The sequence below is a fragment of the Hyunsoonleella flava genome, from assembly GCF_004310325.1.
GTDB classification, from domain to species: domain Bacteria; phylum Bacteroidota; class Bacteroidia; order Flavobacteriales; family Flavobacteriaceae; genus Jejuia; species Jejuia flava.
On sequence record NZ_SIRT01000002.1, the window covers coordinates 115343 to 173013 of the forward strand.

Sequence of the window (57671 nt, forward strand, 5' to 3'; positions counted from 1 at the left end):
CCACGCCCTCTATTTCAAAAAACATTCAGGATTCAGAATTGTTTATTGATGATGACGGTAAGACGTATTTGTATTGGGGGTCATCAAATCTACATCCAATTCGAGTAAAAATGTTAAATAAAGACGATCGTTTTTTGGAGACAGGAGTTAAAAAAGAATTGATAAATCTTGTTGAAGCAGAACATGGGTGGGAACGTTTTGGCGAAAATAATTTTCATCCTAGGTTAAAAGAAGGCTACATGGAAGGCGCTTCTATGACAAAGCACAACGGAAAATACTATCTACAATACGCTGCTCCCGGAACTCAGTTTAACGTATATGCCGATGGTGCGTATATTGGTGATACACCATTGGGCCCATTTAAGTACATGAAAAATAATCCTATGAGTTTTAAACCAGGCGGATTTACCAATGGCGCAGGACATGGTATTACTGTGAAGCAAACCAACGGACAATATTGGCATTTTGCAACTATGGCATTGGCTTCTAACGCACAATGGGAACGCCGCTTGTGCATGTTTCCTACTTATTTTGATGATGAAGGGCTAATGTATTCCACCACAGATTATGGAGATTATCCACGCTATGTACCCAATCATCCCACAAAAGCTGGACAGCATAATGGATGGATGTTATTGTCTTATAACGGGAATGTAACCGTATCAACTTCATTAAAACAAGTCATGAAATTTACGTCTAATAATGACGAAGTTGAAGTTGATGAATTGCCAATGGAAAAAAATAGCAACGGTGATATTACAGCGAAAGTATTGACGGATGAAAATCCAAAAACGTTTTGGGTAGCGGAAGCTAACGATAACAAACAATGGATAAGAATTGAAATGAAACATCCTGAAAAAATTCATGCCCTTCAACTTAATTTTCATGACCACAAGACTGGTATTTATACTCGAGTAGAAGGCTTAAAACATCGCTTTAGTATTGATGTGTCAGAAGATGGCGAAAACTGGGAAACCATAGTCGACAGAAGTAAAAGTAATATTGATGCACCCAATGCCTACATTGAGTTAGATGCACCAGTTAGGGCTAAATACGTGCGCTATAATAATGTAGAAGTTCCTGGAGCTAACTTTGCGATGTCAGAGTTTAGAGTATTTGGTTTAGGCTTTGGTAAAGCCCCAGATGGAGTAACAGGATTTAATATAGCGCGTGAAACTGATAGAAGAGATGCTACGTTTTCTTGGAATGCGGTACAAGGAGCTCAGGGCTATAATATTCGCTGGGGAATTGCTCCAGACAAACTCTATCAATCGTGGCTAGTTTATGATAAAACTGAACATTTTATGCGATGTTTAGACCGTGATACTCCTTATTACTTTACAATTGAAGCGTTTAATGAAAATGGGATATCTGAAAGGAGTGAAATCTTGTTTATAGAATAATGGAATTATGAAAAAATTAGTTGGTTTTATGATAGTGTGTTTTTGTGTAGGTGCTATTTGTGCTCAGGAAACCACTAAAATAATGACCTACAACATAAAACTAGACTACCCAAAAGAAGGAAAGAACAGTTGGGAAAACAGGAAGGATTGGATTACAGGGCAAATTAATTTTTACGAACCACGCATATTTGGTGTTCAGGAAGCTTTACCAAATCAAATGCAATATTTGGATAGTACGCTTGTAGATTTTGATTACGTAGGTGTAGGGCGAGATGACGGTAAAAGCTCTGGCGAATACTCGGCTATTTTTTATAACAAAATACACTTTAAACCTATCAAAAGTGGAACGTTTTGGTTATCAGAAACACCAGAAAAAGTCTCTATGGGTTGGGATGCTGTTTGTAATAGGGTTTGTACTTATGCCCTATTTAAGAATAAAAGTACTAATCAAAAATTTTTGGTGTTTAATACACATTTTGACCATGTGGGGAAAACAGCTCGCATAGAAAGCCCAAAACTTATTATTAGAAAGATAAAAGAACTCAATATTAAAAACTTACCAGTAGTTTTAATGGGCGATTTTAACTTGGAGCCAGAAACCGAAAATATTCAATACATCAAAAAGCATCTGTATGATTCTAAGGAGATTTCAGAATCAGTTCCATTTGGGCCAGAAGGTACATTTAACGGATTTCATTTTGATAAACCTGTTACTCGAAGAATCGATTATATTTTTACTAGTAAAAAAACTATCAAAGTAAAAAAATATGCGGTCCTTAGCGATTCTAAGGATTGCAAATATCCGTCGGATCATTTGCCTGTACTCATTGAAATGAGTTTGCTATTTGATTGATTAAATCTTTCTGTCTACAGATACCGTTTCGGCTATTTTATTTTTTTCAGAAATACGAAAAATTAACATAAATTCCTGTAACATTTTTGGTGTTAGTAAGTCTTCTTTAAAACGACTAACGCAATAATTCGTAAATTTGTTACTCACGGAATCACATAGGATTATGGATATTAACGATAGTATCGAATCGCCAATGATGCTAAAAGTAGGCTTTAACAAGATACTTGAGCATTATGAAAAGCTAGCTGAAAGCGAAGATGAGTTTCTTTCGGCAAAGGCAAAGCGTGTGTTAAAAACAGCAAAACCCTACCCTGAACTTAGAGATGGATTTAGCGATACTAAAATCCTAAAGGATAGAGAGAAAGAGATAAGTATTATCCTCCAAGATTCTTTTGCTCCAGTTTTAACGAGAAATGAAATTAAAACTGCTTCAGTACCTTTTCATGATTTAATTTTTAATTCGTCTGAACGCTTTAAAAACATAATAAAAACTGCCGGTGATGATTTTGAGTTGAATATCAAAAACATGCCAGATGACCATCGCTACATTATTGCCTGTACGGTGATTTTAAATTTTTGTTATGGATACAACTTGAATTTTAAGCGTCCCTTTTACTATGAAATTCCCGATGTAAACGGTGTAAACCGATTTTACAAAATAACATACAATGCCGATTTTTGTGAAATATTACCAACGGAAAAAGCAAAAAAAATCACAGAGGAAGACTACAAGTTACTTCTAGATAATTTTGAGAATTTAGATATATGGAAAGAAAAATTTCCTCCAAACAGTTATATTTTCAAAGGCTTTGTAATTTCAAATATATTTGATGTTACCGAAGACCAATCCATTTCCAATATCAAATCTAATTTGATAGGAGAAGATAAAAGAAAGGACGAAAATTTCATGCACGAGTTTCATGACGTTTTCAGGTCTTTATTAGGAATTAATGATTTACAAGTTGGTTTTTCTATTTACAATGAAGAAGAAAATGTTTTTGAACGTGTTTACGGCGTAGGTATTAATAGTTATTTACTCGGGGATGCTGAGCGTTTAGAATGTAATAGTTCTTTATGTAAATGGTCTTATAATCGTTTGATTAAAGAGAACAAATATTTCTCAATATCGGATGTAGATGGGGTTTATGAAAAAGCAAAAGGAGGTTTTGCCCCTCAGGTTGAAGTGCTTCACAAACAAGGGTTTAAAAGTGCCATATTTGCACCGATAGCCAATGATGACGGCCTCATGGGAGTGATGGAAATTGTCTCAAACACACCTCGTGTACTAAATAGCATAAATGCCAACAAGCTTATTGATATTATGCCGTTTATAGTTTCGGCTGTCGAACGTTCAAAAAAGGATGAGGAAAATCTAATTGAAGCTATTATTCAAAAAGAATGCACCTCCATACATTCAAGTGTGCATTGGCGTTTTGCGAAGGAGGCTAAGAATTACATTCGGGATGAGATGGAAGGCAAAGATGCGTCTTTTAAAAAGATAGCATTTGATAATGTATATCCGCTTTATGGGCAAATAGATATAAAAGGCTCTTCTGAGGCTAGGAATAGTGCTACGAGAGAGGATTTAGGCTTACAGTTGAAGGCAGCAAAACGTATTTTGAGAAGCGCACTCGATATTGAAGCTATTCCAATTTACGAACAGTTTATTTATCAGATTGATGAGTTTCAAAAAGGGTTGAACGAGAATTTTCAAGTAGATAGCGAACAACAAATTTCGTCTTTTTTTAAAGAAGATATCGAACCTTTATTGCAGCACTTAAATTCAATTCCAGAGCTAAAATTAGATATTGAAAATTATTATACGAGTATTGATGATAAGGTAAATGTACTTTATAAGCATCGAAAGGATTATGATGAAACGATAGCTAAGATAAATGTGGAAATGGCTGCATTGCTTGATAAAAAGCAAGAAGAAGCGCAACAAATGTATCCACATTATTTTGAGAGATTTAAAACTGATGGTGTGGAGCATAATATGTACATCGGCGAATCTATCACCAAAGAGGAGAGTTTCAATAAGATTTATCTCTATAATCTTAGATTATGGCAATTGCAAGTAATGTGCGAAATGGAAAATGCCTATTATCAAATGCAATCAGATTTTCCAGTAGCTTTAGATGTAGCCTCCATGGTCTTGGTGTTTAATCAACCTCTATCTATCAGTTTTAGAATGGATGAAAAACAGTTTGATGTTGATGGTACCTACAATGCACGTTACGAAATAGTTAAAAAGCGAGTAGATAAGGCCTACATAAAGGGCACAACTGAACGTGTTACGCAAAAGGGAAAAATAAGCATTGTGTACTCGCAAAAGCAAGATGAGATAGAATATTTAAGTTACATTAAATTCTTGCAGTCCAAGAACTATTTAGATGATGATATTGAAATAGTTGAATTACAAGATTTACAAGCAGTAACTGGGCTGAAAGCCATTAGGGTAAGCGTATTGTATCATAAGCATGAAGATGATAAAGCGTTTTATACTTACGACGATTTAATGAAAGAGATTAAAGCTTAGAGTTTTAGGCTGCACCGCTAGTTGCGAAGGCAACTCCAAAAGCAATTACGCTTACTACAATGCCAACCATAAATACGGTATAAGTGGTTCTCAAAAGGTTGTATTTTCTATTTAAAACAAGTCCTAAAAAGTATAAATCTTTAGTAAGCGAACCGTATAAATAATCTTTATCCTGCATCATTTCTCCCATAGCCCATTCAAAATCCTTAAGACTCATTTGGTGGAAATTACCAAAGAATAGTAGATTCACTTTTTTATCAGCAACGTCTTCTTTTGTAAACTGTCCTTTAGTTACATTTGGTCGTGTGGCTAAAACTGATAACACTATTGAAGCTACAGTAAATCCTAGGAAAATAAGTGTAGGATAAATTAAATAAGTATTTGATGGGTTATCAAGTTTAGGCAGTAAATTAGAAAGTGCTACCGAAATTATAATAGCATTTACAGAAAGTAAAATGTTGGCTTTTGTGTCTGCAATATCGCTTAATGTGATATGGTTTCTCAAGGCGACCCTAAACATGGTTTCTATTCCTCTATCAGGTAAATCTAGTTTTTCTTTTTTAAACTTAAGCTCCGCTTTTTTCTGTTTGAGTTTTTCAGTACTTGCCTTAATTTTATTTTGATTCTGAATAAGGTTAGCTAAGTTTTTACCTTTTCGTTTTTCCCATTTGCTAGCTGCTAGTGGTGAATAAAACGTATGGTTGGTTAAAAAATTAATATTCTCCTCAAGCCACTCCGTTTTCGAGATTTTTTTATTAAGTGTAAGTTCCCATTCTTTTCTTAATAGGGCTGTGTAATCTTCGTATTTTTTACTTGATACATGCGCACAATCAGCATCTCTTATTAGCTCCTCTAAAAGATTTTTAGGCTCATATCCCATTTCGGTTGCTAAAATAATTTTCGAAATCATTTCAATATCTGCTTTCGAAACGTTTTCAGATTTTAAAAAGCCTTCAGCAATTTTTACACTTTCTTTTTCATGGTTCTCGATGGTTTTGGTGAAGCCTGTATCATGGAACCATGCCGCAACAATAAGAAGTTCTTTTTCGTTGTCACTTATAACAATCGATTCATCTTCAATAAGTTCATAAACTTTGCCAACAACCCGCTGTGTGTGTGCAATATTGTGGTAAACAAATGAAGAATCAAGATTGTCATTTAAATATTTAGTTACAAAATTTTCAGTTTTATCAATAAGAGTATTCATTCTGAAGTACGATTTTGAGTAAAAATACTAAACTTTGATTACATTAAAATTAAGTGTGTAAAACACCGTTATTTGTCGTAAATTTCAATAATGCTTTCAGAATTGATTTCACATATTGAAAATGTAAGTTTTTGGCAATAAGTACGACCAAATTTCAACTTTGAAAGCATATATTTAATTTAACAAAGAAAGGACAAAAAATATGCTAACTTGGAAAGAAGTCATTAGTTTTTCTGTAAATGGAAATCCTATTCCAGACAGAAGAGTTGAGAAAACCGAAAAAGAGTGGAGGGCCCAATTAACTCCAGAGCAATTTAGAATTACAAGGTTAAAAGGTACTGAACGCCCACACAGTGGAGCGTTGTGCAGTATTCACGAAGCTGGAAAATACAATTGCGTGTGTTGCAATACACCATTGTTTGATTCTACTATTAAGTTTGAATCTGGCACAGGATGGCCCAGTTTTACACAACCTATTACCGAAAATGCTATTAAATATGAGAAGGATACAGCCTTTGGAATGGTGCGTGTTGAGGTAATGTGTAATACTTGCGATGCCCATTTGGGGCATGTGTTTCCTGATGGCCCAGAACCTAGCGGATTGCGATACTGCATTAATTCTGAATCTATGCAATTAGAGACGGAGGTTTCAAATGAGCAATAAAATTTTGCAAACCGCCACGGTTGGTGGCGGTTGCTTTTGGTGTACAGAAGCGATATTTCAAGAACTAAAGGGTGTTGAAAATGTAGTGTCAGGCTATTCTGGAGGAACAGTTCCTGGGCATCCCACATACAGAGAAGTATGTTCTGGCTTAACAGGACATGCCGAAGTGGTACAAATCACTTTTAATGCCGCAATCATTTCTTATGAAGAGATTTTGGTGATGTTTATGACTACACATAATCCCACTACATTGAATAAACAAGGTGCAGATAGAGGAACCCAATATCGTTCTGTGATTTACTATCGCAATGCGCAGCAGAAAGAGATTGCCGAAATTGTGGTAAAAGAAATTGCGCCCTATTATGAAAACCCAATAGTTACTGAAATAGCACCTTTAAAAATATTTTATAAGGCAGAAGCACATCATCAGGAGTATTACAAAAACAATAAAGAACAAGGCTATTGCAGTATTGTAATTGCTCCTAAATTAAAAAAACTGAGAGAGCTTTATAAGGATAAATTGAGATAGGCTATGACACCAGAAATAAAACTTTATGGCGCCAAAAGATGCCATAAAAGTCGATACTATAAAAAATTTTTAGAAGCCTTAAATTTGAAGTATGAATTTTTAGATGTCAAACAGAGCGAAGAAGCTGCGGAAGCGTTGCGAGACTTGTATGAAAACCGAAGACTCAATTTTCCAACAATTACTATTGGAGAAAAAAAACTACGAAACCCTTCGGATAGAGATTTAAATAAATGGCTTGAAAAATTGTTATGAAACTGAATATAAAAGATAAATTTAATAAAGAACTACCAGCAGATCCTATTCTAGAAAATTCTAGAAGACAGGTTTCTGAGGCTTGTTTTTCGTACGTAACACCTAAACAGACTAAAAAACCTGAGTTGTTGCATGTATCACCAGAGATGCTTGATTCTTTAGGATTGTCAAAAGAGGATACCAAAAGTGATGATTTTCTAAAAGTATTCACAGGAAATAAAGTTTTAGAAGAAACAAAGCCTTATGCGATGTGTTATGGCGGACATCAATTTGGGAATTGGGCTGGACAATTGGGCGATGGTCGTGCCATTAATTTATGCGAAGTAGAAAATAAAGGTAAAAACTGGCAATTACAGCTGAAAGGTGCTGGTGAAACACCATATTCCAGAAATGCGGATGGTTTAGCGGTATTACGCTCTTCCATTCGGGAATATTTATGTAGCGAAGCCATGTTTCATTTAGGCGTGCCAACCACAAGAGCTTTGTCTTTAGCCTTATCGGGAGATCAGGTATTACGTGATGTTATGTACGATGGGAATCCTGCTTATGAAAAAGGAGCTATTGTTTGCAGAACAGCCGAATCGTTTTTACGCTTCGGAAACTATCAAATTTTTGCTGCCAGACAAGATGATAAAAACTTAAAAGTCTTGGTGGATTACACCATTAAGTATCATTTTTCAAATTTAGGAGAGCCCTCAAAAGACACCTATATCGCATTTTTTAAAGAAGTTGCTCATCGTACATTAAACATGATAATACAATGGCAGCGTGTAGGTTTTGTGCATGGTGTGATGAATACCGATAACATGTCAATTTTAGGTTTAACTATAGATTACGGGCCTTATGGCTGGTTAGAAGGATACGATTATGGTTGGACACCTAATACTACTGACAGGCAGCATAAGCGCTACCGCTATGGCAACCAACCTAATATTGGACTTTGGAATTTATTGCAATTAGCCAATGCATTGTATCCACTCATTGAAGAAGCATCACCTTTAGAAGAGATATTGAATCAATATAAAACCGATTTTGAAAATGAATCATTGAAAATGATGTGCTCTAAATTAGGGCTAGCTATTGAAGATGAAAATGATCAAAAACTAATACAAGAGCTTGAAGATGTTTTACATCTTACAGAAACAGATATGACGATTTTCTTTAGAAGCTTATCCAATATAAAGAGGGAAAATTCAAAAGAAGTTGCAGCGATTAAAAGTGCATTTTATAAACCTGATGAAGTTGTTGGTAATATTAAAAAACGTTGGAATGATTGGTTTATGATGTATACTGAAAGATTACAAATGGAAACCTTATCTGATAAAGAACGTCAGTTAAAAATGAACGCAGTAAACCCAAAATATGTGTTGAGAAATTACATGGCTCAATTAGCTATTGACGCTGCGGATAAAGGTGACTATCAGTTAATAGATGAATTGTTTCAAATGCTTAAAAACCCCTATGAAGAACAACCAAAATATGAAAAATGGTTTGCAAAACGACCAGATTGGGCGCGCCATAAAGTAGGCTGTTCTATGCTCTCTTGTAGTTCGTAATGGAGTTGTTAAGTTTCATAGAACATATTCCAGAAGGTTATTCCGAAGGTGTTTATAGAGATGCGAAATATGGCATTACTAAATCAGTATTTAATAATGGAAAATCGTTTAAAATATATGCCAAAGAGCTAAAAGGAACTAATTTTATTAGTTTAAATTATTACATAACAACTAGTAAAGCATTATTAAAACCATGCGAAATGCCAGAGCAAAAAGTAATTGATTTTTTAACACATATAAAACTCAAATAGATTAAGACAGAATTTAAAAAATAAAACCATGAGCAATTATAAAAAAGCATACATAGCAGGAGGCTGTTTTTGGGGAATGGAAGATTTATTTAGAACACGCCCGGGAGTTGTTGATACAGAAGTAGGTTACCAAGGTGGAGATAATGATAACCCCACTTACAAAAACCATCCAGGACATGCCGAAGGTATCGAAATCACATATAATCCTGACGAAACTTCTTTTAAGGAATTACTAGATTATTTCTTTAGAATGCATAATCCCACAACAGTGGATAGGCAAGGTAACGATAGGGGTTCAAGTTACCGTTCAGCAATTTTTTATCAAAATGAAGAAGAAAAACAAATTGCTGAAGAAATGATTAACATCGTAAATGCTTCTGGTAAATGGGATAATAAGGTAGTTACTACTTTAGAGCCGTGGTCTACCTTTTGGAAAGCAGAAGATTATCATCAAGATTATTTAGTAAAAAACCCAAATGGCTATACCTGCCATTTTTTAAGATTTGAAGAACCTTTTATTTAAAGTTTAAAAAAAAGTATTGCATACAGAAACAAAAATAGCATTTGGTGGCGGTTGTCATTGGTGTACAGAAGCTGTATTTCAATCGTTGCTTGGTGTTATAAAAGTAGAGCAAGGTTTTGTAGCTTCCATTGATGAAAATAGTGAGTTTTCAGAAGCAGTAATCATTCATTTTGATGCTGCAAAAATTTCATTAGGCGTGCTTATTGAAATTCATTTGCATACACATAAAAGTACATCAAACCATTCCATGCGCAACAAGTATCGTTCTGCGATATATACGTTTTCAGAAGCACAAAAACATGAGGCTACAGGACAATTAGAGCTATTACAATTTCAGTTTCAAAATGAATTAATAACGCAAGTATTACCGTTTGATAAGTTTAGAGCTTCAAGAGCGCAAATTCAAAATTACTATTACAAAAACCCTAAAAAACCTTTTTGTGAAAGTTTTATCAATCCTAAGCTACTAACACTACTTAAAAGATTTTCAAAATATACAAATCAAAACAAACTAAAGCACTTAAAAGATGAATCGCGAGAGATTAAGCATACAAAACACCAAGGGTCATAAATTACAAGCCTATTTAGAATTACCAGCAGACCAAAAACCACATTACTTTGCCATTTTTGCGCATTGTTTTACCTGTAATAGTAATTTAACGGCAGTAAAAAATATTAGTAGAGCTTTAACAGCTCACGGTTTTGGCGTGGTGCGGTTTGATTTTACGGGGCTAGGACGAAGTGAAGGTGAGTTTGCAGACAGCTATTTCTCGGCCAATGTAGACGATTTAATTGCTGTAAATGATTACGTTACACAACATTATAAAGCGCCGGGGTTATTGGTAGGCCATTCGCTTGGTGGTGCTGCAGTAATAGTTGCAGCGTCAAAATTAGAGAATATAAAAGCGGTGGCTACGGTAGGAGCACCATCAACCGTTAGTCATGTAAAACACTTGTTTTCTCACGGTATTGAAGAAGTGAAACAAAAAGGCGAAGTTGAAATTAATATTGGAGGAAGACCATTTAAAATTAATAACGATTTTGTTGAAGATTTTGATAAAATTAATCTACTAGAAATTATGAAAAATCTAAGGAAACCATTGCTTATTATGCACGCACCTTTTGATGGTATTGTGGGTATAAATAATGCACACGAGCTATACCATAATGCGCATCACCCTAAAAGTTTTGTGAGTTTGGATGATGCCGATCATTTATTATCAAACTCAAAAGATAGTAAGTATGTTGGCAATGTTATTGGTACTTGGGCAGATCGTTATTTTGAGCCACAGGAGAATACCATCCTTGAGACAAAAGGTGAGCAACTGGTAGCACACCTTAATTTGGTTGAAGATAACTTTACAACGTCCATACAAACAAAAAACCATCATTTTACTGCTGATGAACCAGGAAGCATAGGAGGTGACGATTTTGGCCCATCACCTTACGATTTTTTAAGTGCAGGATTAGCAGCGTGTACCGTAATGACTTTAAAAATGTATGCGGAACGCAAAAAATGGGACCTACAAGAAGTGTATGCCTACATTACATATTCAAAAAAGCATAGTGATGATTTAATGCTGGATTTAGAGGAGCCAAAACGTATCGACCACTTACAAAAACGTCTAAAATTTGTCGGTAATTTGGATGAAGCTCAGAAAATAAAACTAAAAGAAATAGCATCTAAATGTCCTGTGCATCGTACATTGCTGTCAGAAACTATTATTGAAACAGAAGTCATCAATTAATGAGTAAAGTTACTACCAAAATTGGGTTAGGTTTAGCTGCTTTGGGCAGACCAGAATATATAAATATTAGAGATAATGCCGCCATTGATAAATCAGAATCTGCTTTTAAACAAAACACATTTTCTGTTTTAGATGAAGCTTATAAACTTGGTATGCGTTATTTTGATACAGCGCCGTCTTACGGAAAAGGAGAAAGGTTTTTACAGGAGTGGAATGATTCTAGAGCCTACAAAGATGCTATTCTAGGTACAAAATGGGGCTATACTTATGTAGCAAATTGGGAATTAGGTTACAATGGCAAGCACGAAATAAAAGAACACTCATTAAATAAGTTGCAAGAGCAATGGGAGGTTTCAAAACACTTACTACCCAATCTAAATTACTATCAAGTACATTCTGCAACCTTTGAAAGTGGCATTCTCGAGAATAAAGCGGTTTTAAATCAACTCTATCGCATTAAAAAAGCCACTGGTCTAAAAATAGGTATTACTACAAGTGGCGCAAATCAAAAAGAAGTTATAGCTTCAGCAGCAAACACTAAAATTGAAAATGAAGCTATATTCGATAGTTTTCAAGTGACATATAATGTTTTTGAACAAGGTGCTTTCAAAGTTTTAAAACAGACGTTATCAGAGGGTAAAACCATTATCATAAAGGAAGGGTTGGCTAATGGTCGCGTCTTTCCAAATAATAGGTTTAATAATTATTCAGAAGCATATCAAGTTTTAGAGAGTTTATCAAAAAAGTATCAAGTAGGCGTTGACGCCATCGCATTGCGATTTGTAATGGATAGCTTAGAACCAAACTATGTTTTAAGCGGTGCTTCTGATGTTCATCAACTTAAAGCCAACATTAAAGCACTTAGTTTTAAACTTTCAGAAGAAGAGCTTTCTACATTAAAAAGCTTAAAGATTGCCCCACAAGCCTATTGGGAAGAACGTAGTCAATTACATTGGAATTAAATCAAATTCTAATTATTATCTTTAGGAATTAATCCACTAATAAATGAAATTTCAAAAAGTATTTGTTTCGTTAATTCTCATTTGTGTTTTTCAGGCCTGTGCTACCTATAAACCACAATACAAGGATGAAGCTTCGCAACCTAGTTTTCCAAATAAAGATATAGCACATTCGTTTTACCTATTAGGTGACGCCGGCAATTACGAATTAGGAGAATCTACCAAAGTTTTAAATACGTTTAAAAAAGAATTAAGTGAAGCTACTAAAAATAGCACAGCCATATTTTTAGGTGATAATATTTATCCTATTGGTTTTCCAGATAAGGATAATAAACATAGAGCGTCTGCAGAAAGATATATAAGAGCGCAAACTGATGTAGCCAAAAATTTTAAAGGACGAACTGTTTTTATTCCAGGTAATCATGATTGGTATTCCGGTGTTAAGGGTTTAAAGCGACAAGAAAAATTTGTTGAAGATGCATTAGGTAAGAACACATTTTTACCTGAAAATGGTTGTCCTATTGAGAAAATTCATGTTACTGAAGATATTGAACTTATTTTAGTTGATAGCCAATGGTACATTACAAATTGGAATAACAAGCCAACTATAAATGACGAATGTGAAATAAAAACTAGAGATGCTTTTCTAGCAGAGTTTAGCAGTCTTATAAAAAAAGCAAGAAACAAAACGACTATTGTTGCTATCCATCACCCAATGTTTGTTAATGGGCCACATGGCGGTCAGTTTAGTTTTAAAAGTCATATGAAACCACTTCCTGTTATTGGAACATTAATTAATGTGTTTAGAAAAACTAATGGTTTGTCTAATGTAGACTTGCAAAATAAGCATTATAATGAGCTAAAGCAGCGTTTGGTTACGCTGGCACAAGAAAATGAAAAAGTGGTTTTTGTATCAGGGCACGAACATAGTTTACAGTATTTAGAAAAAGATAATTTAAAGCAAATAGTAAGTGGTTCTGGATCCAAGAAAACACCAACGCGAAATGTTGGAGCGGGTCTATTTTCATATGGAACACCAGGATATGCTAGACTTGATGTTTTTAAGGATGGTTCTTCTTATGTTCGGTTTTATTCTGTAACAGATGAAAAAATAGTTTTTGAAAGTGAAGTTTTTAGAAAAGATTTAAATCCAGTAATGGCGTATAAAACCGACTTTCCAGAAACAGTTTTGGCATCCATATATACACCTGAGGAGACCAATGCCTCAAAATCTCAAGAGTTTTTCTGGGGAGAGCGCTATCGCAAATATTTTAGTTCTAAAGTTAAAGCGCCAACCGTAAATTTAGATACGCTTTTCGGAGGTTTAAAGCCTGTACGTAAAGGAGGAGGAAACCAATCCAAATCCTTGCGCTTAGAGGATAAAAATGGAGCGCAATATGTAATGCGTGCTTTACGCAAACAGGCGCTACAGTATTTACAGGCTGTTGTATTTAAAGATCAATATATAGAAGGGCAATTTGAAGATACAGCAATTGAAAAGCTATTGCTTGATGTGTTTACCGGTTCTCATCCTTATGCACCTTTTGTGATTGGAGATTTATCTGATGCTGTGGGTGTTTATCACACAAATCCAGTTTTATATTATGTGCCAAAACAAAAGGCTCTAGGTGATTATAATGGGGACTTTGGTGACGAACTGTATATGATTGAAGAACATACTTCTGAAGGACATGGCGATTTAGCAAGTTTTGGTTTTCAAAATGAAATAGAAGGTACTGATGATATGATGAAACGCCTCCACAAAGATGAAGATATTATTATTGATGAAGCATCTTATATACGTGCACGTTTATTCGATATGCTTATTGGAGACTGGGATCGTCATCATGACCAATGGCGCTGGATAGAATTTAAAGAAAATGGCAAGAAAGTTTATAGACCGCTTCCAAGAGATAGGGATCAGGCATTTTCAATCATGGGAGATGGCGCATTATTAAAGTCGGCCATTGCATTAATACCAGCTGCACGTTTACTCAGGCCTTACAGTGAGGATCTTAAGGATGTAAAGAGTGTAAATGTAGAACCATACCCGCTAGATATGGAGCTTATACAACGTTCTGGCAAAGAGGTTTGGGATGCACAAGTAAAAATTATTCAAGAGGGCATAACGGATGAGGTTATTGAGAAATCTTTTTTAAATATGCCAGAAGAAGTAAGAGATGAAACTGTTGAAGAGATTAAGAGGAAATTAAAAGCTAGAAGAGGAAATCTACAAAAAATCTCAGATCGTTATTTTAAACTTATTAATAACTTGGCTGTGATAAAAGGAACCAACAAAGACGATTGGTTTGATATTGAGCGCTTACCAAATGGGCAAACAAAAGTTACAGGTTATCGTATTAAAGATGATAAAAAGGCAGATGTATTTATAGAGCGTACTTATAATGTATCAGAAACCAAAGAAATTTGGATTTATGCTTTGGATGATGATGATGTTTTTCATGTTTATGGTAAAAGTGATAAGTATATAAAAGTATTATTGTTGGGCGGACAAAACAATGATACCTATGATATTAAAAATGGTAATAAAATTAAGTACTACGATTATAAATCAAAACCAAATACCTTTAAAACCAATAAGGGTAGCCGTAGATTAACAGATAACTATTATACAAATGTTTACAACTACAAAAAGCTAAAAAACAGTACCACACAGATTTTACCTAGTTTAGGAGCAAACCCCGACGATGGATTTAAAATTGGTGCAGCCTTTACTAAAACCAATTATAATTTTGAGCGTAATCCATTTTCATCAAGGCATAGTTTAAAAGCAGAATACTTTTTTGCAACCAATGGGTTTAATTTTAATTATGGTGGAGAGTTTGCCAATGTTTTTTTTCAAAATGTAAATTTTGGAGTAGATATTCAATATAATAGTCCAAATTATGCTACAAACTTTTTTGGCTTCGGAAATGAAACCTTAAATCCAGAGGCAGAAGAAAATGATGGTTTAGATGTTGATTTAGATTATAATCGCGTTAAAATTAGAACATTTAGAGCTATGCCAGCCATGGTTTGGCGTGGTTATTCTGGTTCTGAAGTAAAATTAAGTTTATTATACGAATCTAATGAAGTAGCCCGAACTGAAAATAGGTTTATAGAGACATTACCTGAGGATAATCCTTTGTTTGATAAACAAGATTTTTGGGGTTTTGATGCCAAGTATAGTTACGAAAACAAGGATAGAGAGGCATTTCCAACTTTGGGCTTTCAATTGAGTTTTCAAGCAGGTTACAAAAACAATGTATCTACTGAAAAAGGGTTTTCTTATGTCATTCCAAAAATGGGTTTTGATTATAAGTTAATTCCAAGCGGTAATTTAGTATTAGCTACAAACTTTATTGGTCATATAAATTTTGGCAATGAGTTTGAGTTTTATCAAGGCGCTACATTAGGTGCTAATAATGGTTTAAGAGGTTATAGAAATCAACGATTTACAGGTAAACGAGCTTTTGCGCAAAGTACAGATTTACGACTAAATTTAACACAAGTTAAAACAGGTTGGTTTCCACTATATCTTGGTGTATACGGTGGTGTTGATTATGGTAGGGTTTGGCTAGAAGATGATAACTCAAAAAAATGGAATAATTCTTTTGGTGGCGGTATGTTCATCAACATGGCTAATATACTTACTGGAAATATTTCGGCTTTTAATAGTGATGATGGTTTACGTTTAGCCTTCAGATTAGGTTTCGGATTTTAATATATATAATTGCATGGTTTCAAAGTCAACTTTAATATGCATACCCGATATTAGTGGGTTTACTCGTTTTATGAGTGACACTGATATTGAACTAAGTGCAAGAGTTATTCCCTCGTTGTTAAATGAGATTATTTACGCTAACGAAATAAATTTAAAAGTATCTGAAATTGAAGGAGACGCTGTTTTGTTTTTTAGAAAAGGACAGCTCCCACCTTTTGTAGATTTAATTGATCAGTGCAAAACTTTTTTTTCACAATTCTATAATCAACTAGATGTTTTAACAAAAAAGTATAGTGAAGAAAAGGGTATTGATAATATTCCTAAATTAGGATTGAAAATCATATTGCATTATGGGGAAAATGTAGAATCTGTCCAAATAGGAAACCGCATAAAGCTTATGGGAGAGGATGTTATAATTGCACATCGATTATTGAAGAATGATATAAAAGAAGATGAATATTTGTTAATTTCAGAAGATTTATTAAATCAATATGAAGACTCAACTATTGAACGTAATTTTGATTGGGGAGAATTTCAAGATAATGAACAGGTGTACAAGCATATAGGTGAAATCAATTACAGCTACATAAAGATGTATAAGCTACTTGACTAGTTTAAATCAAATCCATGTAGATTTCCTTCATTGCCCTAAGTTCTTTCTTTAGTAATGAAAACTTTTGAGTGGTTTTTAAAATCATATACCTTTTTTTAGAGTTAGGATTAAATTTTTATTCTTCTATTTTTTCATCTAAGAAATTATTACCTTTAAATTACTAATCTTCCAAAAGTTTAGAATGAATTATACTACTATGGTTTATTGTCGGCGTATAAACTAGGGTTTGGATTTTAACAGAATGTGTTATCCTAATCTTATTTCAAGGTATCCACTATTGTAAATGTAATTTATTTGCGTGTTTTGCGTCTAAAAAACTATATAAAAGCATAAATAAATGAAAAGTAGTTTTAACGATATCATAAATTCAGAAAAAGTAGTGTTAGTAGATTTTTTTGCAACTTGGTGCGGACCATGTCAAGCATTGTTACCTATTCTTAAAGAGGTAAAAGATGAGGTGGAAGATGCTGTAAAAGTTGTGAAAATTGATATTGATAAAAACAATCCTTTAGCAATGAAATATCAAGTAAGAAGCGTGCCTACCATGATTCTTTTTGTAAATGGAGAACCTAAATGGAGGCAATCAGGTGTATTGCAAAAGAAAGATATTTTAAATGTGATTAAAACCCATTCGGGAATTACGGTTTAATTGAGTTTGAACTCATAAAGATTTCCGCCATCACCCTTATCTCTTTCGTCAGTGATGTAAACTGTTTTAGAATCTATAAAGCAAATACCTTCTTTTTGGGAGTTATGGTCAAATTTTAGTTCTTCAATTTTTCCATCGAAGAAGTTATCACCTTTAAAATTGCTAATTTTCCAAAGTTTATCATGGTTTAATAATACTATGGTCTTACCATCATCACTGATGTCGGCCGAAGTAATCCTATGGTTTTTACCATCTAGATTAAACTCTTTAACTAAAATAGCGGTGTGTAGCCCAACTTTATTAGGTACCTTAAATAGCATGCTGGATTTGTTTTCTTTACTAAATACATAGAAAAATCCATTCCAAATAAAAAACGCTTCAAAGTCTTTAGGCTTCACATCCTTAGGTAACATAAAGTTGATGCGTTGTGCGTTGGTTTTATCATCGCTCAAATCAGATATTTTGTAAATGGTGAAGTCGTCTCTATTTTTACTATTGTTTCCAAAATCACCAATGTACAGGTTGCCTTCTTTATCAGAAGTTAAATCTTCCCAATCAATATTACTGGAGTTTTTTATATCAATATCTTTTATGATGTCGCCATTCGTATTCAATCCATAGATATTGTTTTTGTTTCCAGAATCTTCAATGGTCCATAATAAATCAGAATTTACTACTGTCTCAATAGCTGAAGCTTCTTTTAAACTTTTTGGTAAATCTGCAATTACACTTAATTTGCCGGTTTGGCATGCATTAAACAAAATGAAAATTAAAAGTAATTTTTGTATTTGGTACATCTTTATTTTTTTATCTATCTCAAAATTACAACTTAGGGACCCAAATGAAAATTAAATATCATAAACTATTTATAAAATATGGGAAATGCCTTTTTTAATTGATAGTTTTATGCTGAAAAAGTGTGCCTATGACAACAGTAGATGATTTACTTAATCTTTTAGTTTTAGATAAAATAAGTGATGATGCTTTTAATGGTGTGAGTAAGACAGTGGGCAGTCCCATTGTTTTTGGCGGGCAGGTGCTGGCACAAGCCTTAAATGCAGCGAGTAGAACTATTACAAATCAAAGAATTTTACACTCGATGCATGCGTTTTTTTTGGAAGCTGGAGATTTGGAATGTCCTATTACCTACAACGTTAGTAAGGTAAGGGATGGTGGAAGTTTTTCTGTAAGACGCGTAACGGCGCATCAAAAAGAGACTACAATTTTTATCTTATCGGCTTCATTTCATAAAAAAGAGGAAGGTTATGAGCATCAAATTGAAATGCCGATAAATGTAAAACCTCCAGAGGATTTGTTAAGTTGGACTGATATGCGTAAAGAGTTTGGAGATGCACTTCCAAAGGGCTTAAAATCGTTTTTAGAAGTTAAGCGCCCAATAGAATTTAAACCAACGGCTTTTGCCAACCCTTTACAACCTAAAGATTTGCCTCCAAAACATCAGGTGTGGTTTAAACTGAAGGGTAATATTGAAAATTTAGATTTAGCCACAAAACAACAAATTTTAACCTACATTTCAGATTATAATATTTTAGTGTCTACTTTAAATCCTCATGCTAGTAAAGCTCATTGGGGCAATACACAGACCGCCAGTTTAGATCATTCTATGTGGTTTTTTAGGGATTTTGATTTTTCAGATTGGTTGCTTTACGATATGGAATCGCCCAGTGGAGCTATGGCGAGAGGGTTTGCAAGAGGACATATTTTTACTAGAGATGGAAAATTAATAGCTTCAGTAGCGCAGGAAGGATTGGTAAGACCCATAGCAAAATAATGGCTAAGAAAGACGTAATTATCATTGGGGGCGGTGCTGCAGGTTTTTTTGCAGCCATTAACGTTGCGGAGCAAAACCCCAAGTTAAAAGTTGCTATTTTAGAACGAGGAAAAGAAGGTTTAGGTAAAGTAAAAGTGTCTGGTGGCGGACGATGTAATGTAACACATGCTGAATTTATACCTTCTGAACTAGTTCATAATTATCCCCGTGGTGAAAAAGAGTTATTAGGGCCTTTTCACAAGTTTATGACGGGCGATACCATTGATTGGTTTGAAAAAAGGGGTGTGGCTCTAAAAATAGAAGATGATGGCAGAATGTTTCCAGTTACAAACTCGTCACAAACCATCATCGATTGTTTTTTAAATGAAGCTGAAAAGTTTGGTGTTGAGGTATTTTATAACCATTCTGTGAAATCAATTAATAAAGAAGAAAGCGATTTTAAAGTAGAAACAACGCAAGGTTTATTTTCAGCAGAAAAAGTTTTGATAGCAACGGGAAGTAATCCCAAAATTTGGAATTTACTGGAAGGTTTAGGACATACCATTTCACAGCCTGTACCGTCATTATTTACATTTAATATTGAAGATGAGCGCATTAAAGATATCCCTGGTGTTGTTGCAAAAGATGTTGCCATACAGGTTTTAGAAACCAATTTATGGAGCGAAGGCCCTTTATTGATTACGCACTGGGGCATGAGTGCACCATCTATTTTAAAGCTATCCGCTTTTGGTGCTTTAGAATTGGCTAAACTGGAGTATAAATTTCAGATTGAAGTTAATTTTATCAAACAGTCCTTTGAAGATTGTTTAGAAGTTTTAAAGGTCTTAAAACAGGATTTGGCTAAAAAAGCAGTGTATAAATCTACGCAATTTGATTTGCCAAAACGTTTGTGGCATAAATTGGTTTTAGCATCCCAAATACAGATTGAAACCCGATGGGCAGATATTAATAAATTACAATTCGAACAACTAGCAACCCAATTAACCAAAGCTGTTTTCAATGTTAAGGGCAAAAGCACATTTAAAGAAGAGTTTGTAACTGCTGGAGGCGTAAGTCTTAAGGAGGTAAACTTTAAAACATTTGAGAGTAAGAAAATTAAAAACCTTTATTTTGCAGGCGAGGTGTTAAATATTGATGCAGTTACAGGAGGATTCAACTTTCAAAATGCATGGACAGGTGGTTATATAGCAGCAATGGCTATTGTAAATTCATCATAAAATGAAGTATGTAGTTATAATTTTTTTGTTGTCAAATACAGTGTGGTCTCAAAACTTAGATGCTCATTTATGGGAGAATCGTGTCATTGTGATTTCAGCCGATAAAGCTAATATTCAAAAGGCGGAATCTCAGTTCAATTTACTTAATAAAGAAAAAGAAAAACTAATAGATAGAAGATTGGTCATCTACAAGTGCATTGAAAAAACTTGCGTATTTTATGATTTTAAACAAGTGGAAAAAATGTCCAAAACCAATAAAAATCCCGAAGGTTTTAGCATTACGTTGATAGGATTAGATGGAGGTAAAAAATACAAATCAAACCAAATAGAGCAAGCTAATGTTTTTTTTGACTTGATCGACAAGATGCCAATGCGACGTCAAGAGCTCAAAAACAAAAAAGGTAAGAATGACTAAATATATCGCATTACTTCGTGGTATAAACGTTAGTGGGCAAAAGAAAATTCCCATGGCAGAATTACGTGAATTACTTTCCAAATCTGAGTTAGAGCAAGTACAAACTTATATTCAAAGTGGGAATGTTATCTTTCAATCTTCAGAAAAAGATAAAGGAATATTAGAAATAAAGATTCATAATGCTATAAAAAAACATTTTGGGTTTGAAGTGTCAATTCTAGTGCTAATGCCGGAAGAATTACAACAAATTTTTGATAATTGCCCTTTTCCACAGGAAAAAAAGGAAAAGAGTTATTTTATGATGCTATTCTCCAAAGCAGAAAAAGCCAAAGTTGATGAGATTTCGAAATTGTCCTATCCAAACGAGGAATTTCAAATAACTGATTGTTGTGTATATTTTTATTGTTCTGTTGGTTATGGAAAAGCAAAATTCAGTAATAATTTTTTTGAAAGAAAATTAAAAATTATCGCCACCGCCAGAAATTATAACACAATGGTAAAGTTATTATCTTTGTCGGCAGAATAATTGCTATGATAGAAAAAGACTTTATACCAAAAGCATATAAGAGTTCAATTGACAAAGGAAGTGTTACTTGGTCATCTCCAAGTAATATAGCTTTAGTGAAATATTGGGGCAAAAAGCAAAATCAAATTCCAGAAAATCCTTCTATTAGTTTTACCTTAAACAATTGTAAAACAACAACTAATTTAAGCTACACTAAAAAGGGAGACAGTGATAACTTTTCATTTGAAGTGTTTTTGGATGGGAAAAAAGAAGACGGATTTAAACCAAAAATTGAAATGTTTTTTAAAAGGGTTGAGGTGTATTTGCCTTTTTTGAAAGACTATCATTTTAAAATAGAAACATCCAATACATTTCCTCACAGTTCGGGGATAGCATCTTCAGCTTCGGGAATGAGTGCTTTAGCCTTGTGTTTGATGAGCGTTGAACAAGAACTTTCAAAGGCTGATGTTATTCCGAGTGCAGTCAAGGAATCCAGCTTCATCAAAAAAGCGTCGTTTTTAGCACGCCTAGGTTCTGGGAGTGCATGTAGAAGTTTGGAAGGCGATTTAGTGGTTTGGGGAAAGCATGATGCTATTGAAGACAGTTCGGACTTATTTGGTGTAAAATATCCATACGCGGTTCATGACGTTTTTAAAAATTATCAAGACACCATTTTATTGGTTGATAAAGGCGAAAAGCAAGTAAGCAGTACCGTTGGACATAATTTAATGCATGGGCATCCCTTTGCTCAAGAGCGCTTTAAACAGGCCAATAAAAACCTTTCAGACATCATTTCTATATTAAAGGAAGGTGATTTAGATGGCTTTGTTGCTTTGGTTGAGAGCGAAGCACTTACGTTGCATGCAATGATGATGACAAGTATGCCTTATTTTATTTTGATGAAACCAAATACGTTGGAAATCATCAATAAAATCTGGGCTTACAGAAACCAAACAGGCTTTAAAGTTTGTTTTACTTTAGATGCAGGTGCAAACGTACATGTATTATATCCTGAGCGTGAAGCACCAAAGGTTTTAGAATTCATTCAGAATGAATTAGTTGCATATTGCCAAAATGGACAGTATATTTGCGACGTTATTGGTTTGGGGGCTAATAAATTATAAATGAATGATAATTTTGTTTAAAAATATACTATATTTGTTAAACAAGTTTTCCAAATCACGTTAGCTATTATGAAAGGACCCCTTTTTTATTCAAAAATTTTACTCTTCGGAGAGTATGGAATCATAAAGGATTCTAAAGGGCTCTCTATTCCTTACAGTTTCTACAATGGTGCTCTTAAGAAAGATGATAATTCTTCTGAGGAAGCATTAAAATCAAATGCTAGCTTAAAGCGTTTTGTTGCGCATTTAGAAAATATTGATGATAGTATTGTTCGTTTTGATGTTGAGCGATTAAAAGCTGATGTAAATTCTGGAATGTACTTTGATTCATCTATTCCTCAAGGTTACGGCGTTGGTAGTAGTGGTGCATTGGTTGCTGCTATTTATGATAAATATGCTTTTGATAAAATTACCGTTCTTGAAAATCTTACCAGAGAAAAGTTATTGAAACTTAAAGGTGTATTTTCAGCTATGGAATCGTTTTTCCATGGAAGTTCCTCAGGTTTAGACCCTTTAAACAGTTATTTGAGTATTCCTATACTTATCAATTCAAAAGATAACATTGAAGCCACAGGTATTCCTGCCCAACAAAGCGAAGGTAATGGTGCCGTATTTTTATTAGATAGTGGTATCATTGGTGAAACTGCTCCTATGGTACAGATTTTTATGGAAAATATGAAGAAGGAAGGCTTCCGTAGTATGTTGAAAAATCAATTTATTAAGCATACTGATGCCTGTGTAGATGATTTCTTAAAAGGCGATATTAAATCCTTATTTAGAAATACCAAGCAACTCTCTAAAATTGTGTTAAACCATTTTAAACCGATGATTCCGAAGCATTTTCACGAACTTTGGAAAAAAGGTATCGAAACCAATGAGTACTATCTAAAACTTTGTGGTTCTGGTGGTGGAGGTTATATTCTTGGTTTTACAGAGGATTTAGACAAAGCAAAACAAGCATTATCTGATCATAAATTAGAAGTCGTTTATAACTTCTAATATTCTTATCTTTATTGTTCATTCAAAAAATAATGCTACCCTGAGTTTATTTTAAGGGCATTAAACTGTGTATATGCTTTCCAGAAGACAGAAACATATTCTTCTTAAGTTTTTTAGTATGTTTTCTGTGGTCAGAGGTTACAATATTCTGGTCATCGTCATCGCCCAATACCTTACTGCTGTTTATATTTTGGCTTATGATAAACCCTTAAAAACAGTGGTTTTTGATTTGAATTTATTGATGCTCGTGCTAGCTACTGCTGCAACGATTGCTGCGGGCTATATCATCAATAATTTTTATGATTCTGAAAAGGATTTAATCAATCGTCCAATAAAGTCAAGATTAGATCGCTTGGTCAGTCAAAATACAAAACTATCCTTCTACTTTGTTTTAAATTTTATAGCGGTTATAATGGCAAGCTATGTGTCTTTTAACGCGGTAATATTCTTCTCTATTTACATCTTCGGTATCTGGTTTTATTCGCATAGACTGAAGAAACTGCCATTTGTTGGAAATTTAACATCAGCTATATTAACCATCACGCCGTTCTTTGCCATTTTCATGTATTACAAGAATTTTGAAACCGTAATTTTTGTGCATGCCATATTTTTATTTTTAATGATTTCAATGCGCGAATTGACCAAGGATCTCGAAAATATAAAAGGAGACATCGCGCAAAACTACATCACTATTCCAGTGGCCTATGGTGAACGGGCTTCAAAAGTTATGCTTACATTATTAGCAGTGGCCACGTTATTGCCAATGTATTTATTGTTATTTCATTATGAGGTAGGGTATATGTATCTCTTCTTCTATTTAAGTTTATTCCTCTTGGTAATTTTTATGATATTATTGTGGAAATCTACGACTAAGATTCAATATTTGATATTACACAATATTTTAAAATTTATAATCCTTGCAGGGGTATTTAGTATATTACTGATCGATGTGAGTGTTATTTTAAATCGAATTTAAATGCAGAATTTATTAAAAGTTGCTCTAGCTCAAATTTCCCCAGTTTGGTTGAACAAAGTTGAAACCTTAAAAAAAGTAGAACAGGCTATACGTGATGCTTCAAAAGAAAATTGTGAATTAATAGTATTTGGGGAAGGTTTAGTGCCTGGGTATCCATTTTGGCTGGCTTTAACAGGAGGAGCAGAATGGAATACCAAGGTAAATAAAGAGCTACATGCTCATTATGTAAAAAATTCAATTACTATTGAAGAAGAGGATTTAGAATCGATTTGTGAATTAGCTAAAAAACACAAAATTGCCATTTATTTAGGTATTATTGAGCGGCCATTGGATCGTGGTGGCCATAGTATTTATGCCTCTTTAGTTTATATAGATGCCAATGGAAAGATACAATCTGTACACAGAAAACTCCAACCCACCTACGATGAACGTTTAACTTGGGCACCAGGAGATGGTAACGGTTTACAAGTGCATAAACTCAAAGATTTTACGGTTGGAGGGTTAAATTGTTGGGAAAATTGGATGCCCCTTCCCAGAGCTGCGCTTTATGGTTTAGGTGAAAATTTACATATTGCCGTTTGGCCAGGGAGCGACCATAATACCAAAGATATTACACGGTTTATCGCTAGGGAATCTAGGAGTTTTGTGATTTCAGTGAGCAGTTTAATGACGAAAGACGATTTTCCAAAAGACACACCATATTTAGATAAAATTTTGGAGAAAGCACCTGATGTTTTAGCCAATGGTGGTAGTTGTATAGCTGGACCAGACGGCGAATGGATTGTTGCACCCGTTTTACACAAATCAGGTTTAATAATTGAAACAATTGACTTTAATCGCGTGTATGAGGAACGACAAAATTTTGATGCGGTAGGACATTATTCCAGACCGGACGTTACACAATTGCAGGTGAATACCGAGAGACAGTCTACCGTGAAGTTCAATAAATAGAGAAATCCTTAACCCAAAATCATCAATCATAAATTATTAGGTATATCTTTGCACAAAATTTACAGTGATGAACAGACAACAAGGCGGTAAAGGAAAAGGAAAACCATCAAAATTTGATGGTGGTAACAAGCCTTATAAAATCAATTCCAAAGATAAAACCCCTGTTAAGAAGACTAATTCGCAACATAAAAAATCTGGAAATTCAGATCAAATCCGTTTGAATAAATATGTAGCCAATGCAGGCGTGTGTTCACGACGTGAAGCTGATGTGCATATTGCAACAGGATTGGTTTCGGTTAATGGAAAAATCATCACTGAAATGGGCTTTAAGGTAAAACCAGGTGATGAGGTACGCTATGATGGTGCTAGAATTAGCCCAGAGAAAAAAGCCTATGTATTACTAAACAAGCCAAAAGGTTTTGCCACAACTACTAGTGAGGGAAAGGGCAGAACGGTAATGGATTTAGTCGCTAATGCTACCAACGCCAAGATAAAACCTATTGGTCGCTTAGGAAGAAACTCTAAAGGTTTATTATTGTTCACAAATGATGATTCGGTTCATAAGAAATTCACTCATTCTAAAAATGGGGTAGCGCGTTTATTTCATATTGAATTGGATAAAAACCTAAAGCTTGAAGATTTAAAGAAGATTCAAAATGGGTTTAAGGTTGAAGGGAAACTAATAGAAGTGGAAGAAATAAGTTTTATAGATGGAGCTAGTAAAAAGGAAGTCGGTTTAAAAATCAAGAATACTGGCAATACCATTATCCGAACTATTTTTGAGCATTTTAACTACGATATTTTAAGCTTGGATTGTGTGGCGATCGGGCATTTAACCAAAAAAGATATCCCTCGTGGGCATTGGAAGCATTTAACAGAACAGGAGTTAAATACCTTAAAGATGCTTTAAGGGTTTTTAAACTCACCAATAAGCCATAGCACCCCAGATGGGTCGTGTATAAAATATTCATTACCCCAATCATTATAATGAATTTTTGAAATTTTCACATCTTTATATTTGTTTTCTAAATGAAGTGCTTTGATATTTTTTAGATGTGTTTCTAAGTGCTCTACTTCCATGAAAATCATAGAATTATCTATCCAATCTTTAATATTATAGTCTTGCAGGTAAAAACCAAAGTCTCCTGATTTAAAGTAAGACATTTTATCTGAGAGTTTTAGTTCCTCAAATCCAAAATCATTGTAAAACTGTCTGGAAAGGCTGTAATCTTTGGCGCCTATAAAGGATCGGAGGGATTTTATATTATGAAACATCTTAGAAACGTTTACTTTATAAAAATAATGTTTCTAATCTAATTGGGTTCTTTAAAGTATTACGGATTACTTAAAATCAGAATTTCAGAATTATAATTATTTCGAAGACAGAGATAAGTAAAAACAAAAAAAGGTATTCAAATCAAAATTGAATACCCTTTTCTGGTGTTATATATTATTCTTCTTAATTATTTTTTCCACGCCTTATCAATTTCTTCAAGCTCTAGACCCTTAGTTTCGTATACGTATTTGTAAACAAAATATACAGAAAGTATAGCGCCTAAAGTATATAAACTATAAGCAAATGCTAGACCCATTGAGCCAAGTAACATAGGGAAAGTTAAAGTAACAGCAAAATTGGCGACCCATTGTGATAATCCTGCAACAGCTAAACCTAAACCTCTTATCTGATTTGGAAACATTTCCCCAAGCATCACCCACATTACTGGTCCCCATGAAAAGTTGAATAGCATAACATAAGCGTTAGCAGCAATTAATGCTAACATTCCCATGCTGTCACTTAAATCTAAAGTTTCTTGTCCTGTAGCCGCATTAAGTTCCATAGTTCCTGTTGAAAACGCATATACAACCAAAGCCAAGGTGATACTCATTCCAATTGAACCAATCATAAGTATTGGCTTTCTTCCTATTTTATCTACCAAGAAGAGTGATAATACCACACCTGCAATACTTAAGGCACCCGAAATCACATTGATTAATAATGAATCGCCTTCATCAAAACCAACCGCTTGCCATAATACAGCACCATAATAAAATACAACGTTAATACCAACAAATTGCTGAAACGCAGCAAGTCCAATCCCAACCCAAACGATTGGTTTTATTCTCCCTAATGTTTTGTCATACAAATCAGAAAAACGAGGTTTATGGTCTTTAGATATAGAATCATCAATTTCCTGTACTTTTCGCTCTCCTGTAATTGAACCATACAGCTTGCTTAAAACTTTCTGTGCTTTTTCCTTATGGCTTTTCGCTACAAGGTATCTTGGGCTTTCTGGTATAAATAATAACGATACAAAGAAAATTGTAGCAGGTATCAGCTCAATCCAAAACATCCAACGCCAAGTTTCATATTCCCACCATAAGGGGTTTAATGCAGATCCTGATAAATCGGCTAGTTTGTAATTACTTAGGAATGAGAAAAACAAACCTGCGATAATTGCGATTTGTTGGGTAGTAGCCAGAGCTCCACGGTATTTAGCCGGTGCTATCTCACTAATATAAGCTGGAGCCATCACTGAAGCTGCACCAACGCCTAAGCCTCCAAGAATCCTGTAAATAATAAACTCAATAGAGGATGTTGAAATTCCAGACCCCCATGCAGACACTATAAACAATATAGAAGCAATGATAAGCATGGATCTTCTTCCATATAAATCTGCTAGTTTGCCTGCAAAAAATGCACCTACAGCACAACCTAATAACATCGAAGCAACATTAAACCCACTACCAATATTTTGTGCATCAAAAGCTATTTCAAGTCCTTTTACAGTACCATTTATAACACCACTGTCAAACCCAAAAAGGAAACCTCCTAGAGTCGCAACTAAGGTAATTCCAATGACATATAATTTATTTACTTGTTCTTCTGTTTTCAAAATATTTAGTTTTAAGTGTTAGCGATATTATTTTAATGATTCCAAATGTAAAGAATATTAATTTGAGCTTAAATATACTGGTTAATTATATTTTCAAACAACTCTTGCTTACCACTCTTTAGAGGTAAATCTCCATTCTCCTGTGCTATTTTGTATAAATCGTTGAAGTCTAAATTACCACTTTCAAAAGCCTTACCGTTTCCAGAATCGAATGAAGCGTAACGCTCTACTCTTAATTTATCATAAGCTGATGAAGAAATAATCTTATCTGCTGTTAGTAATGCACGTGCGAAAGTATCTGCTCCACCTACATGCGCTAAAAAAATATCTTCTAAATCGGTTGAGTTTCTTCTGATTTTGGCATCGAAATTAACACCGCCACCTTGCAAGCCTCCTGCTTTAAGGAAGACTAACATAGCTTCTGTAGTTTCTTGAATATTGTTTGGGAACTGATCTGTATCCCAACCGTTTTGATAGTCGCCACGGTTAGCATCAATACTTCCTAACATACCAGCATTTGCAGATACTTCTAATTCATGCTGAAAAGTATGTTGTGCTAGTGTAGCATGATTTACTTCTATATTCATTTTGAAATCTTTGTCTAAACCATAGTTTTTAAGGAAACCTATAGCTGTAGCAGCATCAAAGTCATATTGATGTTTCATAGGTTCCATTGGTTTTGGCTCAATAAAGAATGTACCTTTAAAGCCTTGACCTCTAGCATAGTCTCTAGCCATGGTTAATAACTGCGCCATGTGGTCTAACTCACGCCCCATATCTGTATTTAATAAAGACATGTAACCTTCACGACCACCCCAGAATACGTAATTTTCACCATCTAATTTAATGGTAGCATCTAAAGCTAATTTTATTTGCGCTCCTGCTCTTGCAACTACATCAAACTCTGGGTTGGTTGCAGCACCATTCATGTATCTTGGGTTTGAAAAACAGTTTGCTGTTCCCCAAAGTAATTTAATACCTGAAGCTTCTTTTTTCTCTTTTAGATAATCTGTAATGGTTGCTAAACGTTGTTCTGATTCTGAAAGCGTTGCACCTTCGGCCACTAAATCGTAATCGTGGAAACAGAAATAATCGAAGCCCATTTTGCTGATAAATTCAAAAGCAGCATCTGCTTTGTCTTTTGCTGCTTGTATGGGGTCGTTAGATTGATCCCATTCAAAATTTTGAGTTCCAGGACCAAACGGGTCTGCACCTTGCCCACAGAATGTATGCCAATATGCAATAGCAAACTTAAAGTGCTCTCGCATTGTTTTTCCTGCAACTACTTGATCTGGATTGTAGTATTTAAATGCCAAAGGATTATCCGAATCTTTTCCTTCAAATTTGATGTCTCCAATACCTTTAAAATATTCTTTGTCTCCTAAAATTGCCATGTGTTATGTATTTATTCGTTTATGTAATTATTATTCTATAGTATCATTATATATTCTGCATCTGCGTTAGGGATTGAGCGGCATGTTGAAGCTCCCCGACGCAGGAGGGAGCGACTAGCGAAAGCCCGACCCTTGGGTAACGCCCAAATATTAGTTATTTAAAAAACCTTCTAATTGTGTTTTCCAATTTTGGTAGGCCTTCTGGTAAGGGGCTTTGTTTCCTAGTGGTTTATACGTCATTACGTGGTCGTTTGCTGTGATGTTATCTCCAAACTTTTTGAAATCACCATCGGTTAAACCTGCTGCTCTCGCCGCACCTACTGCACCTGTGGTGTTATAAATCTCGATATCATGACCGATTAAAGTAGCCACCGTATTCGAGAAAATTTCAGAACGGAATAAATTATCATTTCCTGCTCTTATCACTTTTATTTCGGCATTATCGCCTTTTAAAATATCCATACCGTACACAAAAGAAAACGCAATACCCTCTAAAGCTGCACGACACAAATGCCCTTCGTTATGTGTATTTAAATTTAAATTGCAAAAATGTGTACCTACAATTTTGTTGTTGAACATGCGTTCTGCGCCGTTTCCAAAGGGTATTACGCAAACACCCTCTGCACCAACAGGTACAACTTCTGCTTTATTATTCATAGCTTCATAAGTATTTGAAGCTAAATTATCCTTTAACCAACGGTACTGAATACCCGCACCATTTATACACAATAACTTACCCAATGTTGGGTTACTGTTTGAATAGTTTACATGTGCAAAATGATTAATTCTAGACGGTTCTTTAGATTTTAAAACATCGGTAACGGCATATACTACGCCAGATGTTCCACCTGTAGCTGCAACCTCCCCATGGTTAAACACATTAAGTGATAGTGCGTTGTTGGGTTGATCGCCTGCTCTGTAGGTAATAGGGATACCCTCTGGTAATCCAGTATCGCTCGCACCTTGCGCATTCACCTCGCATTGTGCGGTAAAATTTTCAACAATGTTTGGTGTTAAATTTGTATTTATATTATAGTGTTCTAATAACCAGTTTGCAACAGTATCTGCTTTATAATCCCACAACATACCTTCGGACAGACCGTTTTTAGTGGTATTAATTTCACCAGACAATTTCATGGCTATAAAATCTCCAGGTAACATGTACTTATCAATTTTTGTATAAATATCGGGCTCGTTATCGCGCACCCATTTAAGTTTTGAGGCCGTAAAATTTCCAGGTGAATTTAGCAATTTTGCCATACAAACATCTTCTCCCAAAGCTTTAAAAGCGTTATTTCCAATCTCTACTGCACGACTATCGCACCATATAATGGAGTTTCGTAATGGTTCACGGTCTTTATCAACTACAACCAGCCCATGCATCTGATAAGAAATCCCAATACCGGTTATTTTTGACGCATCAATATTGCCTTCCTTTATAGCGCGTTTGGTTGCCACACATATATAATTCCACCACATGTTTGGGTCTTGCTCCGCCCAATGTTGTTGAGGCGCCACAATTTCCATTTCATTTGTAGGCTCATTTAAGGTAATGATATTTGCTCCAGTTTTGGCGTTAACAATCGCCACTTTTACAGAAGAACTTCCTAAATCGTATCCAATATAATACACCTGTTTGGTTTTAGTTGGTTTGAAAATAATTCGAGTCTCGAAAGGTATAAAAATAACACTCATTTTCGGTCTAAAACTCTAAAATATCACATTGGTTTCTACGAAAAATTTAAGTATTCAAAAATGTTTAAAAATTATGTTAAGTACTGCTAAATTTACCGACTTAACACCCCAGATGTTTATATTTACACTAAAATTTTATAATGCAGAAAACATACTACGACCCCGCAGACCTTAGGAAATTTGGAAAAATCACAGAATGGAGTGAGGAATTAGGCAATAAATTCTTTGAGTATTACGGTAAAGTATTTGAGGAGGGTGCGCTTACGGCACGCGAAAAATCCTTAATAGCCTTAGCCGTGGCCCATACAGAACAGTGTCCCTACTGCATTGACGCATATACAAAAGATGGTTTGCAACGTGGCGTAACTAAAGAAGAAATGATGGAAGCTATTCATGTAGGAGCCGCCATAAAAAGTGGTGCAACCCTTGTGCATGGTGTTCAAATGATGAATAAAGTGAATAAGTTGGATGGGTAATTAATTGGGCGTTCCCCAAGGTTCGGGCTTTCCACTAATAGTTTTGGCTCGATGCGCGCCTCGCCAAAAGCTGCCGTTTCAATCCCTAACGCGGGTACAGAACTTATCATGATAAATAGTCCCTAAGAAAGTATATGACGAAAGTAAAAACACAATCTCTACATAAACGCGAAAGCACATTAGCTCAAAGCAAAAGACAATTAGAAATCCTATCAAACGGTATTTTCCAAAATGGAGAGTTACCCACTTTTGCAAAAAAAATAGGTGAGACAAATCAGTTTCCCTTGAAGGCAAAAAAGCTTGAAATTTTGCAGATTAACGTTGGCTACATGTGCAACCAAGTATGCGAACACTGCCATGTAGATGCTGGTCCAGATCGTAAAGAAATAATGACCAAAGAAACGATGCAGCAATGTCTTGAAGTGATTAAAAATACAGGCGCACACACTTTAGATTTGACAGGTGGTGCTCCTGAAATGAATCCTAATTTTAGATGGTTTGTTGAGGAAGCTTCAAAAGCTGGTATTATAGATTTTATTGTACGCTCTAACCTTACAATTATTCGTGCCAATAAAAAGTATTATGATTTACCTGAGTTTTTTAAAAAACACAATGTTCATGTAGTGAGTTCTATGCCGCACTGGACACGAGGAAAAACAGATAAACAAAGAGGTGAAGGCGTCTTTGATATGTCCATAAAAGCGCTTCAGGAATTAAATGCTGTGGGTTACGGTATGCCAGATAGCGGTTTACGTTTGGATTTGGTTTACAATCCGTCGGGCGCATTTTTACCAGGAGATCAAATGGCGATGGAAAAAGATTTCAAAAAGGCATTGATGGAAGATTTTGGAATTCAATTTCATAATTTATTTGCCATAACCAATCTGCCAATCTCAAGATTCTTGGATTATTTAATTGCCTCAGAGAATTATGAAGATTACATGTATCAGTTGGTAGAAGCTTACAATCCAGCAGCTGTTGCCAATGTAATGTGCACAAATACCATATCCGTAAGTTGGGATGGCTTTCTTTATGATTGTGATTTTAACCAAATGCTAGAATTGCCTGTAAACAGCAAAGTAAAACACATTTCAGAGTATAATGAAGAGCTTCTAGAAGGTAGAAATATTGTAATTTCACAACATTGTTATGGTTGTACTGCCGGTGCAGGAAGTAGTTGCCAAGGTAGTGTGGCTTAAAAAAAATGTATGAGGTATTTATTTCTAATCATTTGTTTTGGTATTTCAATGTCTGGGTTTTCCCAAAAGAAATTGTCCAAACTTTTAAAACAGCAAAACACCGAATCCATCCCTTATATTTCAGTAGACACATTGCAACAAATTCAACATGAGGTTATCTTACTAGATTCAAGAGAAGAAAAAAAATTTGAAACCAGTCATTTAAAAGATGCTATTTGTGTAGGGTACGATTTTTTCAATTTAGACTCCGTTAAACAAAAGCTCCCCAATAAAGACTCGAAAATAGTAGTGTACTGTTCATTGGGAATCCGCTCTGAAGATGTTGCCGAAAAACTTAAGAAGGCAGGTTACAAAAATGTACTGAACTTGTATGGTGGAATTTTTGAGTGGAAGAATAAAGATTTAGAAGTAGTTAACGAAAATGAAAAGCCTACGGACTCCATACATGCCTTTTCTAAAGCATGGAGTAAATGGTTAAAAAAAGGTGTAAAAGTATATGAGTAAAGAGCTCGTTATTGTTTTTGTGAAAAACATAAAACTTGGAAAAGTAAAAACTAGACTCGCCAAAACCATCGGGGATTTAGGTGCTTTTGAAGTTTACAAGGAGTTAGTTGAAATCACTGAAAAAGCAACCGCTAAGGTTGAGGCCGACAAACGTATTTACTTTTCTGATGTGATTATTGATGAAAAATGGAAGGGTTTTGATAAATACGTCCAGGAAGGTTCAGACCTTGGTATACGAATGAAAAATGCTTTTACCAAAGGGTTTGAAGATGGTTACGAACGTATTGTTTTAATAGGTTCAGACCTTCCAGATATAAATGCTTCCCACATTAAAAATGGATTAAAAGCTCTGGAAACTTCTCAAACGGTTTTTGGTCCAGCAGTAGACGGTGGTTATTACCTTATCGGGCTTTCAAAAATTCATGATTGTGTTTTTGATAACAAACCTTGGAGTCAATCCAATTTATTACAAATTACCGTTCAAGAATTGAAGTCTAAAAACATCAATTATAGTATATTAGAAACCTTAAATGATATTGATACTTTTGAGGATTTGATTGCCTCAGAGTTTTACAAATCTAATCTTCAATTACAAGAAAAAATTAAACAATTAAATGATTAAGTTTATAACAGAAACAGTTGATTATCTTAAAGAAAAAGGCTTTGATACCCCAGAAATTGGTATCATCCTAGGCACAGGCTTAGGTCAGCTTATTAATGACGTTGAAATTATTAAAGAAGTAAGTTATAATCACATTCCTAACTTTCCAACTGCAACCGTAGAATTCCATAAAGGCAAACTGATTTTCGGGAAACTTGCTGGTAAAAAGGTAGTTGTTATGCAGGGTCGCTTTCATGTTTACGAAGGTTACTCGCTTCAAGATGTTACTTATCCTGTGCGCATCATGGAAAAACTAGGCATACATACCTTATTGGTTTCAAATGCCGCAGGGGCAATTAATCTAGATTTCAAAAAAGGAGAATTGATGTTGATTGATGACCATATTAATCTTCAAGGAAGTTCGCCTTTGGCGTTTCAAGGGGTAGAACAGTTAGGCGAGCGCTTCGTGGATATGAGTGCGCCCTACGATACTGAAATAAATTCAACATTTAAAAACATTGCAAATGCTAATGGCATCAAACTTCATAAAGGCGTTTACGCCAGTGTAGTTGGGCCTCAATTGGAAACCAGAGCAGAATATAGAATGCTAAAAATAATGGGGGCTGATGCCGTTGGTATGAGTACGGTTCCAGAGGTTATTGTGGCAAATCATTTAAAATTAAAAGTAGCAGCAGTGTCAGTTTTAACAGATGAATGCGACCCAGATAACCTAGCACCTGTTGATATTGCGGAAATTATTGCCATGGCAGGAAAAGCAGAACCAGATATGGTAACCTTATTTAAAGAACTAATAGAAAATATTTGATAGTGTAATATTTGTTACACCTTTGATATTTAAAGTGCCTACCTTTATTATATCTAATGTTTAGAAAAACTGATTATGAATAGCTATTTAGAAACAACCCATGACGTTTACAAAGAAGCAGCACTAACACCAGATGTTGGTTTATGCTGTACCACAAATCCTATATGGGAATTACCTGGATTAAAAATCCCAAAGATCATGCAAGAAATGAACTATGGTTGTGGTTCTACGGTTCATGCACGAGATTTAACCAATAACCCAAAAATGCTTTATGTTGGTGTTGGCGGCGGTATGGAACTGCTGCAGTTCGCTTACTTTAATAGACAAAAAGGAGGCGTAATTGGCGTTGATGTTGTTGACGAAATGCTGGAAGCTTCACGCAAAAATTTTATTGAGGCCGAAGCCCAAAATGATTGGTTTAAAAGTGAATTTGTAGATCTTAAAAAAGGGAATGCTTTAAATTTGCCTGTTGACGATAACTCCATTGATGTAGCTGCCCAAAATTGTTTGTTCAATATTTTTAAGGCTGAGGATTTAAAAAAGGCCATTGCCGAAATGTACCGTGTTTTAAAGCCTCATGGACGTTTGGTGATGAGCGACCCAACCTGTGAGCAACCTATGAATGAAGATTTGAGAAATGATGAACGCTTGCGTGCATTATGTTTAAGTGGCAGTTTGCCCATTGCAGATTATGTAAAAGCCTTAACCGATGCTGGTTTTGGTACTATTGAAATTAGAGCTAGAAAACCCTATCGTATTTTAGACCCTAAACATTACCCAACAGATGAATTAATTTACATTGAGTCTATTGAGGTTGCGGCTATCAAAGACCCAATGCCAGAAGATGGACCATGTATCTTTACTGGGAAGGCTGCGATTTATTATGGCGAAGATGATTATTTTGATGATAAAAAAGGGCATGTGTTGCTCAAAAATCAGCCTTTAGCTATCTGTGATAAAACCGCTGGTGTGTTGGCAAATCTAAATCGGCATGATATTTTCATTAGTGAGTCTACATACCACTATGACGGTGGCGGGTGTTGTTAGTTTATATTTAGAATTAGATATGAAATTTTTTGGCCTCATTTTTTTAACCTGCTTAGTTGTAGCCTGCTCTGGGGCCAAAAAGGTGGTGAACAAAACTGAGCGTTCTACTTCTGGAACGAATGAAATAGATACCACGGCAACCACTACCACAAAAGTGATTAAAATGACAGATTCACTTTATGTTCCAGATTCCGACGCTGATATTGAAATTGTAAATAAACCTTTAATTAAGAGTTCTGGTGAAAGCACTAGGGATTCAATAGCTAATAAAGCAGTAGAAGAGAAAATTGAGGAACCGATACTTGAACACGACACAATTCTTTATTATCCAGAAGCTTTCAATCATGATTCTTGGGACGATGTATTGGAAAAATATGTTTCGACAGATGGAAATGTAGACTACTCAGGGTTGAAAAAAAGCAGAGGTGTTTTATTAAAGTATATTGAGCTATTGGCCAATAATACACCAAATAATGATTGGACAAAAGAAGACAAACTAGCCTATTGGATAAATGCCTACAACGCCTTAACTATCGACTTAATCTTACGAAATTATCCTATAAAAAGTATTAAAGATATTAAAGACCCGTGGAAACAACGCCATTGGAAATTAGGTAAAAAATGGTACAATTTGGACGAAATAGAACATCAAATTTTACGAAAAATGGATGAACCACGTATTCATTTTGCTATTGTTTGCGCTTCTGATTCTTGTCCGAAATTGCAAAATGACGCATTTACAGCTTCAAATTTAGAACAACAGCTAACTAAAGCGACTGAGGAGTTTCTAAGTGATAAGAGTAAAAACGACCTTTCTGATAACCCAATTAAACTATCAAAAATATTCAAGTGGTTTTCTAAAGACTTTAATCAAAACACGAATCTGATAGATTTTTTGAATAAATATTCTGAAGAAACAGTATATCACTCAACCAAAATACGCTATATGGATTATAATTGGGATTTGAATGAATAAAATTTCAATTATCATACCCGTTTTAAATGAAGCAGGATGCATTAAAAATCTGCTTAATCATCTTACTGAAAATTCTTCAGAAGAACATATTGCTGAAATCATTATAGTAGATGGTGGAAGTGAAGACAGCACGCAGCAGATGGTTCTCGATACGTTTTCGCAAAGCGAAAACACTCGAATTGATACTAAGCTAATAATTTCAGAAAAAGGTCGTGCAAAACAAATGAATATTGGAGCAAAAAACGCCAGTGGTGACATTCTTTATTTTTTGCATGCTGATTCTTTTCCTCCCAAGCATTTTGACGCACACATTGTTAGAGTCGTGAAAAAAGGTAATAATGCTGGTTGTTTTAGAATGAAATTTGATAGTAACCATTGGTGGTTAACATTGGCAGGTTGGCTAACTGCTCTACCATTTAAGGCTAGTCGAGGAGGTGATCAAAGTCAGTTTATAACAAGCCAACTTTTCAATGACATTGGTGGTTATGATGAACGTTTTTCTATTTATGAAGATAACGACCTGATTTCAAAACTATATGCTAGAAATGAGTTTGTTGTTATCCCAAAATGGTTGACGACCTCTGCGCGTTGCTATGAAAAACATGGCATATGGAAAACGCAATTCCATTTTTGGAGGATTCACTTAAAAAGTCGATTGGGAGCTTCCCCATACGAACTCCAGTCTTATTACTTGCAAAACTTGGTGAACGCTTAATTTTTGTTCCTTCCTTTTTCATCGGGATATAAATCCTTTACCACATCACTCTGAAATACTTCTTTGGTGTCAATGTTTATGGCAGATAATTTCCCAAAAAACGCTGCGCCTGTGTCAATGTTCCAAACATTTATAGCATTCATGGGCTCATATTGATTGTAATTTAAGGTAGGCGTATGCCCGATGTAAATTTCCTTGTAGTGCGTGAGTCGCTTTGGGTACAATTCAGAGTTTTTCTCAATACGCTTGTCCATAGTCAGCGCCATTTCCCATAGTGTTCTGTCAAAATAAAATGTAGTTTGGAATACCTCCTTTTCAACTCCATGCATTGAAGTGAAACCTGCGTGCAAAAACAACCTGTTTTCAGTATCTAAATGGTACATTTTTAGGGTTTCAAAAAAGCTTAAATGCTTTCGCTTTTCTTCTTCACTGAATCTTTCATAGCTTTCCATGGTCTCCTTTCCTCCATGCATGTACCATACCTTGTTTACATCTCCATCTCGTAACCATTCTTCGCACCACACATCATGATTGCCTTTTATAAAAATACAGTTAACTTTTTCAGAAAGTTCAATCAAAAATTGGATTACTTGGGCAGATTCACTCCATCCGTCCACATAATCGCCCATGAAAATGAGTTGGTCTTCGTCTTTAATTTCCAGAGTATTTAAAAGTTGGATAAGTGCTTTTAAACCTCCGTGAATATCGCCAATTGCAAAAGTTCGCATATTGAATTTGTTTTAGGCAAAACTAGTAGAATCTTTACTAATAACAGTGGTTTTTTAATAAGAAATGTAGTTTACAAATGATTACTTTTTTTAGGGTTTTGATTTACTTTGTCTGATAGGTGCGTTAGGGATTGAAAGGTATACGGAGCTCCTCGCAGAGAGAGACTAGCGAAAGTCCGACCCTTTAGGGTAACCTGCCTGCCGGCAGGCGCTCAAATACTGTAACTAAAAATATTGCCCAATACCAAATACAAAACCTTTTGTGGAATTCTCGGTGATACCATAGCCGTAATCTATCCTAAAAATGGCATTATATATTTTTTTATGAATAAAACGCAACCCTAACCCAGGATATATTTTTACGTTGTCTTTTTTGCTAAAATCGCCAAAATCTCCCCCTGGGTTTCGCCATGTGCCTGCATCGATAAATGCATTGCCTTGTAGGACAAACCAGTTTTTCTCATAAAGGGTATGACGATATTCAGTATTGATGACGATAACCCCTGTACCTCTATCGATGGTGTTACCTACACCACGAACGTTAAGGTTGTTATCTACAGAAAAAGGCGCAAAAGGTGTTTCATCATTTGTGGAAAGCCCCATGCGCAATCTGTTGGCCCAATTGCCATTTTCGCCTATGCGCTTGAAATAGAAAAAATCGTTCCAACCGATAAAAAAATCGGGAAGCATATCGTTAGTAGAAGTTACATACTGAAAATTAAAAATACTTCTAAACCCTGAGACGAAATGGTAAAAATAATCCAGATTATTATACTCGTAAATACCTTTTGCTAACCATTTATGAACGTTTAATTCTGGTCTGTTATTTATATTATCTCCTCTAAACCTGTAATCTTCTGTAAAATAATTTACACCAAATTCCAGTCTATTATGAAAATCAAACCTATGCAAACCAAGTATTTCATAGCTTTTGTTGTTGTATCGGTATTGTGCTGTTTCGTCGTCAAAAAAAACTGGCTCCAACGTTGTTAAATCTTGATAATTGGCGGCCAAACCCCATCGCCTTGAAAAGAGAAAAGGTGCTCTTAGATTGATAGCATGAGAATCATAAATGTCTTTTTGATAAAACCCTCCAAAGATGATGTTTCTACCAAATGTGTTGAATTCGTATAAACCGATTCGATATGCAAATTCATCGTCATCCGTTGTATAAAAATTAACAGATGGAATAAGTGTGAAGTTTTCTTCGATATTATAAAACACATTATACCTGTTGTCTCCAGCGGGAAAAACTTGATAAGAGGCATGTGATACGGAGGGTAGTCTCTTGATAAGTTTGATGTCTTCTGCAATTTCTAAAGAGTCTAAAGGTGCTCCTGATTTTACGCTCGCTATTTTTTTAAGAAATGACGATTTTATCTTTTCGTTTCCTTGGATTTTTAGGTCTGCCACCACTGCGTTTTGAGCAAAAGCAAAAAAACTACAACATACAATTAAAACATAAGTTGAGGCTCTTTTCATCATTTGGCACTAAACGATTTTGTTACCACTAAATTGACCCAATTATCCAAACTTACGTCCATTAAGGTGAAATTATAAGTATTTCCCATAACCAAATCTGGTGGTGGTAATTGCGTGGTAACATTTAAAACCACATTGCTGGTATTATAATATTGGAACATGCTTTCGTAGGTGTATGTTCCAGATAGTAAACTGTCTTGCGCATCTGAAATGACCTGAAAATAAATGGCGTTATCACCCGCAGCATTATGTTGCCATGAAAAAACGGGCATACTGGAGGTGGTTTGATTGATAATTACCTCATCCGTCCATACTGTGGGCTTAGATTGGTGCTTAATGCGAATTGGGTTGGAGATTTTTATTTCGTTATCCAATTCAAAAGTGATGATTACCCATTTTTCATTAGAATTGGATTGGGTGAATTTCCCTAAATGACCATTAAAAAATGGTTCGTTCTCTAAAAAAACCTGCTTGTAATTTGTGTAATCTTCGTGATTTTGCTGTGCGTTTTTGGTTTCATAAAATCTAATGTTGGTGGCACCGTCCTCTGGATAAAAAAAAGTAAGTACGTCTCCTGTATCTTTATCACTTGCGGCACATGCGATTACCGCTCCTGTTTCAATGGGTTTGCTTGAAGCATATAATTCTAAGGTTTGTTCAATAGCATCATCAGTATCGGTGCACGACATCATGATGATAAATGAAAGTAGTAGATGTTTAAGTTTGCCCATGATAAACTACTGTTTGTAATAATTACGAATTAAACCTTCAGCCGGTTTGTTTTGGGGCGTAAACATTGCATTGTTTTCACCTCCAACGTTGTCATGATTTATAAACCATTTCCAAACAAAACCACCAGCAAACCAATCTTCCTTCCAAAAGGTTTCAAAAAGTGCTTTTGTGGTATTGTTTTGGGCTTCTAAATTAACGGCTCCCATTTTTCTATCACTTTTCCATGGTGCTTTGCCAGAATAATCTACACTTCTGTATCCAAACTCGGTAAACAAAATAGGTTTACCATATTTCACAGAAATATCCTGAATAACCCTTTTATGCTTTCCCCAACCTTTTAAACACTCTTCAAAAGTTGGTGTTTTTCTATCGCTTACAGGAAAATAAGCATCAACACCTATAAAATCCAATTTATTCCAAAAGGGTGTGCGTTTAAACTCATCCCAATTGGCGGCATAGGTTAATTTTCCGTTGTAAATATGTTTTATGTCTTTTATTAAGTTGTTCCAATAATCAGGTCGATTTGATATAAAACGTTCTAATTCCGTTCCAATACAAAATATGTCGGCATTGATTTCATTAGCTAACACTGCATATTCCAAAATAAATTTTGAATAGGAGTTTTCTAAAGTTTTCCAGTCCGTTTCGGTTTTCATTTCAATATAACCCGTAAACTCACCTCTCCACACCCAAATTTGGGGTTTCAACATAATTTTGATGTTCTTTTTTTGAAGTGTCTTGATATATTGTTTTGCACCATCTACGGTTTCTCCAAACCACTGCCTATGGGTGTTATAAATAATTTCAGGATGTTTTAAATCTCTTATAAATCCAAATGGCATGATGGCCGCATAGTTGGCATTTACTTTTACTACAGGAGAAATATGTTTTTCCTTTACTTCGGCATTGGCAGCCACAAAACTTACACCGTTAATTTTTTTAGTTTGCGCATTACACGATTGGAAGTTAAGTAGAAGAATAAAAAAAAGGAGTTTAAACAACCGCATAAGCAAAGTTTTAAACTCCTAATTTACTATTATAATCTGGATTCCCATTTGTACAGGAATGACAAATTTATTGGCTTCATCTAACGATGAGTGAGTATTTAACCTTTAGAACAATGCTCTTAATCCGATATTGAATGTTTGCCCTAGACCTGTAGCCTCGCCTCTAAAGAAGTTTGAGTATAAGAACTCAACGTTAAGTTCATCTGTTAACTGATATTTAGCGCCACCGCCCAAAATTGTGGCGTTCTGGCTAAAATCATTTTCACCTAAATCATTTCCTCCAAAAGAAATCAATTGTAAATGTTGAACCAGCCCCAAAACCGTGAATTTTGAACTTGGAAAATAACTTAAAAAGGCACCAGGTGTCAAGCGTAAACTATTGTAAGCAAAACTAGCTTGTTCTCCAAAATTGTACTCTGTATTTAACTCTGTGAATAATTGCCAATCGCCACCAGCGAAACTATAATCGTAGAAGAATCTGTTTTGAAAGATAAAACCATCTTGGTCTAGAAACACACCGTTTTCGGTTTCATTATCAATTAAGGGGATATGAAACGCAGTTTGAATAGTGAAATTTCCAACGTTTTTGATAGGATTGAATTTTATGGCTGGAGCAAAAGAAGTCAAACCAGAACGTGCTGTACCTCTTTCTCCATCAAAAGAGAATACGTCCAAAGCATTTCTACCGCCAATAGCATTAGAGCGCACTTCGAACAGAAGACCAATATTTAGATTATTATTATCAGAAATACCCGTAAATATATCTACCGAAGAGGTGAAAAATGTATTTCTTGGAATATCTTGTTTTTGGTCACCATTTGGTCCGCCAAATAAATCTTTAGTCTCTGTATATAAATTATTGAACCATTTTATGTCCCACTGTCCTTTTTTTAAAAGTATTGAAGGGGTGTAAGTCTGTATCACGCTGCGTTCTTCTTGCTCGTCTTCTTGTGCAAACCCTGTAAAGGTTACTGTTGCTAGTGCTATTAATGCTATTATCTTTTTCATTATTTTGATTTGTTATTTGTTTTAAAAATTGAGGTTATTGTTTGTTAATTGTCCAGTTATATGGAAAGTAACTTAACTTCCATTTACCTTCTAGTTTTTCAGTTCTATATTTATTTATGAAGTCGATTTCGTCCATTTCTTTAGTCTTAAAATCCTCTTTGTACCATTCCATAATTTGAGATACTTGTACGCGGTTTTTCTTTGAATTTACTTGAATGAAACTACCATTTATGGCTTTTTTAGTTTGTGCTTCTAATTGTGCATCCAACGTATTTGGTAAGTAAGCCTTACTAATTAATGGCGGACATCCAACAGCACCACAAACCAAAACGAAGTGAAATCTTGGTTCTTTAAAATTACCTCTTAATAATTTGTGTTCAATATCATTTAAGGTGATGTTTTTGCCGCCAATATTGTGTTTTGTTTTATCAAAAAAACCTGCATTATCTAATGGTGATTTTGTGGGATACTTGTCTATCAATCCTTTTATAACTGATAAATTATAGGCGTTTATCCAAAAGGCTTGATAGTTTTTGGCATCGCTTTTTTCTACTGAAATATTTTCGGCAATTTTTAAAACTTCGTTTAGTTGTGCTTGGTTAGCATGAATTTTATCGTAAGCTACTTTTCCGTTTGATACGTTGGCCTTAAAAAAGGCATCTGCTTTTTTAAAAAATGTAGTTAAGTCTTGCGCTTTTGCAGAAAATACGGTTGAAATAAAAGCGATTATTAAGATATATTTTTTCATTTTTTTTGATTTGAATTTCATTTTTCTGAAACCTAAGTCTGTTTAATTTGAATAAACTTTCAAAAAAACTTACAATTTTTTGGCGTCTTATGACTTTGCAATTCCTTACAAACAACAACCAATTTAAAGCGTTTCTAAATTAGAGTGCAGTGTTAAGTTCTTATCTTTAGATGCGACCTAATAGCGTGCTGTAGCAACTTTGGCGAATAAAAAATTGACTTTGGGACAGCATTACCTAAGCAAGTATGCCCGCGTTAGGGATTGAGGCATTTGTTGAAGCTCCTCGCAGAGAGCGACTGCCGAAAGCCCGACCCGACCTTAGGAGGGTAACGCCAAAATAAAAATGACTAACAACCAAATTATGGAAGAACATATTGTAATAATAGGAAACGGAATTTCTGGTGTTACCGCAGCCAGACATATTAGAAAGCTTTCCGATAAAAAAATAACTATTGTTTCTGCGGAAACGGATTATTTCTTTTCACGAACAGCGCTAATGTACGTGTATATGGGGCACATGAAGTTTGAACATACACAACCCTATGAAAATTGGTTCTGGAAGAAAAATAGGATTACTTTAAAAAATGGTTTTGTAAAGGAGGTTGCAACCTCAACTAAAACGTTGCATTTTGCTAACGGGGATACATTGCAATATGACAAATTGATTATTGCAACTGGAAGTAAACCCAATAAATTTGGGTGGCCAGGGCAAGATTTGGATGGCGTAATGGGGATGTACCATAAGCAAGATTTAGAAAATCTGGAAAAATATGCGCCAAATAACAAAGTATGCAAGCGTGCTGTAATTGTTGGTGGTGGCTTGATAGGTATTGAGCTAGCAGAAATGCTACATTCTAGACATATTCCAGTTACCTTTTTAGTGAGAGAACCTAGTTTTTGGAATGGTGTTTTACCAGAAGGCGAAAGTGCTATGATTAATCGCGAAATTATTGCCAATGGTATAGATTTAAGACTCTCAGCCAATTTAAAAGAGATTGTTGCTGACGAAAATGGGCAGGTAAAATCTGTGATTATTCAGGAAACGGGTGAGGAAATTCCGTGCAATGTTGTTGGATTGACGGCAGGTGTTTCACCTAATATTGATTTTATTAAAGATTCTGAAATTGAGACGGGTCGTGGTGTTAAAGTGAATCGCTTTTTGGAAACCAATATCCCAGATGTGTATGCTATAGGTGATTGTGCCGAACAACATGAAGGCATAGGCCAGCGACGACCCATTGAAGCGGTTTGGTACACAGGTAGAATGATGGGAGAAACTGTAGCACAAACTATTTGTGGTAACCGTATCCAATACAAACCAGGACATTGGTTTAACTCTGCGAAATTTATGGATTTAGAATACCAAACGTATGGTTGGGTTTGGGCGCAGCCAAAAGAAAATGAGACTCGTTTTTATTGGGAGCATGCCGATGGCAATAAGTGCATTCATATTAATTATGATAAGAACACTCGCGAGTTTATTGGCATTAATACCTTCGGTATCCGGATGCGTCATGAATTTTTCGACAGCGTTTTGAATGAAAAACAATCCGTTGATTATGTTTTAACGCATTTGGCTGATGCTAATTTTGATCCTGAATTTTATAAACTTCACGAGAAAGCTATCGTATCAAAATTCAACAAAGAAAACAATACAAACATTCAGCTTAAAAAGAAAAGTTGGAAACGCATATTTGCTTAAAAGAAGAGGTTATGAAAGTTTTAAAACAAATAGGTTTAGTCTTATTCATTATAGGTTTAAGTATTTTTACAGGAACACTTTTTACGGGGAGTTTTGGTTTAACAGAAGCAGAATTAAATGACTTTATAGCATCGAAAGGATATAAAAGTGAAGTGATAAAAGCGGAGTTGCAAAAGGCAACACTAACGGAGGAAGACTTGAATATTTTTGAGTTTTCAAGTCGTGTTAGAGGTGCTTATGAAGCGTCAAACAGTTACTACAATGACTTGATAGCTAAGTACGATGCAGAGAAAAATTGGGATAAAAAAGGTGAGCAATACCAATACCTTATTTATGGAAAACCGCACACTTTAAGTTATGAGTTGGCTAAAAAGGCTGGTTCTGGTTTTGTAAAGGAAAATGCAGGATTGTTATGGTGGTTAACTTTTGGATTAGCAATTATTGGGGCTTTGCTATTTATTTTACCTAACCTCATTTTATTAGGTAGACCAGGTATTAAACATAACGGCATTTATCATGAGGCCAGTACTAATCGCGGTTGGATAGCATGGTTAGTATTGATATACTTGGTAATGTTCTATTTACTATTGTATTTCATGCCAGATTATGTGGTGAATTGGACTTACATTTTAGACCCCATTAGTAAGTTTTTAAATGGAGGGCCAGCAAGTCAATGGTTTGTTTACGGCTTCTTGTATTGTGTAATTATGATTGTTATGGCTGTACGCATGTATATAAAATACAGGCATAATAAATATCAAATCATCCGTACGACGTCGGTTTTGTTTTTTCAAATTGTATTTGCATTTCTGATTCCTGAAATTATGACTAGTTTAAATATGCCAGGATATGATTTTAAGAATGCATTTCCATTAGACTATGATTTCTTTTTTGAATGGAACATTGATAGTTTAAGAAATAGCGGAGCAATAGGGCTTTTTATTTTAGTTTGGGGGATAGTATTAACGCTTGTAATTGTGCCCGTGATGGTGTATTTCTTTGGGAAACGCTGGTATTGCTCCTGGGTATGTGGTTGTGGGGGATTAGCTGAAACACTGGGAGACCCTTATAGACAACATTCAAACAAAAGTTTAAATGCTTGGAAGTTGGAACGCTGGTTGATTCATTCTGTTCTGGTATTTTCTTTAGTGATGACATTGGTTACGTTGTATTGCTATTTTTCTGGCGCTGAGGCGTTTTTAGGGATAAAGTCACAATGGATAAAAGATACATATAGTTTCCTTATTGGTGCTTGGTTTGCTGGTGTAATTGGCACGGGCTTTTATCCTATTTTTGGCAACCGTGTGTGGTGTCGTTTTGGTTGTCCGCTAGCAGCTTACCTAGGATTGGTACAGCGTTTTAAGTCTCGCTTTAGAATTACAACTAATGGTGGGCAATGTATTTCCTGCGGTAACTGTTCTACCTATTGCGAACAAGGCATTGATGTAAGGGCTTATGCCCAAAAAGGTGAAAATATTATTCGAGCCAGTTGTGTGGGATGCGGTGTGTGTTCTGCAGTTTGCCCAAGAGGCGTTCTAAAACTGGAGAACGGACCAGAAAAAGGGCGTATTAATCCTACTGAAATTTTGCTTGGGAATGATGTGGATTTGATGGATTTGGTGAATCAAAAATAGAATGCAGTTAACAATCTAAAATTGAAATGAAACACGTATTTCTTCTCATAATAGTTTTGTTAAGCCTCAAGGTTTATGCCCAAAAACACTATCAAAAAGCATATTACGACAACGGTAATGTAAAGGCGGAAGGTTGGTTGGAAAGCGATATAAAAGTTAAGTATTGGACCTTCTACTATAAAAACGGTAAAGTACAAAAAGAAGGGCATTACAAAAATGGTAAACCCGTAAAGTATTGGTATTTTTACCGCGAAAATGGCACTAAGGAAAGCGAAGGGCATTTTCGCGAAGGCAAAAAAAATGACTGGTGGTTGTTTTATGATAATATGGCGAAAATCAATCATAAATGTCAGCTAAAGAACAATGAAAAGAATGGCTATTGCTTGATGTATAAAGATGAAAAGTTGATTTCGGCTAAAAAATTTAAAAACGGAAAGCAGATAAAAGAGTGGACAGACTTTAGCAGTTTTAGGAAAGAAAATAACTTGAACGATCTTAGATGACCAAAATAAACGTCATTATCCCAGCAAACAACGAGGCAGATTCTATTGCTAATGTTATTCATGATATCCCGGACTCTGTAGACGAAATTATTGTAGTAAGCAACAATTCTATTGATGATACCGAAATAAACGCCAAAAATGCTGGTGCCACAGTTTTAACCGAAAACCAGCGTGGTTATGGTTTTGCCTGCTTAAAAGGTATGGACTATGTTTCCAAGAAATCCGAAAAACCAGATATCATCGTTTTTTTAGACGGCGATTACAGCGACTACCCAGAAGAACTCACTAAAATAGTGGCTCCTATCATAGAAGATGATATAGATTTTGTAATTGGAGCACGTGTAAAGCAACTACGTGAAGAGGGTTCCATGACTGTACCACAAATTTTCGGCAATTGGCTGGCAACCTCCTTAATGAAACTGTTCTTTAGGGCAACATTTACAGATTTAGGACCGTTTAGAGCTATAAAATACGATAAGTTGTTGGCTCTTAACATGGAAGATAAAACCTATGGTTGGACCGTGGAGATGCAATTAAAAGCTATAAAACAAAACTTAAGTTACACCGAAGTGCCTGTAAACTACAGAAATAGAATTGGTGTATCAAAAGTTTCAGGAACCGTAAAAGGTGCTATATTTGCAGGCATGAAAATACTGGGATGGATTTTTAAATACAGTATCAAATAATGTATGTAGAAGCTGTTATAATCGTTATTTATACCATTGCGCTGTTGCTTATTTTTATGTACGCTTTGGCTCAGCTTAATTTGTTATTCAATTATTTATCTGCTCAAAAAAATAGTGAAGAATGCGAAGCATTTGATCTTTCTAATCCAGATGAAATACCATACGTTACTATTCAGTTGCCTGTTTACAATGAAATGTACGTTATGGAGCGTTTGTTGGATAATATTGCCAAAATAGACTATCCAAAGCACAAATTAGAGATTCAGGTTTTGGATGATTCCACTGATGAAACTGTTGAAAGCACAAGAGCGCATATTGAGCAACTTCAGCACAAAGGATTGGACATCCAACATATTACCAGGAAAATAAGAACCGGTTTTAAGGCCGGTGCATTAAAAGAGGGATTAGAAACCGCTAAAGGGGAGTTCATTGCCATTTTCGATTCTGATTTTCTGCCCAAGCCCGATTGGTTAAAACGCACCGTACCTTATTTTAAAAATAAAGATATTGGTGTTGTGCAGACAAGATGGGGGCACATAAATCGAAACTTTTCGGTATTAACTAAAATACAGGCGTTTGCTTTGGATGCGCATTTTACCTTAGAACAGGTAGGAAGAAATAGTAAAGGACACTTTATTAACTTTAACGGAACTGCGGGTATTTGGAGAAAAGAGTGCATACTGGATGCTGGTAATTGGGAAGGTGATACACTTACTGAAGATTTGGATTTGAGTTACCGTGCGCAACTTAAAAACTGGAAGTTTAAATACCTTGAAGATGTAGAAACACCGGCCGAATTGCCAATTGTGATTAGTGCTGCACGCTCTCAACAGTTTAGATGGAATAAAGGTGGTGCAGAGAATTTTAGAAAAATGCTTTGGCGTGTATTAAAAAACGAACACATTTCGGCTAAAACCAAAGTGCACGGGTTGCTACATTTGCTTAATAGTACTATGTTTTTAAACATACTTATTGTAGCAATTTTAAGTATTCCTATGCTTTACATTAAAAATGAGTATGCACATTTGAAGCCTTATTTTTATGTGATGAGCTTTTTCGTGATAAGCACAGTCATATTTTTTATTTGCTATTGGATTATGTATCGGAGAATATATGGTGGAGGTATTAAAAATTTCATGGGGTACATAGGTATGTTTTTTGTGTTTTTCTCAATAGCAATGGGGTTTTCATTGCATAACTCTATTGCCGTTTTAGAAGGACATTTGGGTAAGAAAAGTGAGTTTGTGCGTACCCCAAAATTCAACCTTAAAAAGTACAAAGACAATTGGAAACACAATAAGTACATTAAAAGGACGGTTTCTGTACATGTTATTTTTGAGGGGCTTTTAATGGCCTATTTCGGATTTGGTATGTATAGTGCTTTTATCGTTGGGGATCAAGGAGGAGATTTTGGATTGTTTCCGTTTCACTTGATGCTTTTTGTTGGTTTTGGATATGTGTTTTTTAAATCATTGGCTTCTAAGGTTTAACTTTGCCCGTATTACCTTCATTGATAATTTCTAGCGTAAATAAACTTATATTTACTCAATGCTGTTAAACCCAACATTTATAAAGCTTAATAAAATACCATTGGGTTTAATTCTTTTAAACCTAATACTTTATTGTTTTTTTTCTTATGATTTGGTAAGAACGGAGTATTTAAAACTTATTATTTTCTACGCGCTTCTTTTTGTCCTGTTTTATCAATTGGTAAAACGCTTAAAGAATAATCTTCAGCTGCTAACGTATATATCTTTTGGATTTAGAGCTGCTTTTATTTTGGCTATCCCAAATCTTTCACAAGATTTTTACCGCTTCATCTGGGATGGTCGTATCATTTTGGAAGGCCTCAATCCTTATTTGTACACGGTAGAATATTTTATTAATGAAGGCGAATTTCCTATTGCCCAAGCCCAAGAACTTCGAGAGGGGATGGGCGTATTAAACGCAAGCCATTATACAAACTATCCACCTATAAATCAGCTTTGTTTTATTATTGCGGGATTGTTTGCTGGGAAAAGTATTTTAGGGGCCGTCATAGTTATGCGATTGATAATAATTGCGGCAGATTTCGGCACACTTTACTTCGGAAAAAGATTATTAGAAAAACTTAGAATTCCAGCACATAATATCTTTTGGTACATACTAAATCCGTTTATTATAATTGAGCTTACAGGGAATCTTCACTTTGAAGGGGTGATGATTTTCTTTTTAGTTTGGAGCTTGTACTTACTGTACACTGGAAAATGGCAATGGGCAGCAGTAGTTTTGGCGCTTTCCATCTCAGTAAAATTGATTCCGCTTATATTTTTACCATTGTTTTTTCAGTGGTTCATGAAATTTAAAGAAGGTGGTGCAAAAGATTCGACCTCTCTAAACTTGATAAGATTAGTTGTGTTTTATGCAATAGTTGTTATTGTAACTATTGTATTATTCCTGCCATTTTATTCTCCAGAATTTATAAATAACTATTCTGAAACTGTTGCGCTTTGGTTTCAGAATTTTGAATTCAATGCTAGTATTTACTATATCGCCAGAGCAATTGGATACACCTTTAGGGGGTATAACGAAATAGCAATAATTGGTAAAATAATACCCATTGTTATTTTCATTATTACTTTAATCATCACTTTTTTCCGAAGAAACAAAAGTATAATAGAACTTATTACCGCGATGCTTTTAGTACTATCTATTTACTATTTCACCACAACCACGGTGCATCCCTGGTATATAGCTACGCTTTTGATACTATCTGTATTTACAAAGTATAAATTCCCCTTGGTTTGGAGTTTTGTAATCATCCTGAGTTATTTAGCCTACATCAACTTAAATAAAGCTGATAAGTCTGAAAATCTATATATTATCGCCTTGGAATATGCAATAGTTTACGGTGTGTTTATTTGGGAAGTGTTCATAAAAAAAGCTCCAGAAAAGGAGCTTTTAAATCATTCCTAGAAAACTACAGTTTTTCTAGCTTAGTAATGGTGTTTACTTCATCATTGGAAGCTTTCATCTCTTTATTAAAAGTAACCTTAAACTTTGTACCGACAAAAGTATCCGTACTTAAATCAAAAACGCTTAATACAGGCTCTTCAATATTTTGAAAAGTCAAGGTGTTTTTTTTTCCTTTTTTATCAGTTACAACAAAATTATAGCCATCATTATTTTGACCATCATAAGTGGCATAAACTATAAAACCCTCTTGGATTTTATACGTAATAGGAGCTTTTTCTATTGGATGTGCAAGCTTAAAACTTGAAAGTGATAACGCGAATAAAACGATGCCGCTACACATTAAAATTTTTTTAGTATTCATTTCTTTGGGTTTTTATGTCTTAAGTTAAGCAAAAATAGTATAACCTATGCCTAAATATACTTCAATTTTATTTACGATTCAAAAGATACGGCGCCATGTCTAATCTATAATTATCATGTATGATATTCACATGTAAACCTTCACATCCATAACTTTGAAATCTGTATTATATTTTAAATAACTCTTAAAAATTAAATGGGTTTTAAGCTCTGCACTCTATAAATAGGATCATCATCATTACCATCTTCTACAAAAGTGATTCTAAAATCCTTATCAATTAAACTTTTGTCATTTTTTAAATCGTACTGTTTTAAAACACGCGGATGCACCTCCTCAAAGGCCAATTCTTCTCCATTTTCAAACCAAAATGTGTAGTAACCGTTTTTGTAGTGTTTAAAAGCGGCTGTTCTCATAATATAAAAAGTAATAGGTATTAGTCATTATCTTCCAGTGCCTCGGCGTCCATTTTTGGAGGCTGCACCGCCTCAGGGTCGTTATTATCGAAGTCCTCGTAATCGTCCTCATCATAATTCTCCATAGTTACCGCTAGTTTTGAGCTTACCTTTACCAAATATTTGGTATCGTCGGTAGTTACCTCAACTGCCTCTATAATCTCATTGTGCTGGTTTCTAAAGGAAATAATATGGTCGTCATCATAGCCATCAGGATAGCGCTCCACTAACAAAGCTAAAATCTCCGGAGTTAATTTTTTAAAATCTACAATAACACGTTTTAAGTTGTCATTTTGTCGTTTCATGGTTGGTTAAATTTAGGTTGGGTTGTTTTTACACGATTAAAAGATACACAAAAAATCAAATGCTGTCAATACCTTAATAACATTAGCAATTTATTCAAATATCTAAGTTAATATAATTTTCAAAAAAATTAAAACTAAATTTTAGAGGTTAATGCCATGTTAGGTGAAAGTAAGTAAACATCACCCCGTAAAAATCTGTTGTTTTGGAAACCCTAACTTGTGGTTAGCAAACTGTCGCTACTCAATCGTTCCTTAGTGGATTTCAAAAATATAGTCTGCACTAAAGCTATAAGACCTTTCAATCTCTAATATATGCGCGTGTCTGATAAGGTGCTTTTTTCTTTAGAGTTTGACCTTGTTTTAGGAAAGTCATTAGCATTTAAAGGTTCCACTTTACAGGATATTTTAGGTATTTTGAGAAAGGGAATAGGTGATAAATACTTATTTTAAACTATCGTTAAGGGTTTCAATATATGCTAAAACATCATCTTTTCCGATACTTTTAGAGCTAGAAGTTACAAAATAATTAGGCATTTCTTCCCAGAATTCTAACATCACCTTTTTGTAGTCATCAACATGTCGTTCAATAACTTTAGGTTTGAGTTTATCTGCCTTTGTGAAAATGATAGAAAAAGGAATACTGTTTTCTCCCAGCCAATTCATAAATTCTAAGTCAATAGGTTGGGGTTTGTGCCGAATATCTACTAAAACAAATGCAGAAACCAACTGTTCTCGATAGCTAAAATATTGTGTTATAAATTTTTGGAAGGTTTTTTTAGAGCTTTTCGAAACTCGTGCATAACCATAACCTGGTAAATCCACCAAATGCCAGTTCTTATTTATTAAAAAATGATTAATCAGCTGGGTTTTTCCTGGTTTACCTGATGTTTTTGCAAGGCTTCTTCGCCCTGTTAGCATGTTGATTAACGATGATTTTCCAACATTACTTCGCCCAATAAATGCATATTCTGGCAAGCTACTTTTCGGGCATTTTGCCACATCAGAATTGCTAACAACAAATTCAGCAGATTTAATTAGCATAATGTTTTTATTTGGGGGTTTGCCGATTTATAGTTTTCTGTCGGTTAGCCACGAATACAAAATGTCATTGAATGTATCGGGATGTTCCATCATGGCGGCATGTCCGCATTTGTCTATCCAAAATAAATCGGAATCAGGCAATAGCTCATGGAATTCTTCAGCCACTTCGGGCGGGGTAACATTGTCATTCTTACCCCAAATAATACAGGTTGGAGTTTTCATTTTAGGTAAATCCTTGGCCATATTGTGTCTAATGGCGCTCTTAGCAATAGCAAGAGTTTTTACTAGTTTGTTTCTATCGTTTACTGTTGCATAAACTTCATCCACAATGTCTTTGGTTGCTACTGCTGGGTCGTAAAATACATCTTGTGCTTTCTTTTTAATTACCTCGTAGTCACTACGTTTAGTATAACCGCTTCCCATGGCGCTTTCGTAAAGCCCGGAACTTCCAGTAATTACTAAGGCTTTTATCTTTTCGGGATACAATTTTGTATGATATAAACCAATATGTCCACCAAGGGAATTGCCAAGTAGAATAACCTCGTTAAACCCTTTAAATTCAATAAAATCGTGCAGATATCTAGCGAAACTCTTTACGTTGGTTTTTAAAAGAGACATGGTGTAAATTGGTAACTCAGGAATCACAATTTTATAACCCTTGTCACTAAAAAAGTGTTTTACGGCATCAAAATTACTTAAGCCTCCCATTAAACCGTGGAGTATAATTATAGGCGTGCCTTCGCCAACTTCAATGTAACTGTAGTTTTTTTCTTTTCTTAAGCTGTCCCCCATTAAACTTTGTTCATCCGTTTCCTAAAAAAACAAATATAGTTAATTCATTCATAATTCAAATGCTTTAATTTTTACTAAAGCTTACCTGTCCAAAACTAGCTTTGTTAACATTGCTAAATAGTACTTATTCCCACTTTATAAACTCTTGATAACTAGATTGAAATCAGCTGTTTTTCAATTATAAATCAGTTGAAAAACACTTCTTCTCAAAAAATTATTAACAAAAGTGGTATAAAGTGGTAAATCGTGGTAAATTTTGATATATTTGAAACTTAAACACCAAAATCTGAAATCATTACAGTGCATTCATTAATAGGAACATACAATTGTAAGGTTGATGTCAAAGGGAGGATGATGATCCCCTCAGGCATGAAAAAACAGTTGATGCCAATTCTGGATGATGGTTTTGTGCTGAGGCGTTCAGTGTTTCAAAAATGCTTGGAATTGTATCCAATGGCGGAGTGGCAATTGCTTATGCAAAAAATGAACAAGCTGAACAGGTTCAAAAAGAAGAACAACGATTTTATCAGAAGATTTAGTGCCGGTGCTAGAATTATTGAGGTGGATGGAAATGGTAGGTTATTGATTCCAAAGGATTTAACTGTTTTTGCTAACATCACTAAGGACATTGTAATCTCACCCTCGATAAATATTATCGAAATATGGGATAAGGAGTTGTATGAGCAATCTATTGATGATGCGGCTCTGGATTTTGCTGATTTGGCTGAAGAAGTAATGGGGCAAGATGGTGATGACGATGTATCATAATCCAGTATTATTAAAAGAGACGGTTGATGGTTTAGCGATAAAACCTAACGGTGTATATGTGGACGTGACATTTGGTGGAGGTGGGCATAGTCGAGAAATTTTGAGCAGGCTAGGAGATAACGGTAGGTTGTTTGCTTTTGACCAAGACCGGGATGCATTGGCAAACACGATAGATGATGAGCGTTTCGTCTTGATAAATGAAAATTTCAGATATGTAAAGCGGTTTTTAAGATTTTATGGTGTAAAGGAGGTTGACGGTGTATTGGCTGATTTTGGAGTGTCGTCCCATCAGTTTGATGTTGCAGAACGAGGCTTTTCAACACGATTTGAAGCTAAGTTGGATATGAGGATGAATCAACAAAATGAATTATCGGCATTTCATGTTGTAAATGAATACGAAGAGGAGCGGCTACGTCAAGTGCTTTTTCGGTATGGTGAATTAAGGGCAGCTCCGGCAATGGCAAGATTGATTGTGGCGCACAGACAAAACGAACCAATTGTAACAAGCGAGCAGTTAAAACGAGTGTTGAAAAAGTTTTTATCGCCGCGACATGAGAATAAAATTTTGGCCCAAATCTATCAAGCTATCAGGATAGAAGTAAACCAGGAGATTGAAGCTTTAAAGGAATTTTTATTACAGACGCCAGAAATTTTGAAACAAGGTGGTAGGTTAAGTTTTATCTCATACCATTCTTTAGAGGATAGATTAGTAAAACGCTTTATAAGAAACGGATTGTTCGAAGGGGAACCAGAGCGAGATGTTTTTGGAAACTTTGAAGTGCCTCTAAAAAAAGTTAATGGTTTAATTGTGCCGTCACAAGAGGAAATTAAGTTGAATAACAGGGCTAGAAGCGCAAAACTCAGAATTGCAGAAAAATTATAGATGAAAAAAAATATCTATAACATATTAAAAGGGACCTTTTTGGTAAGTGACGATTCGTTTAAAAACTGGCGTATCATCATTTTTATTTCTGTTTTGGCCATTGTTATGATTGCAAGTTCACACAGTGCTGATAAAAAAGTGTATGAGATTACAAAATTAGAAGATGAAGTAAAGGAAATGCGATCTGCATTTGTTGATGGGCGTTCCAGATTAATGCGCTTAAAAATGGAGTCTGCAGTGGCTTCAAAAATGAAAGAAAAAGGGTTGGTGCCTTCTGTGGAGCCGCCTAAAAAGATAAAAGTTAAATCACAAGATTAAAAGTAGATTTTTGGCTGTAAGCGAGAAAAACATATTGAATAGATTATACTTCATAGCTGCGTGTATGTTCATTTTTGGTATTGTCGTTATGGTAAAGTTGGCAAATATTCAGTTTGTGCAAGGTGACGAGTATCGAGCTAAAGCCAGTGAGCGTATTGTAAAAGATTTTGTGGTTCCTGCTAATCGTGGTAACGTGTATTCGGTTAACGGAAATTTGCTCGCCACGTCAATACCTAAATATGATATTCGTTTTGATGCACTAACGCCTGCATCTTCACTTTTTGAAAAACATTTAAAGTCGTTTTGTGATTCGTTAGCAAAATTTCCAGGAAAAAAATCGTCCTCTCAGTATCAAAAATTGATTAGAAAGGCAAGAATAAATAAAAACAGGTATCTGCTTTTGGCGAAAAATTTGGGCTATTCTGAGTATATGAGGATGCGCACATTTCCTCTATTGAATTTAAACGCGTTTAAAGGAGGTATAATAGTCGAGCAAAAAACGAAGCGCGAACATCCTATGGGTGGAATAGCCCAACGCACCATTGGCTACGAGCGCATAGACGAAAAAGGAAATGTAACACGCCCGGGAATTGACGGTGCGTTTGGAGTAAAATATTTAAGAGGAAAAGACGGAAAGCACGCTAAACAGCAAATAGGAAAAGACAAGTGGAAACCTATTTATGATTATAATAAAATTGAGCCCCAAGATGGCTTGGATGTATATACAACCATAGATGTGAATATTCAAGATATAGCACATCATTCATTGCTAAATCAACTTGAAAAATATAAGGCAGACCATGGGTGTACCGTAGTGATGGAGGTTGAAACGGGTGAGATAAGGGCTATTGTGAATTTGGGTAGAAATTCCGAAGGAAAGTATTATGAAAGGCGAAATTATGCGGTTTGGGAGTCGCACGAACCGGGTTCAACATTTAAGTTGATGGCACTTGCCGCTGCTCTTGAAGATAAGGTAATTGATACCAGTGATGTTGTGGATACGGAAAAAGGAGTTCTAACTTACTATGGAAAGAAAGTTAGAGATTCAAAATGGGGTGGCTATGGTAAAATTTCTATTTCTGAAGCTTTTGAGGTCTCGTCAAATACAGGGATAGTAAAGACAATTTATAATGCCTATAAAGAAAAGCCTGAAAAGTTTGTTGATAGGTTGTATGATATGAATCTTGATGGCATGCTACATCTTCCAATCAAAGGAGAAGGAGAAGCGATTATTCCAGATCCAAGAATAAAAAATAACCGTTGGAGTGGCATAGCGCTACCATGGATGGCATTTGGTTATGGGGTGTCGTTTACACCGTTACAAACGCTAACATTCTATAATGCCGTAGCAAATGATGGTGTTATGGTAAAACCAAGATTTTTAAGAGAAGTTAAAGAGTTTGATAAAACTATTGAGCCCTTTGAAAAGGAGGTTATTAATAAGCGCATTTGTTCAAAAGAGACAATTGCTAAACTTCAACAATTATTAAAAAATGTAGTTGAGAAAAAACATGGTACAGGGAATAGGCTGTATTCCAAGAACTTTTCAATGGCAGGAAAAACTGGGACTTGCCAGAAGGATTATCGAGACAAAGAGAAACTTAACTATATCTCATCCTTTGCAGGGTTTTTTCCAGCGGATAATCCAAGATACTCATGTATTGTGGTAATTCATGAGCCCGATAAAGAAGTGGGCTATTATGGTGCTGATGTATCCGGTCCGGTATTTAAAACGATAGCGCAAAAAATATATACAGACACGCCTTTAATTGAGGAGGTTGAATCGCTAG

The 57671-nt window shown here is 35.0% G+C and carries 59 protein-coding genes (2 of these 59 running past the window's edge); 42 read left to right on the forward strand and 17 right to left on the reverse strand.

Annotated elements, in window-relative coordinates; genetic code table 11:
• From EYD45_RS03660 to EYD45_RS03670, 3 genes are all read left to right on the forward strand, one after another.
• Positions 1-1403: the 3' portion of a family 43 glycosylhydrolase gene (locus EYD45_RS03660; protein ID WP_130963004.1), read on the forward strand. It extends 448 nt beyond the left edge of the window; the window shows 1403 of its 1851 coding nt (coding positions 449-1851); its start codon lies beyond the left edge, outside the window; the stop codon is at positions 1401-1403.
• Positions 1404-1410: 7 nt separating this feature from the next.
• The gene (locus EYD45_RS03665; protein ID WP_130963005.1) at positions 1411-2256 is read left to right on the forward strand and encodes an endonuclease/exonuclease/phosphatase family protein; all 846 of its coding nucleotides are present in this window, start codon (positions 1411-1413) and stop codon (positions 2254-2256) included.
• Between the two features lie 163 nt (positions 2257-2419).
• The gene (locus tag EYD45_RS03670; protein ID WP_130963006.1) at positions 2420-4795 is read left to right on the forward strand and encodes a GAF domain-containing protein; all 2376 of its coding nucleotides are present in this window, start codon (positions 2420-2422) and stop codon (positions 4793-4795) included.
• 4 nt (positions 4796-4799) lie between these two features.
• Here EYD45_RS03670 and EYD45_RS03675 read toward each other — a convergent pair whose 3' ends face one another.
• Positions 4800-6002 (reverse strand): Pycsar system effector family protein, encoded by a 1203-nt coding sequence (locus tag EYD45_RS03675; RefSeq protein WP_130963007.1) that lies wholly within the window; start codon positions 6000-6002, stop codon positions 4800-4802.
• Between the two features lie 202 nt (positions 6003-6204).
• On the opposite strand from EYD45_RS03675, the gene msrB reads away from it, so the two are divergent.
• From msrB to trxA, 12 genes are all read left to right on the forward strand, one after another.
• Entirely contained in the window at positions 6205-6666 is a 462-nt protein-coding gene (gene msrB / locus EYD45_RS03680) for a peptide-methionine (R)-S-oxide reductase MsrB (RefSeq protein ID WP_130963008.1), read from the forward strand.
• Complete coding sequence (gene msrA, locus EYD45_RS03685; RefSeq protein ID WP_130963009.1) at positions 6656-7195, forward strand: peptide-methionine (S)-S-oxide reductase MsrA; 540 nt, start codon at positions 6656-6658, stop codon at positions 7193-7195. Before msrB ends, msrA (EYD45_RS03685) begins: the two co-directional genes overlap by 11 nt.
• A gap of 3 nt (positions 7196-7198) precedes the next feature.
• Positions 7199-7447, forward strand: coding sequence for a glutaredoxin family protein (locus tag EYD45_RS03690; RefSeq protein WP_130963010.1), 249 nt, complete (start codon positions 7199-7201; stop codon positions 7445-7447).
• A complete protein-coding gene (locus EYD45_RS03695; RefSeq protein WP_130963011.1) occupies positions 7444-9003 on the forward strand; it encodes a protein adenylyltransferase SelO in 1560 nt (519 codons plus the stop codon). Before EYD45_RS03690 ends, EYD45_RS03695 begins: the two co-directional genes overlap by 4 nt.
• Positions 9003-9254 carry a peptide methionine sulfoxide reductase gene (locus EYD45_RS03700; protein WP_130963012.1) on the forward strand — a complete coding sequence of 84 codons (252 nt, stop codon included), beginning with the start codon at positions 9003-9005 and terminating at the stop codon, positions 9252-9254. Before EYD45_RS03695 ends, EYD45_RS03700 begins: the two co-directional genes overlap by 1 nt.
• 28 nt (positions 9255-9282) lie before the next feature.
• Complete coding sequence (msrA, locus tag EYD45_RS03705) at positions 9283-9777, forward strand: peptide-methionine (S)-S-oxide reductase MsrA (RefSeq protein ID WP_130963013.1); 495 nt, start codon at positions 9283-9285, stop codon at positions 9775-9777.
• A 16-nt stretch (positions 9778-9793) separates the two neighbouring features.
• Positions 9794-10348 (forward strand): peptide-methionine (S)-S-oxide reductase, encoded by a 555-nt coding sequence (locus tag EYD45_RS03710; RefSeq protein WP_130963014.1) that lies wholly within the window; start codon positions 9794-9796, stop codon positions 10346-10348.
• Positions 10305-11525, forward strand: coding sequence for a bifunctional alpha/beta hydrolase/OsmC family protein (locus EYD45_RS03715; protein ID WP_130963015.1), 1221 nt, complete (start codon positions 10305-10307; stop codon positions 11523-11525). Before EYD45_RS03710 ends, EYD45_RS03715 begins: the two co-directional genes overlap by 44 nt.
• On the forward strand, positions 11525-12487 hold the full coding sequence (locus tag EYD45_RS03720) for an aldo/keto reductase (RefSeq protein ID WP_130963016.1): 963 nt from the start codon (positions 11525-11527) through the stop codon (positions 12485-12487). The genes EYD45_RS03715 and EYD45_RS03720 overlap by 1 nt, the downstream gene beginning before the upstream one ends.
• Positions 12488-12530: 43 nt before the next feature.
• The gene (locus EYD45_RS03725; protein ID WP_130963017.1) at positions 12531-16208 is read left to right on the forward strand and encodes a metallophosphoesterase; all 3678 of its coding nucleotides are present in this window, start codon (positions 12531-12533) and stop codon (positions 16206-16208) included.
• A gap of 70 nt (positions 16209-16278) precedes the next feature.
• On the forward strand, positions 16279-16821 hold the full coding sequence (locus EYD45_RS03730; RefSeq protein WP_233702510.1) for a DUF2652 domain-containing protein: 543 nt from the start codon (positions 16279-16281) through the stop codon (positions 16819-16821).
• A gap of 337 nt (positions 16822-17158) precedes the next feature.
• A complete protein-coding gene (gene trxA / locus EYD45_RS03735) occupies positions 17159-17470 on the forward strand; it encodes a thioredoxin (protein ID WP_130963019.1) in 312 nt (103 codons plus the stop codon).
• On the opposite strand, the gene EYD45_RS03740 is transcribed toward trxA, so the two are convergent.
• Positions 17467-18267 (reverse strand): hypothetical protein, encoded by an 801-nt coding sequence (locus EYD45_RS03740; protein WP_130963020.1) that lies wholly within the window; start codon positions 18265-18267, stop codon positions 17467-17469. The two genes, trxA and EYD45_RS03740, sit on opposite strands and share 4 nt — an antisense overlap.
• A 128-nt stretch (positions 18268-18395) precedes the next feature.
• Here EYD45_RS03740 and EYD45_RS03745 point away from each other — a divergent pair, with 128 nt between their 5' ends.
• From EYD45_RS03745 to EYD45_RS03785, 9 genes are all read left to right on the forward strand, one after another.
• Entirely contained in the window at positions 18396-19262 is an 867-nt protein-coding gene (locus EYD45_RS03745; RefSeq protein ID WP_130963021.1) for an acyl-CoA thioesterase, read from the forward strand.
• Positions 19262-20479, forward strand: a complete 1218-nt coding sequence (locus EYD45_RS03750; RefSeq protein ID WP_130963022.1) for a BaiN/RdsA family NAD(P)/FAD-dependent oxidoreductase — start codon at positions 19262-19264, stop codon at positions 20477-20479. Before EYD45_RS03745 ends, EYD45_RS03750 begins: the two co-directional genes overlap by 1 nt.
• A gap of 1 nt (position 20480) precedes the next feature.
• Entirely contained in the window at positions 20481-20894 is a 414-nt protein-coding gene (locus EYD45_RS03755) for a DUF4174 domain-containing protein (protein WP_130963023.1), read from the forward strand.
• Entirely contained in the window at positions 20887-21420 is a 534-nt protein-coding gene (locus tag EYD45_RS03760) for a DUF1697 domain-containing protein (RefSeq protein WP_130963024.1), read from the forward strand. Before EYD45_RS03755 ends, EYD45_RS03760 begins: the two co-directional genes overlap by 8 nt.
• Before the next feature lie 5 nt (positions 21421-21425).
• Complete coding sequence (locus EYD45_RS03765) at positions 21426-22523, forward strand: diphosphomevalonate/mevalonate 3,5-bisphosphate decarboxylase family protein (protein WP_130963025.1); 1098 nt, start codon at positions 21426-21428, stop codon at positions 22521-22523.
• A gap of 69 nt (positions 22524-22592) precedes the next feature.
• The gene (locus tag EYD45_RS03770; RefSeq protein ID WP_130963026.1) at positions 22593-23522 is read left to right on the forward strand and encodes a mevalonate kinase family protein; all 930 of its coding nucleotides are present in this window, start codon (positions 22593-22595) and stop codon (positions 23520-23522) included.
• A gap of 73 nt (positions 23523-23595) precedes the next feature.
• Positions 23596-24498, forward strand: coding sequence for a geranylgeranylglycerol-phosphate geranylgeranyltransferase (locus tag EYD45_RS03775; RefSeq protein WP_130963027.1), 903 nt, complete (start codon positions 23596-23598; stop codon positions 24496-24498).
• Positions 24499-25449, forward strand: coding sequence for a carbon-nitrogen hydrolase family protein (locus EYD45_RS03780; RefSeq protein WP_130963028.1), 951 nt, complete (start codon positions 24499-24501; stop codon positions 25447-25449).
• 67 nt (positions 25450-25516) lie between these two features.
• Positions 25517-26359 (forward strand): pseudouridine synthase, encoded by an 843-nt coding sequence (locus EYD45_RS03785; RefSeq protein WP_130963029.1) that lies wholly within the window; start codon positions 25517-25519, stop codon positions 26357-26359.
• On the opposite strand, the gene EYD45_RS03790 is transcribed toward EYD45_RS03785, so the two are convergent.
• From EYD45_RS03790 to EYD45_RS03805, 4 genes are all read right to left on the reverse strand, one after another.
• Positions 26356-26724 (reverse strand): VOC family protein, encoded by a 369-nt coding sequence (locus tag EYD45_RS03790; RefSeq protein ID WP_130963030.1) that lies wholly within the window; start codon positions 26722-26724, stop codon positions 26356-26358. The two genes, EYD45_RS03785 and EYD45_RS03790, sit on opposite strands and share 4 nt — an antisense overlap.
• Positions 26725-26912: 188 nt before the next feature.
• Positions 26913-28343, reverse strand: coding sequence for a sugar porter family MFS transporter (locus EYD45_RS03795; RefSeq protein WP_207303287.1), 1431 nt, complete (start codon positions 28341-28343; stop codon positions 26913-26915).
• A gap of 68 nt (positions 28344-28411) precedes the next feature.
• A complete protein-coding gene (gene xylA, locus EYD45_RS03800) occupies positions 28412-29737 on the reverse strand; it encodes a xylose isomerase (protein ID WP_130963032.1) in 1326 nt (441 codons plus the stop codon).
• 150 nt (positions 29738-29887) lie between these two features.
• Positions 29888-31369 carry a xylulokinase gene (locus EYD45_RS03805; RefSeq protein WP_130963282.1) on the reverse strand — a complete coding sequence of 494 codons (1482 nt, stop codon included), beginning with the start codon at positions 31367-31369 and terminating at the stop codon, positions 29888-29890.
• Between the two features lie 203 nt (positions 31370-31572).
• On the opposite strand from EYD45_RS03805, the gene EYD45_RS03810 reads away from it, so the two are divergent.
• The 8 genes from EYD45_RS03810 to EYD45_RS03845 all read left to right on the forward strand — a co-directional run bounded on the left by EYD45_RS03810 (position 31573) and on the right by EYD45_RS03845 (position 37776).
• Positions 31573-31908: an arsenosugar biosynthesis-associated peroxidase-like protein gene (locus EYD45_RS03810; RefSeq protein WP_044637200.1), complete on the forward strand. Its 336-nt coding sequence runs from the start codon at positions 31573-31575 to the stop codon at positions 31906-31908.
• Positions 31909-32042: 134 nt separating this feature from the next.
• A complete protein-coding gene (gene arsS / locus EYD45_RS03815) occupies positions 32043-33107 on the forward strand; it encodes an arsenosugar biosynthesis radical SAM (seleno)protein ArsS (RefSeq protein WP_130963033.1) in 1065 nt (354 codons plus the stop codon).
• Between the two features lie 9 nt (positions 33108-33116).
• Positions 33117-33611, forward strand: a complete 495-nt coding sequence (locus EYD45_RS03820; RefSeq protein ID WP_130963034.1) for a rhodanese-like domain-containing protein — start codon at positions 33117-33119, stop codon at positions 33609-33611.
• Positions 33604-34233 (forward strand): TIGR04282 family arsenosugar biosynthesis glycosyltransferase, encoded by a 630-nt coding sequence (locus EYD45_RS03825; protein ID WP_130963035.1) that lies wholly within the window; start codon positions 33604-33606, stop codon positions 34231-34233. The genes EYD45_RS03820 and EYD45_RS03825 overlap by 8 nt, the downstream gene beginning before the upstream one ends.
• The gene (locus EYD45_RS03830; protein ID WP_130963036.1) at positions 34226-35038 is read left to right on the forward strand and encodes a purine-nucleoside phosphorylase; all 813 of its coding nucleotides are present in this window, start codon (positions 34226-34228) and stop codon (positions 35036-35038) included. The genes EYD45_RS03825 and EYD45_RS03830 overlap by 8 nt, the downstream gene beginning before the upstream one ends.
• A gap of 75 nt (positions 35039-35113) precedes the next feature.
• A complete protein-coding gene (gene arsM, locus EYD45_RS03835) occupies positions 35114-36085 on the forward strand; it encodes an arsenosugar biosynthesis arsenite methyltransferase ArsM (RefSeq protein ID WP_130963037.1) in 972 nt (323 codons plus the stop codon).
• Positions 36030-37061, forward strand: coding sequence for a DUF547 domain-containing protein (locus EYD45_RS03840; protein ID WP_233702512.1), 1032 nt, complete (start codon positions 36030-36032; stop codon positions 37059-37061). The genes arsM and EYD45_RS03840 overlap by 56 nt, the downstream gene beginning before the upstream one ends.
• On the forward strand, positions 37054-37776 hold the full coding sequence (locus EYD45_RS03845) for a TIGR04283 family arsenosugar biosynthesis glycosyltransferase (protein ID WP_130963038.1): 723 nt from the start codon (positions 37054-37056) through the stop codon (positions 37774-37776). Before EYD45_RS03840 ends, EYD45_RS03845 begins: the two co-directional genes overlap by 8 nt.
• Here EYD45_RS03845 and EYD45_RS03850 read toward each other — a convergent pair.
• From EYD45_RS03850 to EYD45_RS03875, 6 genes are all read right to left on the reverse strand, one after another.
• Positions 37773-38504 carry a metallophosphoesterase family protein gene (locus EYD45_RS03850; protein ID WP_130963039.1) on the reverse strand — a complete coding sequence of 244 codons (732 nt, stop codon included), beginning with the start codon at positions 38502-38504 and terminating at the stop codon, positions 37773-37775. The genes EYD45_RS03845 and EYD45_RS03850 overlap by 4 nt on opposite strands.
• Positions 38505-38729: 225 nt before the next feature.
• Complete coding sequence (locus tag EYD45_RS03855) at positions 38730-39989, reverse strand: POTRA domain-containing protein (RefSeq protein ID WP_130963040.1); 1260 nt, start codon at positions 39987-39989, stop codon at positions 38730-38732.
• Positions 39986-40717, reverse strand: coding sequence for a hypothetical protein (locus EYD45_RS03860; RefSeq protein ID WP_130963041.1), 732 nt, complete (start codon positions 40715-40717; stop codon positions 39986-39988). The genes EYD45_RS03855 and EYD45_RS03860 overlap by 4 nt, the downstream gene beginning before the upstream one ends.
• Before the next feature lie 6 nt (positions 40718-40723).
• On the reverse strand, positions 40724-41725 hold the full coding sequence (locus EYD45_RS03865) for a glycoside hydrolase family 113 (protein ID WP_130963042.1): 1002 nt from the start codon (positions 41723-41725) through the stop codon (positions 40724-40726).
• A 105-nt stretch (positions 41726-41830) separates the two neighbouring features.
• Positions 41831-42733, reverse strand: coding sequence for a hypothetical protein (locus tag EYD45_RS03870; protein ID WP_130963043.1), 903 nt, complete (start codon positions 42731-42733; stop codon positions 41831-41833).
• A gap of 34 nt (positions 42734-42767) precedes the next feature.
• Entirely contained in the window at positions 42768-43481 is a 714-nt protein-coding gene (locus EYD45_RS03875) for a DUF547 domain-containing protein (RefSeq protein WP_130963044.1), read from the reverse strand.
• 343 nt (positions 43482-43824) lie between these two features.
• Between EYD45_RS03875 and EYD45_RS03880 the strand changes: the two genes are divergently transcribed.
• Genes EYD45_RS03880 through EYD45_RS03905 form a run of 6 tightly spaced genes read left to right on the forward strand, consistent with a single transcriptional unit; the run spans position 43825 to position 50961 of the window.
• Positions 43825-45183, forward strand: coding sequence for an NAD(P)/FAD-dependent oxidoreductase (locus tag EYD45_RS03880; protein WP_233702514.1), 1359 nt, complete (start codon positions 43825-43827; stop codon positions 45181-45183).
• Between the two features lie 11 nt (positions 45184-45194).
• Positions 45195-46817, forward strand: a complete 1623-nt coding sequence (locus tag EYD45_RS03885) for a 4Fe-4S binding protein (protein ID WP_130963045.1) — start codon at positions 45195-45197, stop codon at positions 46815-46817.
• A 26-nt stretch (positions 46818-46843) separates the two neighbouring features.
• Positions 46844-47320, forward strand: a complete 477-nt coding sequence (locus EYD45_RS03890; protein ID WP_130963046.1) for a toxin-antitoxin system YwqK family antitoxin — start codon at positions 46844-46846, stop codon at positions 47318-47320.
• The gene (locus EYD45_RS03895; protein WP_130963047.1) at positions 47317-48006 is read left to right on the forward strand and encodes a glycosyltransferase family 2 protein; all 690 of its coding nucleotides are present in this window, start codon (positions 47317-47319) and stop codon (positions 48004-48006) included. The genes EYD45_RS03890 and EYD45_RS03895 overlap by 4 nt, the downstream gene beginning before the upstream one ends.
• Positions 48006-49496, forward strand: a complete 1491-nt coding sequence (locus EYD45_RS03900; protein ID WP_130963048.1) for a cellulose synthase family protein — start codon at positions 48006-48008, stop codon at positions 49494-49496. Before EYD45_RS03895 ends, EYD45_RS03900 begins: the two co-directional genes overlap by 1 nt.
• Positions 49497-49554: 58 nt before the next feature.
• Entirely contained in the window at positions 49555-50961 is a 1407-nt protein-coding gene (locus EYD45_RS03905; protein WP_130963049.1) for a DUF2029 domain-containing protein, read from the forward strand.
• Positions 50962-50965: 4 nt separating this feature from the next.
• Here the strand turns inward: EYD45_RS03905 and EYD45_RS03910 are convergent, their stop codons facing one another.
• The 5 genes from EYD45_RS03910 to EYD45_RS03930 form a co-directional block, all read right to left on the reverse strand.
• Positions 50966-51322 carry a hypothetical protein gene (locus EYD45_RS03910; RefSeq protein ID WP_130963050.1) on the reverse strand — a complete coding sequence of 119 codons (357 nt, stop codon included), beginning with the start codon at positions 51320-51322 and terminating at the stop codon, positions 50966-50968.
• A gap of 191 nt (positions 51323-51513) precedes the next feature.
• The gene (locus EYD45_RS03915; RefSeq protein WP_130963051.1) at positions 51514-51735 is read right to left on the reverse strand and encodes a hypothetical protein; all 222 of its coding nucleotides are present in this window, start codon (positions 51733-51735) and stop codon (positions 51514-51516) included.
• A 20-nt stretch (positions 51736-51755) separates the two neighbouring features.
• Positions 51756-52079, reverse strand: coding sequence for a hypothetical protein (locus tag EYD45_RS03920; RefSeq protein WP_130963052.1), 324 nt, complete (start codon positions 52077-52079; stop codon positions 51756-51758).
• A 441-nt stretch (positions 52080-52520) separates the two neighbouring features.
• Complete coding sequence (yihA, locus tag EYD45_RS03925) at positions 52521-53120, reverse strand: ribosome biogenesis GTP-binding protein YihA/YsxC (RefSeq protein ID WP_130963053.1); 600 nt, start codon at positions 53118-53120, stop codon at positions 52521-52523.
• Positions 53121-53147: 27 nt separating this feature from the next.
• The gene (locus tag EYD45_RS03930; RefSeq protein ID WP_130963054.1) at positions 53148-53912 is read right to left on the reverse strand and encodes an alpha/beta fold hydrolase; all 765 of its coding nucleotides are present in this window, start codon (positions 53910-53912) and stop codon (positions 53148-53150) included.
• 300 nt (positions 53913-54212) lie between these two features.
• Between EYD45_RS03930 and mraZ the strand changes: the two genes are divergently transcribed.
• The 4 genes from mraZ to EYD45_RS03950 all read left to right on the forward strand — a co-directional run.
• On the forward strand, positions 54213-54680 hold the full coding sequence (mraZ, locus tag EYD45_RS03935; protein ID WP_130963055.1) for a division/cell wall cluster transcriptional repressor MraZ: 468 nt from the start codon (positions 54213-54215) through the stop codon (positions 54678-54680).
• The gene (gene rsmH, locus EYD45_RS03940; protein WP_394343477.1) at positions 54670-55563 is read left to right on the forward strand and encodes a 16S rRNA (cytosine(1402)-N(4))-methyltransferase RsmH; all 894 of its coding nucleotides are present in this window, start codon (positions 54670-54672) and stop codon (positions 55561-55563) included. The genes mraZ and rsmH overlap by 11 nt, the downstream gene beginning before the upstream one ends.
• Complete coding sequence (locus tag EYD45_RS03945) at positions 55564-55881, forward strand: FtsL-like putative cell division protein (RefSeq protein ID WP_130963056.1); 318 nt, start codon at positions 55564-55566, stop codon at positions 55879-55881.
• A gap of 64 nt (positions 55882-55945) precedes the next feature.
• Positions 55946-57671, forward strand: the 5' portion of a protein-coding gene (locus tag EYD45_RS03950) for a penicillin-binding protein (protein ID WP_130963286.1). Its footprint extends 233 nt past the window's final position; only the first 1726 of its 1959 coding nucleotides appear in the window; its start codon is at positions 55946-55948; its stop codon lies off the right edge, out of view.

Coding starts and splice junctions, on each gene's coding strand:
- EYD45_RS03665 (WP_130963005.1), top strand. CDS start 1,411: ATGAAAAAATTAGTTGGTTTTATGATAGTGTGTTTTTGTGTAGGTGCT.
- EYD45_RS03670 (WP_130963006.1), top strand. CDS start 2,420: ATGGATATTAACGATAGTATCGAATCGCCAATGATGCTAAAAGTAGGC.
- EYD45_RS03675 (WP_130963007.1), bottom strand. CDS start 6,002: ATGAATACTCTTATTGATAAAACTGAAAATTTTGTAACTAAATATTTA.
- msrB (WP_130963008.1), top strand. CDS start 6,205: ATGCTAACTTGGAAAGAAGTCATTAGTTTTTCTGTAAATGGAAATCCT.
- msrA (WP_130963009.1), top strand. CDS start 6,656: ATGAGCAATAAAATTTTGCAAACCGCCACGGTTGGTGGCGGTTGCTTT.
- EYD45_RS03690 (WP_130963010.1), top strand. CDS start 7,199: ATGACACCAGAAATAAAACTTTATGGCGCCAAAAGATGCCATAAAAGT.
- EYD45_RS03695 (WP_130963011.1), top strand. CDS start 7,444: ATGAAACTGAATATAAAAGATAAATTTAATAAAGAACTACCAGCAGAT.
- EYD45_RS03700 (WP_130963012.1), top strand. CDS start 9,003: ATGGAGTTGTTAAGTTTCATAGAACATATTCCAGAAGGTTATTCCGAA.
- msrA (WP_130963013.1), top strand. CDS start 9,283: ATGAGCAATTATAAAAAAGCATACATAGCAGGAGGCTGTTTTTGGGGA.
- EYD45_RS03715 (WP_130963015.1), top strand. CDS start 10,305: ATGAATCGCGAGAGATTAAGCATACAAAACACCAAGGGTCATAAATTA.
- EYD45_RS03720 (WP_130963016.1), top strand. CDS start 11,525: ATGAGTAAAGTTACTACCAAAATTGGGTTAGGTTTAGCTGCTTTGGGC.
- EYD45_RS03725 (WP_130963017.1), top strand. CDS start 12,531: ATGAAATTTCAAAAAGTATTTGTTTCGTTAATTCTCATTTGTGTTTTT.
- EYD45_RS03730 (WP_233702510.1), top strand. CDS start 16,279: ATGAGTGACACTGATATTGAACTAAGTGCAAGAGTTATTCCCTCGTTG.
- trxA (WP_130963019.1), top strand. CDS start 17,159: ATGAAAAGTAGTTTTAACGATATCATAAATTCAGAAAAAGTAGTGTTA.
- EYD45_RS03740 (WP_130963020.1), bottom strand. CDS start 18,267: ATGTACCAAATACAAAAATTACTTTTAATTTTCATTTTGTTTAATGCA.
- EYD45_RS03745 (WP_130963021.1), top strand. CDS start 18,396: ATGACAACAGTAGATGATTTACTTAATCTTTTAGTTTTAGATAAAATA.
- EYD45_RS03750 (WP_130963022.1), top strand. CDS start 19,262: ATGGCTAAGAAAGACGTAATTATCATTGGGGGCGGTGCTGCAGGTTTT.
- EYD45_RS03755 (WP_130963023.1), top strand. CDS start 20,481: ATGAAGTATGTAGTTATAATTTTTTTGTTGTCAAATACAGTGTGGTCT.
- EYD45_RS03760 (WP_130963024.1), top strand. CDS start 20,887: ATGACTAAATATATCGCATTACTTCGTGGTATAAACGTTAGTGGGCAA.
- EYD45_RS03765 (WP_130963025.1), top strand. CDS start 21,426: ATGATAGAAAAAGACTTTATACCAAAAGCATATAAGAGTTCAATTGAC.
- EYD45_RS03770 (WP_130963026.1), top strand. CDS start 22,593: ATGAAAGGACCCCTTTTTTATTCAAAAATTTTACTCTTCGGAGAGTAT.
- EYD45_RS03775 (WP_130963027.1), top strand. CDS start 23,596: ATGCTTTCCAGAAGACAGAAACATATTCTTCTTAAGTTTTTTAGTATG.
- EYD45_RS03780 (WP_130963028.1), top strand. CDS start 24,499: ATGCAGAATTTATTAAAAGTTGCTCTAGCTCAAATTTCCCCAGTTTGG.
- EYD45_RS03785 (WP_130963029.1), top strand. CDS start 25,517: ATGAACAGACAACAAGGCGGTAAAGGAAAAGGAAAACCATCAAAATTT.
- EYD45_RS03790 (WP_130963030.1), bottom strand. CDS start 26,724: ATGTTTCATAATATAAAATCCCTCCGATCCTTTATAGGCGCCAAAGAT.
- xylA (WP_130963032.1), bottom strand. CDS start 29,737: ATGGCAATTTTAGGAGACAAAGAATATTTTAAAGGTATTGGAGACATC.
- EYD45_RS03810 (WP_044637200.1), top strand. CDS start 31,573: ATGCAGAAAACATACTACGACCCCGCAGACCTTAGGAAATTTGGAAAA.
- arsS (WP_130963033.1), top strand. CDS start 32,043: ATGACGAAAGTAAAAACACAATCTCTACATAAACGCGAAAGCACATTA.
- EYD45_RS03820 (WP_130963034.1), top strand. CDS start 33,117: ATGAGGTATTTATTTCTAATCATTTGTTTTGGTATTTCAATGTCTGGG.
- EYD45_RS03825 (WP_130963035.1), top strand. CDS start 33,604: ATGAGTAAAGAGCTCGTTATTGTTTTTGTGAAAAACATAAAACTTGGA.
- EYD45_RS03830 (WP_130963036.1), top strand. CDS start 34,226: ATGATTAAGTTTATAACAGAAACAGTTGATTATCTTAAAGAAAAAGGC.
- arsM (WP_130963037.1), top strand. CDS start 35,114: ATGAATAGCTATTTAGAAACAACCCATGACGTTTACAAAGAAGCAGCA.
- EYD45_RS03840 (WP_233702512.1), top strand. CDS start 36,030: ATGATATTTTCATTAGTGAGTCTACATACCACTATGACGGTGGCGGGT.
- EYD45_RS03845 (WP_130963038.1), top strand. CDS start 37,054: ATGAATAAAATTTCAATTATCATACCCGTTTTAAATGAAGCAGGATGC.
- EYD45_RS03850 (WP_130963039.1), bottom strand. CDS start 38,504: ATGCGAACTTTTGCAATTGGCGATATTCACGGAGGTTTAAAAGCACTT.
- EYD45_RS03855 (WP_130963040.1), bottom strand. CDS start 39,989: ATGATGAAAAGAGCCTCAACTTATGTTTTAATTGTATGTTGTAGTTTT.
- EYD45_RS03860 (WP_130963041.1), bottom strand. CDS start 40,717: ATGGGCAAACTTAAACATCTACTACTTTCATTTATCATCATGATGTCG.
- EYD45_RS03865 (WP_130963042.1), bottom strand. CDS start 41,725: ATGCGGTTGTTTAAACTCCTTTTTTTTATTCTTCTACTTAACTTCCAA.
- EYD45_RS03870 (WP_130963043.1), bottom strand. CDS start 42,733: ATGAAAAAGATAATAGCATTAATAGCACTAGCAACAGTAACCTTTACA.
- EYD45_RS03875 (WP_130963044.1), bottom strand. CDS start 43,481: ATGAAAAAATATATCTTAATAATCGCTTTTATTTCAACCGTATTTTCT.
- EYD45_RS03880 (WP_233702514.1), top strand. CDS start 43,825: ATGACTAACAACCAAATTATGGAAGAACATATTGTAATAATAGGAAAC.
- EYD45_RS03885 (WP_130963045.1), top strand. CDS start 45,195: ATGAAAGTTTTAAAACAAATAGGTTTAGTCTTATTCATTATAGGTTTA.
- EYD45_RS03890 (WP_130963046.1), top strand. CDS start 46,844: ATGAAACACGTATTTCTTCTCATAATAGTTTTGTTAAGCCTCAAGGTT.
- EYD45_RS03895 (WP_130963047.1), top strand. CDS start 47,317: ATGACCAAAATAAACGTCATTATCCCAGCAAACAACGAGGCAGATTCT.
- EYD45_RS03900 (WP_130963048.1), top strand. CDS start 48,006: ATGTATGTAGAAGCTGTTATAATCGTTATTTATACCATTGCGCTGTTG.
- EYD45_RS03905 (WP_130963049.1), top strand. CDS start 49,555: ATGCTGTTAAACCCAACATTTATAAAGCTTAATAAAATACCATTGGGT.
- EYD45_RS03910 (WP_130963050.1), bottom strand. CDS start 51,322: ATGAATACTAAAAAAATTTTAATGTGTAGCGGCATCGTTTTATTCGCG.
- EYD45_RS03915 (WP_130963051.1), bottom strand. CDS start 51,735: ATGAGAACAGCCGCTTTTAAACACTACAAAAACGGTTACTACACATTT.
- EYD45_RS03920 (WP_130963052.1), bottom strand. CDS start 52,079: ATGAAACGACAAAATGACAACTTAAAACGTGTTATTGTAGATTTTAAA.
- yihA (WP_130963053.1), bottom strand. CDS start 53,120: ATGCTAATTAAATCTGCTGAATTTGTTGTTAGCAATTCTGATGTGGCA.
- EYD45_RS03930 (WP_130963054.1), bottom strand. CDS start 53,912: ATGGGGGACAGCTTAAGAAAAGAAAAAAACTACAGTTACATTGAAGTT.
- rsmH (WP_394343477.1), top strand. CDS start 54,670: ATGTATCATAATCCAGTATTATTAAAAGAGACGGTTGATGGTTTAGCG.
- EYD45_RS03945 (WP_130963056.1), top strand. CDS start 55,564: ATGAAAAAAAATATCTATAACATATTAAAAGGGACCTTTTTGGTAAGT.